Raw genomic sequence first — 47,529 nt, 5'->3', positions numbered from 1 at the left:
GCACTGCTGCTGCAAAGCGTGAACTTGTACCGGGCGCTAGGGGGCGGCTGGCAGTAAGCAGAACGTCATGCCGAGCGGGTGCCAGCGTAGTAGTACAGTTCTGCCCGCGACTTCTCGTAGCTGGCGCGCAGGCTTTCCTGCTTGATGCGCAAGTCGATTAGCTTGGTTTCGCGGGCGTTGATGAGGAAGATGGTGCTTTCGCCCAACTCGAACTTCTGCAGCTCGGCCTGGAGTAGGAGGCGCTGGTTGGCGATGGTCTGGGCTTGCAGGGCAAGCTGACGCTCGTAGGCGCGCAGGGTGTTGTACACGGAGTTCACCCGCGTGATGATGTTGCGCTGGCTCTGCTGGCGCTCCAACTGGGTTTCCTTCACCTGAATGCGGGTGTATTGCAGCTTGCCCCGCTCGGCCCGCAGGAACAGCGGGAAAGAAAAATCAAGGCCCACCTTGTAGTTATCCATCCCGAAATTGTAGTAGGAGGGCACTTCGGCGCGGTAAAAGTCGCCTTGGCTAAGGAGCACACCGCTCACGTTAAGCTTGGGCTTGAGCATCTCGCGGCGGTACCGCTCCTCAATGCCGAGCTGGCTGATTTTGGCTTCCAGCTTGCGCAGCGTGGGGTGCTGGGCGGCGGCAAAATCGGTGAGGCGCTGCAGCTCGGCGCGGCTGACGGTGTCGAGCGCCGGCGATTGGGGCACGGCGTAGGCGGGCAGCTCGGCGGGCTGGCCATCCTTGGTCCAGAGATGATTGGAGAGGAGAAGGCGGGCGTTGAGCAGGTCCACGTCCAATTGCGCGGCCTGCACCTGGCGGTCCTGCACCGTGATTTGGGCCTCTACCGAGTCGATGGGGGCCTGGTCGCCAATCTGGGCGCGGCGGGCCGTGCCCTGAAAGCGGCGGTCGGCCAGCGCCACGCCTTCCTGAATGAGGGCCGCCTGCTGCACCGAGTAGTACCAGGTCCAGTAGTCCTTCACGGCTTGCAGCCACACTTCGTTTATCTGCTTCACGCGGTCGGCTTCGGCGGCGCTTTGCAGCACGCGGGCCTGGCGCAGGGTGCTGCGGCGGGCATCAATCAGCAGCCCGGCCCCGATGGGCACCGACAGGCCCACCCCCGCCAGCCCGCCAACCGGCGTGCGGCTTTCCGGATTCACGTAGGTGCCCACGTTGCGGTCATAAACGGCTTTCAAATCGATGCCGCCCAGCCAGATGGGGACTTTCAGCTCGTTGCCCCAGTTGTTGTAATAGTCGGTGCCGCCGAACTGCTTGCGGTAAAAATCGGAGCCGATTTTGGGGTCGAAGCCGCCGCGGGCCTGCAGCACCTGGCTGCGGGCCTCGTCGCTGAGCAGGTCGGCCTGCTTCACAATTGGGTGATTGGCAAATAGTATATCGGCCAGGTTTTGCAGCGAGAATATTCTGGCCGTATCGCCAGGCTTGATGATGGCCAATTGCGTGGTTTGAAGCGGCGCTTTTTCGAGGCCCGAGCGGCGGGCGGGCAGGGCAGGCCCCTGGGCGAGGGCGGTCGGCGCGAGGGCCACCAATAGCAGCATCAGCAGCCAGTGGAGGCTGGATTGGGAAGGAAATAACGTTTTAACTATGACGGATAACATCTTGATTTACAAAGTTCATGTTAACAGAACGGTGTAGAAGCGGGGCTTTCTCCCGCGCCTACATCGTTCTTACTTTCCCTTCACCGGCGCTTCTTCAGGCTCGGCTTGTAGGGTAGGCGGGAAGCCGTTGAGCTGGCGCCAGATTTCGTACCACACCGGCACCGAATCCAGAATGACCCAGCCCTGCACGCCCGAGCCCAAGCGGAGCTGCCGGGGCCAGGGCTGGTCGCCGGCCTGCGGCTGAGCGGGGCGCACCAGCAGGCGGTACTTGCCACCGCCGCTGCTCACCACGTCAATCACCGACACGAAGCCGCCAAACGTGCCCACGGCCGCAGAGGGCCAGCCCGAAAACTGAATGGCCGGCCAGCCATCAAACTGCAGCCGCACCTGCCGCCCGCGCTGAATGAGCGGCACGTCCATGGCCCGCACGTAGATTTCGGCCGCCAACAGCGGCGATTCGGGCTGTAGCGTGGCAATGGATTCGCCTTCTTTGATGGTTTCGCCGATGCCGGCCTTGAGGGCCCGCACCACGTAGCCCGTCTGGGGCGCGCGCACTACGTAGAGGCCGCGTCGCACCGCCACGTTGCTGATTTTATTACGCGTAGCGGCCACTTCGCCCTGCGAACTGGCGCGACTCGATACCGCCGTGCTACGGTCCGATTGAGCTTTGGCCAGGTCCTGGGCGTACTTGGCGCGCAGGTTGCTCAGCTCGATGCGGGCGTTGGCCAGGGCTTGCTCGCTGCTGGCTACTTTGTTGCGGGCCGAGGTCACCTTGGCCAAGTCTTCCTGCAGCTTGAGGCGGCGGGTTTCAATGTCAGTGAGCGAGAACAGGCCGTTTTTGTAGCCCTCCTCATAGCGCGCCAGCCGGGCGCGGCTGGTTTCGTAGAAGTTGGTAACGGCCACCTGGTCGGCGCGGTCAATGTTAAGGTAGTTCGCAGCCTGCTCCACCTTGTTGCGGGCGGCTTCGAGCTGCACTTGCAGCGTAGTACCCAAGGCGGCTATCTGGTGGTCAGTGGCCTCGATTTTGGCCCCGTAGGCATCCACGTTGGCGCGCTTGGCGGCCAGCTGCTCGCGCAGGCGCTCGGGCAGGTCGGGGTCGAAGTATTCGTCCTTGATTTCAGAAATGGTCAGCAGCGTGTCACCCTTGCGCACCAGCTGGCCCTCGCGCACGTTCCAGTGCTCGATGCGGCCCGCAATCTGGTTTTGCACGGTCTGGGGCCGGTCCTGCGGGGTGAGGGCGGTGAGGGTACCGTTACCGGCAATCGTCTGCCGCCAGGGCAGAAACAGCGCGATTACAAACAGCACGCCCACCACCAGCAGGATGCGGCTCAGCCGCCGGCTGGCTTGGATGCGCAGAAGCTGGGGCCGCGAGAGGCGGGGCACTTTCTGCCACACCTCCTCGGCCACTTGTTGGTTCGAGAGGTTAAGCATGAGTGGGGGCGGTGTGGTGAGTGACGAGGGGTAAATCAGTGACGGCGGCCATCTTCTCCACGCCCGTCAGCACGTCGAAAATGGTGCTCACGCCAGTCATCAGCTTCTCAATCGACCCGCTGATTTGCACGATGAGCACCTCCGCGGCCACAAACTGGCCCAGCGTCATCTGGCGCGACACCACGAACAGCGTGCCGGCAATCAACAAGCTGGCCGTGAGCAAGGTGCGCAAAGCTGTGGCGTAGCTGTAGTAGTTTTTCAGCACCCGGAAGTGGCCGTTGCGGGCGTGCAGGTAGGCGGCGGCTAGCTCGTCGGTGCGGGTCAGGGCCTCGTCTTTCCGGGCCTCGCTACCGCGCACTTCGGGCAGGCGGTCGGCCACCTGCTCCAGCCAGTCCACCAGCTCGTACTTATAGGCCGATTCGTCGATGCTGGTGCGCAGCGCCCGGCGGTAGTTCAGCACGAAGATGAGTATCAGGGCCAGGATGGTGAACAGCCCCAGGGCAATGAAAATGGGGTGATAAAACGCCAGCACCAACGCCCCGAACACGATTTGCATCCCCGCAAACATCAAGTCAATCAGCAACTTGGTGAGGCCTTTCTGCACCGTTAACACGTCGAAGAAGCGGTTCACCAGTTCCTGCGGGTTCTGGCCGGCCAGCGCTTCGGGCTTGATGCGCGGCAGGCGGTAGGCAAACTCGATGGCGGCCTTGGCAAAAATGCGCTGCTCGATGGCTTCCACCAGCGTGAGCTGACCAATCAGCAGGACACTGCCCAGCAACACCCCACCCACCACCACGGCAATGAGCAGGTAGGTGGAGCCAAACACGGCCCCCGTCGAAACCAAATTAAAAACGGCCTGCGTGCCCAGCGGCAGCGACAGGCTCACCACCCCCGCCACGGCGGCGTACCAGATGATGTGGCGAATGGTGTTGCGCTCGGTATCAAGCATGCGCGTGAGGCGTTGCCAGGGCGCAGGTGGCGGCAAAGCAGCAGCGTGTGAAGCCATTTAAACAGGGTAAAAAAGGGTTAATGCATCCGGCCGGCCCAGTTTCTGGGCGACCGATTTCAGCACATAAATGGCCTTTTTGTGCCCTTTGTTGCAGGCTTTTTTCGAATTAATCCCCTTTTAACTACCTGTTAATCCGCTTTTAATTTTTAGGATGGTCGACTTTTTACTACGTACTGAACCGCTATACCGAACCAGTCGAAGCAGGCCACATAGCTTCCGTTCAGCGGCTACCGCGGGCCTGCTTACCGGCAACAAAAAACCCCAGCCGTAGCAGGTTGGGGCTTTTTGCTGGTCGAGGCGCTAGCCGTCTAGTTCAAGGACGTGGTGCCTAGCTCTTTCACCTGGTCGCTGACGATGGTAACGCCCGTCAGCACCTTGTTCTGGTAAGTCTGACCAGCCGGGGCCGTAGCCGTTGGAAAAAACTCCACCCGATAAGAACCCGCCGCCAAACCTCCTATCCGAAACTCGCCCGACGCATCGGCTGCCGTGCTCACCGTATCGGGCGCGAGCAGGCCCGAAGTCCGGATGGCCAGAATCTGGGGCCGGGCCGCCGCCGGGTTCACCGTGCCGTGCAGGCCGGCGCGCAGGTCCTGCGCCACCACCCGAATGACGGGCTTAAGCAAGTACCGCTCCTTTTTGTCGTTCCCCGGCTTCCAGTTGCCGCGCTCCACGATGGACTTGGCCACGTCGAAATCGAGCAGCAGCTGGTAGGTTTCGCGCAGTTTCAGAGTAGCTTTTTCCAGCTTCAGCTTCACGCCGGAAGTCTGGCCGCTGGGCGTTTTCAGGTCGTACTGCTGGCCATCGCGGCCGATGACGTAGCTGTTCGGTCCCAGGATGAGGCGGATTTCCTTGAGGTCGCCGGGGGCGAAGTCGTCGTTCACCAGCAGCGCCGAATTGCCGTTCACATACTCCAGCACATTAATGGCACGCGGGGTGAAGTTTAGCTTTTTCCAGCCGTCCGGGTCGTTCTCGTCCTTCAGATGCACTTCCACCTCCAGCACGTCGAGCACCACGCTGCGGAAGTCACCGGGCGCGTCCATCAACCGCACTTCGAGCTTGGACGTGTTGGCGTTTTCATCGGAGCTCTTGGAGCAGCCCGCCAGGCCCAGCAGGGCAATGGCAGTGAAAGGAAGCAGGCGTTTGAATAGCATAGCGTCAGTGTTAGTTGATTATTGAATTAGTACAAAGCCCCGACTATCAATCAGATAGTCGGGGCTTCTACTCCAACAATTCAGCCAAAGTTGCTTCCGGCCAAGTCTAGGGCTTGGTAGTATCGGCGGGCTCTACGGCTTTGGGCTTGGGTTTCGGCTTATTAAAGAGGCTGTTAAAACCCTTCGCCAGTTGCTCTTTGGCCTTGTTGGCAGCGTCGATGCGCTGTTGCTTTTTGTCGAGTTCGGCCTGGGCAGCGGCTTCTTCGGGGGTCTGGCCGGCGCGGCGCACGCTGTCCTCCTTGCTCACGGCGCGGGGCTTCACGCCCAGCAGGTCGAGGGCTTTCTGCTTGGCCACATTCTGCACCAGCGCTTTGCCCTGGTCTTTCATGCTGCCGCTGGTGAGCTTCACCACCGGCGCCTTCACCGTGCCGCCAATGTTCAGGCCCAGCGTCACGCGGTCGGTGCCCTGGATGTTGCTCACGCCCGTGAGGCGCGTGAGCTGGCTGCTCATGGCCGTGCCGAGCTTGCCGGTGGGCACGTTCAGGGCCGTGACGTAGGACAGTACACCAGCCAGGCTGTTCGAGCCGCCGATGTTCATCTTCACGTCACCAATGGTCAGGTCGAAGGGCTGCACCACCAGGTTGCCGTTCACGATGTTGGCCTGGATTTTCTTATCCACCACCACCAGCGTTTTCAGCTCGGGCAGCGTAGTCAGGCTGGCAATTTTGGTCATCACCTCCGACTGGTTGATGGCGGCCTTCACCACGTCGAAAATGCCTTTGCCGCTCAGCGTGGCCAGGTTCGGGAACATATCCGGCCCCATTTCGCCGCTCACGTTGAAGTTGGTACCAAACACGCCCTCTACTTGGCTGGCCAGCGGCACCAGCGTCTTGATGGTATTGAAAGCCGAGAAGGCTTTCTGAAAACTCAGGTTATTGATATTCAGCCCGAAGTTAAATTTCGGATGCGATAAATCCTTGCTGCTGTAGTTACCCGTGGTGCCAAAGCTGCCACCCAGCGTGTTAAACGTCAGCCCTTTGAGTGTAGCCGTTTGGTCGTTCACCGTCACCACGCCCTTGGCATCGGTCAGCTTCAGGTTGTCATACGTCACGTTATCGACGTGGCTGTTCAGCACAAGGTCAAAGAACTTCGGAATCTGCAGCACGCCTTCCGCTTTAGCCGGGGCCTTGCCGCCGGTAGCCGCCACCGTGGGCTTAGCTGATACCTCGTCCACCATCCACTCGTTCACGTTGAAATTGCGCGAGTTAACCGTCAGGTTACCTTTCAGCGACTGCCCCGGCGTGAACAGATAGCCCAGGTAGTTGCTGATGGTGCCCGACGCCGCAAAATCGGAGCTGCCGGCCACACCGTTCACGTTCTGCAGCGCAATCTGGTTGTTGTTGAAAGTAGCCGTGCCCGAGTTGATTTTCACGCCCTGCGGCAGGTCTTTGCTCTTATACGTCACGTTGGTAGCCTTCACGGTCCCGCTGGCCACCACGTTCTGGTAGCGTCCGGCTTCCACGTCGGCCATGTTGCCTTTGGCCGCGATGTCGCCGGCCACGCGGCCCGTTACGGTCATGCCCTGCAACGGGAAAATCTTCGTGATTTTGGTCAAGTCCACCGTGCCGCGCACGTTGGTGTCAAACACCGGCTTGTCGATGTTGTGGGCCGTGAGGCGACCTTCCAGCGGCTCGCCCTCCAATACCATCCGGAACTGCGGCAGGTTTATCTGAGTATCATTCACCTGGCCCGTAGTATTCACCACCGTACCGCTCAGGTTAATGTTCTCAATCGGAGCCGGGAATTTGGCCGATTTCACGAAGCCATTGCTCAACCGGATGGCCGCGTTCACCACCGGCATCTGCGTTTTCGAATAAACTCCCTTCGCCGTGCCATCCACGAAAAACTGCCCGCGCATGGCCAAATCCTTCACCGGGTACACTTTCAGGGCTTCTTCTAGGTTCACGTTGGCCTTCACGCGGCCGTCCACCTTCATCGGGTTCAGGCCGTCGATGGCAATGTTGCCGTCCACCGGGTCCGGCCCGAGGTCGAGGTGAAACTGCGGAATGTTGACTTTCACGTCGTTGGTCACGCCCGTGGGGTTGCTCACCTGCATTTTCAGGTTGATGTTTTTGGCCGCGCGGGGCAGTTCGGGGTATTTGAACTGGCCGTTGGTCACGGTCAGGTTCACGCCGTAGCCGGGCAGCTGCGTGGCGGTCTGCGTGCCCTTGGCAAAGCCGTCAAACGCCACCTTGCCGCTGGTTTCAATATTCTTGAACTTGTCGGTGTAAGCACCCGGCACCAGGCTGAGCAGGGTCTTGAAGTCCGTTTCCAGCGCCTTAAACGTGATGTCGTAAGTAATGTCCGTGGCATTGGGCAGGCCAATGGCCCCCGCGAAGCTGAACGGAAAGTCGTTGAGCTTAAATTTATTATCCTTGAACGTGTACAGGTTTTTATTCAAATCCATGTTCAGCGTCACGTCGGCGTCGAGCTTTTTATCCGTCACATAGGCCACGTTGTTATAGGTCATGTCCAGGTCGGCGGCCGTGGTCTGCGACTTCATGTCGAACACGTTGCTGGCAAAGTCGCCGCTGCCGGTGTGGTTCACGCCGCGCGCTTCCATGCGGAAGGGCAGGGTCAAATCCTCGTAGCGCAGGTGGCCGTCGGTCAGCTTCCAGCCCTTGATGGCCAGGCTCACCTGGCTGGTATCCTGCCCCTTTGCCGCGGCGGCCGAGTCCGAAATCATCACGTCCCAGTTGGCGCGGCCGCTTTTCAGGCGGCGCAGGCTCAGGTCGGGTCGCTCCAGCTCCACGTTGTTAATCTTGATTTCCTGGCCCTTAATCACCGTCATCACGTCTAGGCCCACGCGCAGGCTGGGCATATAGGCCAGCGTGTCGCGGCTAAATGAGTCGAGCCCAATCACCCGCAGGTTCTTGATATCCAGCGTCAAATCTGGGAAGGAGTGGAACACGCTCACATCGATATCGGCCGGATTGTAGAGCACCTTGGCCCGCACGCGCTGGGCAATCTGCTTGTCGGCCAGGGCGCGCAGCTTGTCTTTAAACAGAAAGGGCGCCGCCACCGCCGCCAGCACCAGCACGATAACCAAAGCCAGCAGCCCCAACAAAATCTTTCGCATAGCAAGTCCTTTTAAATGGATTAATCTCAACAAAGGTAAAACGCTGCCTGTGCCACATTTGAGCCCAAATCGACGAGCAAGCCATTTTAATAGAGCGGTAATAACGCGTGGCGGTGCCGCAATTGGCATTGAAGCCGCTTTGGCCATTAGCCACCCCAATCAATCATTCCACTCCCGAGGTAAGCGCATTATCAAAAAACAAAAACATCAAATTAGATTACTTATAACTTATTGTCTAATTATTCTAAATGCACTTTTGTACTATCTTTGGCCGGGAATGGACGCTGTGGTTTTTCTATTTGTGGTTGCTATCTTATTCATATCCTGAAAAGGTTGTTTAACCCCATCCGCTAATCTGCAAAATCATTTGTTATCCAACTGCATATTAAAAACACGTCTTTCCGCCTAAGACCTTGCCCCGTTATTACTGCGTTCACATGAAGCATTTTTTACCTGCTATTTCGTTGGTTGCGTTGGGTTGGCTACCGGCAACGATGCAGCCCGCGCGGGCTCAAACTGCGGCCATGAGCCTCATGGGCAGCGTGCAATCCGACTCGCAGGCTCCGCTGCCGGGCGCGGCCATCACGGTTATCCACCTGCCATCCGGCGCGCGCCACGCCGCCGCCACCGACGCATCGGGCCACTTCACGGTTGCCAATCTCATGGTGGGCGGCCCGTACCTGATTCGGGTAGGGGAGGGCGGTTACCGTCCGCAAACCGTTGAGAATGTTTTCCTTGAAACTGGCAAAACCGCCAACTTCACTGTCACGCTCAACAAGCTCGGCGATGTGCCGGCCAAAACCAGCAGCAGTCGCAACAGCCCGGCCAGCACCCCCACACTAGCCTTGGCCAGCGAGGCCGTGGTAGGCGGCCCCGTACTGGTGACCGACCTCAGCAGTGCCCCGCGCACCGCCCGCACCGCCGCCAATGCCAAGCCAACGGCCACGCACACGGTCAGTACGCCCTCTCCGGCTGCGCCAAGCCTACTGCCGGCTGCTCCGGTGGCTTCCGCTGAGCCAGCTCCCACGGCAGGCCCAGCCGCACCAAATTCCTCAGAAGCTGCAGCGCCAGCCACTTCGCGGCGGTCGCGTTACTCAGTCCGCCGGCCTACTGCCCGCGTGGCCGACCCCATCGTGCCCGGCCATTTCGATGTTAAAACCGGCAACTACCTGTACGAAACCGGCCAGCCCACCAGCCTCAAACTGCCCGGCGGCGGGTCCATCGCCAACGTCGGGACCAACTCCACCGAAAGCTACCTGTTCCGCTTCCTGAGCGACCCGCAGGTGCAGGTCGACACCGTGGACCTGACCCGGGGCTGGTATAATTTCGACCGGGTGTATTTCGAAGCCGGCAAGGCCACACTCACGCCCGAATCCGTGAGCCAGCTGCGCAACATTGCCACGCTGCTACGCGCCTACCCCAAAGCCCGGCTCAAGCTCGGCGGCTACACCGACGACACCGGTACCTATAAGGTAAACAAGGCATTGAGCGAAGCCCGCGCCCGCACCGCCTGGGCCAGCCTGGTTGAAATGGGCGTGAGCCCCAGCCGCCTCGACGCCCGGGGTTATGGTCCCAATTATTCCATCGCCTCCAACGCCACCGAGGAAGGTCGTGCCCAGAACCGCCGCTTGAGCGTGAAAGTGGTGCAAAAATGAGTTCTGGCCGCTCCCAGCTTCAGTAGGTCGGGCCGTATCTTCGCCAGCCCGGCGCACTAATTCGCGCCGGCTTGGCGTTATGCCGGTCCGTATGCCCGTGCCTTCTTCCTCGTTGTTTAGCAAGCTGATACGCCCTGCCTCGCTGGCCGGGCTGCTGGCGGCGGGCACCACCGTTGGCGCACGGGCCCAGGACGTCTTTTTTTCCCAGCCCTTTGCCACCCGGCTGCACACCAACCCGGCTTTCACGGGCCTGGTCGATGACTACAGCGTCACGCTGAGCTACCGCAACCAGTTTCCCAGCCTGGCGGGCTCGTTCGTGAGCACCCAGCTCGGGGCCGACCTGCGCACCAACACGCCGGGCCAGCACCACGCTCTGGGTCTGCTCATCAACCAGGACCGCACCGGCTCGGTGGGCTATACCCGCCTCGAAATCGGCGGTCTCTACGCCTACCACACCCGCCTCACCGAAAAAATAGCCTTGAGCGGAGGCCTACGTGCCAGCTACGGCCGGCAGCGCGTGGGATATGACAATTTTGTGTTCGGCGACCAGATTCGGGAAGACGGCAGCGTGAGCGGCCCCACGTCCGAAGCCCTCGATTTTGCGCCCGTCAACTATTTCAGCGTGGGCACCGGCACGGTGGTGTATTCTGAGCAAGGCTGGATTAGTCTGGCCGGGCAGCACCTCAACCAGCCCAGCCTGGGCTTTCGCCAGCAAAGCCAGCTCCCACTTTTGCTAAGTCTCTCCGGCGGCTATAAATTCTTCGTTATCAAACCCGGACCAGGTATTGCTACCCGCGAAGTCAGCTACACGCCAGTGGCGGCCTACACCCGCCAGGGCGGTTCGCAGCGCGTCGAAACGGGCGTGTACTTCACGGCTTCGCCGGTTACGCTCGGCGCAGTGTATCGCAATATTTCAGTACCCGGCAGCGTTAGCCCCCAACACGTGATGGCTGTGGTGGCAGGCATTCAGGCCGGTGGCCTGCGCCTGGGCTACAGCTACGACGTGGGTCTGAGCCGCCTAAGTGCCGATTTGGGCGGTGCCCACGAGGTAACATTGGCGCTGCGGGCGTTTGACCGATTGGAAAATGCCCATCGTCGCCTAAAAAGGCGAGTTTATCCGGCAGCCCCTTGCCCGATATTTTAATATTTTGTATTATTGCGTCCTAATTGCGCTAGCTAACCCCTCCTCACCCATACTGGTTTTAACTTTGTTATGAAATTAAATAATTATCTACGCTTAGTCTTGGTGGGCGCGATAGCCCTCACCGGCTGTGGCAAAAAGGGTCCGGCGACGGCTTCGAACCCTGGTAAATATTCCTCTACGACGGGTATCGAATACAACACCGAGAAGGGCATGGCAGTCGCCAACTTCAAGAAAATTCCCGAAGGCCCTGGCCTCGTGTTTATTGAAGGCGGCCGCACGGTACTGGGTTCGCAGGAGGAAGACGTGACCATGACGCACGACAACATCGAGCGCACGGTAACCATTGCCTCGTTCTACATGGACGAAGCCGAGGTGGCCAACATTCACTGGCTGGAATACCTGCACTTCATCCGCACCGACTCGGCCGAAGAGTTTTACCGCTCGGCCCTGCCCGACACCACCGTATGGGCACGCGACCTGTCGTTCAACGACCCCTACGTGACCTACTACCTGCGTTATCCCGGCTTCCGCTTCTTCCCCGTAGTGGGCGTGAGCTGGCTGCAGGCCGATGACTATTGCACCTGGCGTACCGCCAAGGTAAACGAGCGCCTCGCCGCTGGTGGCGACAGCAAATCGGGCAAAGGCGGCCTGTTTGGCAAGAAGAAAGACAAAGGCGCTGCTGCCGGTGCCGAAGGCACGGCCGGTGCTGCTGGCGCTCTGGCTACGGGCAAAAACAGCACTTCCATCGAAAACGGCAACACGCTGCCCAACTACCGTCTCCCCACAGAAGCCGAGTGGGAATACGCTGCTCAGGCTCTTGTGGGCACCCAGGAAGTGGGCAACGAAAACCAGGAGGAGAAGCGTATTTATCCCTGGGATGGCAAATCGACCCGCAACGCCTACGGCCGCAAGCAGGGCCAGTTCCTGGCCAACTTCAAGCGCGGCCGGGGTGACTACGCCGGCATCGCCGGTAGCCTGAACGACGGCGCCATGATTACGGAGCAGGTGTACGCCTACCCGCCCAATGATTACGGCCTCTACAACATGGCCGGCAACGTGAACGAGTGGGTGCAAGACGTGTACCGTCCCCTGTCGTTCCAGGACGTGGAAGACCTGAACCCCTTCCGTCGCAACGGCGTGGGTGACCCGGCCGAGAAGTACGACAAGAAAGGCTATCAGTCGCTGATTGACGACCACGTGCGCGTGTACAAAGGCGGTTCGTGGCGCGATGTGGCCTACTGGCTCTCGCCCGGCACGCGCCGCTTCATGGCCGAGGATTCGGCCACGGCAACTATCGGTTTCCGTTGCGCAATGATTAACGCCGGCTCGAACAAGTAATCGACCCGATAAAGTAGAAAAGGCCGCTCCTGAATCAGGAGCGGCCTTTTTTTATGACTTACGCTTTCGGATGATTGGTGACTTACCTGTCCGCACATGCAATGGCGGCGATGCTGACCTCGGCCGCGCCAGCCGCCAGCAGCACCGCGCCGCAGGCTTCGAGGGTAGCGCCGGTGGTGAGCACGTCGTCGACTATGAGGATGCGGCGCCCGATAACCGAAGCGGGGTCTTCGATTTCAAAGACCGTAGCCACGTTTTCCCAGCGCTGGGCGCGGTTCTTTTTGGTTTGGGTTTTGGTATTAGTGGTGCGGCGCAGGGCGGTGTTGGCAGCCGGGATTTTTAGGCCCTCGGCCAGGCCGGTGGCAAAGGCGGCGGCCTGGTTGTAGCCGCGCTTGGCCAGCTTGCGCGGGTGCAGCGGCACGGGAATGATGAGGTCGAAATCGGTGGCCAGGCCGGCGGCGTGCAGCTCGGCCCCGTAGAGCTGGCCGAGGGCGGTGCCTACGTCGCGCTGGCCCTGGTACTTGAGCTCGTGCAGCAGGTGCTGCACCCGGCCGTGGCGCACAAAGCGCAGGTAGCTCAGGGCATGGCGGATGGGCAGCTTGCCCCAGAAGCGGCGGCCGAGCGGGTTCTGGTCGGGCGGCAGCAGGTGGAAGTCGGTGTAGGGCAGCTCGGCCCGGCAGCCGGTGCAGAGATGCGTCTCGCCGGTCACAAGTGGCTCGCGGCAGGCCAGGCACAGGCGAGGGTAGATGAGGCCGATGAAATCGGCCCACAGGGTACGGAGCATGGCGGTAGAGTGGGGAAGGGTTTGGGAGTAATTTTGGAGAAGCAATGTAGCTGGAATTAGCCCGCCATGCAGAGCGTTGCGAAGCATCTTTACCGCTTCGTTGTTATGACCTGAGTTAGTACCTCTATAAAGATGCTACGCTCTGCATGCCGGGCTACCATCCTATCAACCTCCCTTTAATATGTCCCAAGTAACCGAATTTAACGAGTACCGCCAGCGGATGAACGCCACCATTATGGCAGCCGACAACAAGGTCATTAAGCGGTTTTTCAACCTCGATACTAATACTTACGCGGCCGGCGCGCTCGACGTGAAAACCAAGGAAATGCTGGGCCTGGCCTGTTCTATGGTGCTGCGCTGCGACGACTGCATCAAGTACCACGTGGGCAAATGCTTCGAGGAAAAGCTCACCGATGAGGAGATTTACGAGGTGTTTGCTATTGCCAACATCATCGGCGGCAGCATTGTGATTCCGCATTTCCGCCGCGCGGTGGAGTACTGGGAAATTCTAAAATCGGAAGCTGGCGCGGGTGCCCACGATGGCGCTGCCCTGGCCGCCCACAAGGCCGAGCACGACGGCCAACCCCACGCATGAGCGACGACCTGAACCACGGCCCCATCGGCCACCCCGACGAGGATGAAGCCGACTTCGACGCCCGCTGGGAAACCCTGATGGTGGAGATGGAAGCCCGTTTTGGCAAGCGCCCCGATTTGAATGCACTGTTGCTACTCATCGGTATTCAGGAGCTGAATCAAGGCCTCAGCACCTTCACCAAGGAGGAAAAACAGGACCTGATGCACATTGCCACCTGCCGCCTTTTCAGCCTCAGCGGGCACTACGAGAAGACGCATGTAGACGCCGACGGCTGGCCGCACTACAAGCTGCTGCGCCCCGTGCCATTTGCCAACCTGAAAGAGCAAGAGCGCATGCTGAAATGGCACGTGCTGGAGTATTTCGCGCTGGACCCCGGCGACGAGTTGTAGGAATGCGCCATGGTGCGTTCCTGCCGCTTGAACATCGTTTCGTAAACATTGACGGCCTGCGCTCGGCCAAGCATAGAACGCGCCATTGCGCGTTCCTACCTTATGAAAATCTTTTCTTATAACGTGAACGGCCTGCGCTCGGCCCTGAGCAAGGGCCTGCTTGATTGGGTGGCCGAGGCCGCGCCTGACGTGCTCTGCCTCCAGGAAATTAAAGCCAGCCGCGAGCCGATGGATGTGTCGGGTTTCGAAAAGCTGGGCTACCGCGTGTATATGCACCCGGCTCAGAAGCCGGGCTACAGCGGCGTGGCCATCTTCTCGAAAATTGAGCCGAAAGCGGTGGTTCACGGCTGCGGCCAAAACTGCTACGACGACGAAGGCCGCGTGCTACGACTCGATTTTGAGGATGTAGCGGTACTGAACACCTACATGCCCTCGGGCACGAGTGGGCCAGAACGGCAGGCCTTTAAGATTGAGTGGCTGCACTTTTTTCGCCAATACATTGCCAAACTGCGGGCCGATGGTAAAACCCCGCCGCTGCTCATCGGCGGCGACTTTAACTGCTGCCAGACGGCCATCGACCTGCACAACCCCAAGGCCAATCAGAACAGCCCCGGCTACACGCCCGAGGAGCGGCAGTGGTTTGCGGATTTTCTGGGCGATGGGCTGGTAGATACCTTCCGGCATCATCATGGCGAAGCCACGGGGCATTACTCGTGGTGGAGCTATCGGGCCGGTTCGCGCGGCCGCAACGTGGGCTGGCGCCTCGACCACTGGTTGGCCGATGCCGCCCTGCAACCGCGGCTGGACGGCGCGGGTCTGTTGCCGGATGTGGTGCATTCGGACCACTGCCCGGCCTGGGTTTCTCTGGGGTAGGAGAGTATGGGGGTGGGAGGGCAGGAGTTGCCTGAACCAACCAACTCCTGCCCCCATACCCTCACACCCTCCTACCCTAAAATCGAACCAAGCGGCCTGCTCCTGATGTATCTTTCCCGACTAAGACCTGATTTATGGCGGTGTTGATAAAGCAAGGTGAGGCGGCGGCCGAGTATCCCGCGCTGGCGCGGGTGCGAATGGAGCTGGAGGCTTTCAAGCGCAAGTTTTACCTGAACCTGTTGGTGCGTGGATTGCTGGTGGCCGGTGGGCTGCTGCTCACGTTTTTCGTGGCTTTCAACGGGCTCGAATACTTCCTATACCTACCTACTGTGGTGCGGGCTGGGCTGTTGTTTGGCTTTATTGGCCTCACCATTTACAGCTTTGTGCGCTGGATTTGGACGCCGCTGGCGGCCCTTACCAACCTGCGCCGGCTGCTGAGCGACGAGCAGGCTGCCCGCCGCGTAGGCGAGATTTTTCCAGAAGTGCAGGACCGCCTGCTGAATGCGCTGCAGCTGCAGGGCCAGGCCCGCGACAATGCCCTGATTGCGGCCAGCCTGGAGCAGCGGGCCGCGCAGTTTGGCCAATACTCGTTTGCCGAGGGCATCAACATTCAGCAGCAAAGCAAGCCGCTGTGGAAGTACGCAGCGATTCCGGCGGCAGTGCTGCTGGCGCTGCTGGCCTTTTACCCCAGCTTTCTGGTGCAGGGCACCGAGCGCATCTGGCACTACAAGCGGGCGTATTCGCCGCCCGCGCCGTTTCGGTTTTTGATTAAAAACGCTAGGTTAACGGCCTTTAAGGGCGAGGATTTCACGCTGGACGTGGGCGTAGCGGGCGCAGCGCTGCCGGCCGATGTCAGCATTGCGATGGATGGGGGCGAACGGCGGCTGAGCAAGGTGGCCGGGCACGGCGACCAGTTCCGCTACACCTTCGAACAGCCGCAGGGCGACGTGATATTTCAGTTGAAAGGAGCGGGATTTGCTTCGCCCGAATACCAGCTTACGGTATTGGAACGGCCCAACCTGCGCGATTTTAAAGTCAATATCACCTACCCGCCCTATACCGGTAAGCCGGCCGAAACCATCGAAAATGGCGGCAACCTGACGGTTCCCGAAGGCAGCACGGTGCGCTGGGAATTTGCCACCGCCGCCACCGATGAGATGGCGCTGGTGTTTCAGAATCCCGACGAAACGTTGGCCGCTACCAGCGACGATGGCACCTTCGTGGCGGAGCGGCGCATCATGCGCTCGCAGCCTTATTTGCTACGTCTGAAAAACCCGGCCAGCCTCAACCGCGACCCCATTTCCTACCAACTCACGGCCGTGCCCGACTTGCCCCCCACGTTGACGTTGGAGGCTTTTTCGGATACCGTAACACGCCGTTTCCTGGCGTTGGGCGGCACCGTGCGCGACGATTACGGCCTGACCCGTCTGGCGCTGCACTACGCCCTGCGCCGCGCTGGCCAGGGACCGAACTCGACCCCGAGCCGTGTGGGCGCTACGCCGCTGGGCCTGCCCCGCGAAAGCGCCGGCACCTACGCCTATACCTGGAACCTGGGCGCGCTGAACATGCAGCCCGGCGACCGCCTCGAATACTTCGTAGAGGCCTGGGACAACGACGGTGTGCACGGCCCCAAGGCCACCCGCACGCGGCCGGCCGAGTTCCGCCTGCCCAGCCGCCGCGAGCTGCGACAGGAAATGAATGCCCAGGCGCAGTCGGTGGCCAGCCAGATGAGCCAGGCTGCCAAGCAGAGCGAGAAGCTGGAGCGTGAGCTGGCGAAGTCGCAGGACAAGCTGAAAACCAAGCGCGACCTGAGCTTTCAGGACCGCAAGCAGCTGGAAAATATGCTGGACGAGAAAAACCAGCTGAACCAGCAGATGGAGCAGATGCAGAAGATGTTTGAGCAACTGCAGCAGAAACAGGACCAGCTCAGCCCCAAAAGCGAGGAGCTGGCTAAGAAGGCCGAGGAGCTGAAAAAGCTGATGAACGACCTGCTTGACCCCGAGACCAAGAAGCTCTACGAGAAGCTGCGCAAGCTACTGGAAGAGCAGAAGCAGCCCGACGCCGAAATGCAGAAGCTGCTGCAGCAGCTCGAAAACAAGGAAGACACCCTGCAAAAGGAGCTTGACCGTGCCCTCGAAATGTTCAAGCAGATGCAGCTGGAGCAGAAGGCCGAGGAAACCGCCAACAAGCTGGATGAGCTGGCCAAGCAGGAAGATAAACTGGCCGAAAAAACTGCCCAGAACGACAAGGAAAACCCCGATAACAAGCTGTCAAACCAGGAGCAGAAAGCCAAGCAGGAGCAGCTGAAGCAGGAGCAGGCCCAGAACCAAAAGGAGTTCGAAGACCTGAAAAAAGAGCTGCAGGAATTGAAGCAGATGGACAAGGAGCTCGACAACCAGAACGGTATGGACGAGCAGAAGCCCGACCAGGAGCAGACCGACCAGGACATGCAGGAAAGCCAGCAGAGTCTGAGCAAAAACCAGAATAAAAAAGCCGCCGGCCAGCAGAAAAGCGCCGCCAGCCGCATGAAGAAAATGGCGCAGAAAATGCGCGACCAGATGAGCGAGGAGGAGAGCGACCAGGCCCAGCAGAACATCGACGACCTGCGCGACATCCTGGACAACCTCTTGACCTTGAGTTTCGACCAGGAGCAGCTGATGAAGGATTTCCGCAAAGTGGACCAGTCTGACCCTCGTTTCGTGCAGCTGGGCCAGACGCAGCGCAAGCTGCGCGACGACGCCAAAATCATTCAGGATTCCCTGTATGCCCTGGCCAAGAAGGAGCCCAAGATTCAGAGCTTCGTGACCCGCGAGGTGGGCGAGATGAACGGCCGCATGGACGAGTCGCTTACCCACATTCAGCAGCGCGACTTGGGCCGGGCCACCGCCACCGAGCAGCAGGCCATGACCAGCATGAACAATCTGGCCCTGATGCTGCAGAGCTCCCTGGACCAGATGCAGCAGGAAGCGCAGTCGGGCAAAGGCCAGCCCAAGGACGGCCAGGGCAAGCCCGGCAAGAAAAAAGGCAAGGGCAAAGGGCAGGGCCAGGGCAGCAAGCCCGGCCCCGGCAACATGGGCAAGATGCAGCAGCAGCTCAACGAGCAGATTCAGCAGCTGTCGAAGTCGGGCAAGTCGGGCCGTGAAATGTCGCAGGAGTTGGCCAAACTGGCCGGCCAGCAGCAGATGCTGCGCCAAGCCATGCAGCAGCTCGACAAGCTGCAGCAGGGCGGCAAGCCCGGCAATTCGCAGGGCCAAGGCGGCGGGCAGCCCGGCCAGGGGCAGAGCAAGGACGGAAAAGACGGCAAAGAGGGCGGCCAGAACGGCAAGGACGGCAAAGGTGACCAGGGCGCGGGCGGCACCGGCGACATCAAAAAAATGATGGAGCAAACCGAAACCGACCTCGTGAACAAGCGCCTGACCGAAGAAACGATGATGCGCCAGCAGCAAATCCTCACCCGTTTGCTGGAAGTGGAAAAATCGGCCCGCGAGCGCGACCAAGACACCAAGCGCGAGGCCCAATCGGCTCAGTATAAACCCCCGGTCTTTCCTCCGGCCTTCGACAAATACAAGGCCACCAAGGAACGCCAGACCGAACTATTACGTAGTACTCCCCCGAACCTGACCCCGTACTACCAGCGCGAGGTGGGCGAGTACTTTCAGAAAATCAAATAATCCGAACGGCTTCCCATCCAAGTGGGCCGCCGTTTCGTTAACCAATTAGTGTACTGTTAGAACCAAGCATTTGAGGATAGCAGAAATAGTTGCGGCGCTTTGCCGTTAAAAGACTATTTTTGCCGCCCCAAACTCGCTGCCGTCCTTCCCATCAAACCGCCTTATGAAGCAGGTAAAAATTCAGATTCCGTCGCTCGTTGAGAATATCCGCGTCGTTGAGAGCTTCATCGACAATTCGAAGGATACCTTTCAGATTGAGGACGATATCTACGGCAACATCATGGTGGCCGTGACCGAAGCGGTGAACAACGCCATTCGCCACGGCAACAAGTTCGACAAAGACAAAAATGTCTACCTGTCGCTGTATGTGGAGCCCCAGCAGCTCAAGTTTGAGATTGAGGACGAGGGCACCGGCTTCAACTACGACAACCTGGACGACCCCACGGCTCCCGAAAACCTGGAGAATCCGGGTGGTCGCGGCATTTTCCTCATCCGCCACCTGGCCGATGAGGTCGAGTTCAGCAAAGACGGCCGCTGCTTGCTCCTGACCTTCCAGCTGGCCCCTACGCCCGCTGGTGAAGCCACTACCGCCGACCACCTCGCCGCTTAAAGCTGCCGGATTCCGCATGAACAGTACCCCGCCGCTGGGCCCGCCCCACCACGAAAATTTTCCGCCCGGCGAGCTGCACCACGAAGCCCCCGGCATCGAGTTCATGGTGGAAGATGCGCCCGACTTTGAGCTTTCCGACGCCGAAGGGCTGCTGGGCTGGATTGAGCGTGTGGCCAAAGTCCACGAGCACCGCATTGTGCAGCTCACCTACATTTTTTGCTCCGATGACTACCTGCACCGGCTCAACGTCGAGTACCTCGACCACGACACGCTGACGGACGTCATCACCTTCGATAACTCCGACGACGCCGACATTCTCGAAGGCGACATTTTCATCAGCGTAGAGCGCGTGCGTGACAATGCCCAAGACCTTGGCATCCCGTTCCGCGACGAGTTGCACCGCGTCATGATTCACGGCGTGCTGCACCTGCTGGGCTACCACGACAAGGACCTGCTGAGCCAGACGGCCATGCGCGCCAAGGAGGATTACTGCCTGGCGCTGCGCGAATTCTAAGCCGGCATTTTTCTTTCGTAAAAATTATCCAGCGCCCGCTTCATGCGGGCGTTGGCATTTCAGAATCGGGCCGGCCTCAGCAGCCGTGCCACCGTTGCCAGCCCCGCAATATGGCCGCCTCTTCTTCTGCCGAGTTCCCCATCATTAGGGGCGATGCCCTGGATTTTTACCTCGCCCAGGGCTACTACCGGATGCAGCAGGACCTGTTCACCTGCCAATTCGTGCCCTTCGATGGCCGCCTCTACACCGCTCACTGGCTGCGCATCGCCCTGCCTGGCGTGGATTGGGGGCCCGAGCAGCACCGTTTGCTGCGCCGCAACGCCCGTTTTAAGGCCACCATTCGGTCTTTCCGCCTCACTGACGAGTATGAGGAGCTGTATGCTCGCTACCGCGCCGCCATCACCTTCGATGCCGCTCCAACCATTGCGGCCGTGCTGCTGGGCGAGGCCACTCACAACGTCTTCAACACCCAGATAATCGAGCTGCGCGACGAAGGCCGCCTCATTGCCGCGGGCATCCTCGATTATGGCGAGCGCACCTTGGCCGGCATCCTCAATTTTTACGACCCCACCTACCACCGCCACAGCCTCGGCAAGTATCTGCTGCTGCTGAAAACCGACTACGCCCGCCGGCTGCGCCTCGACTATTATTACCCCGGCTACTTAGTCAACGACTACCCCAAATTCGACTATAAGCTATTTGCCTGCGCCACCGCCACGGAGGTGTTCGACAGCATCAGCGGGCAGTGGCTGCCGTTTTCGTGGGAGGCGGTGAAGGCTAATTCGGCCGAACTTTTTGCCGAGTGGCTGCCGGAGGATTTGCAGGGCAACAATTAGCCCCAAATTCTGAAAGCGCCAAGCGGTTTCACGTGAAACTGGCGGCCGGGGCCGAATTGCGTAATTTTGCAGGAACGCACTGCGGCGCGTTCGTCGTTAATCGATTTATTATTATCCGTTTTGCCAGCGCGGCCCCTCCCGCGCACCCTGGCGTGTTCCTACGATTATGTTTCAAACCTCCGAATACGACGTCATTGTAGTGGGCGCGGGTCATGCGGGCTGCGAAGCCGCTGCCGCCGCCGCCAACCTCGGCTCGAAAGTGCTGCTGGTGACGATGAATATGAACACCATCGCCCAGATGTCGTGCAACCCGGCCATGGGCGGCGTGGCCAAGGGCCAGATTGTGCGCGAAATCGACGCTCTGGGGGGCCAGTCGGGTATCATCACCGACCAGACCATGATTCAGTTTCGGATGCTTAACCGCTCGAAAGGGCCCGCCATGTGGAGCCCGCGCGCCCAAAGCGACCGGATGCGCTTCGCCGAAGCTTGGCGCCTGACGTTGGAAGGCATCGCCAACGTGGACTTCTGGCAGGAAGCCGTAACCGGCATCGTGGTGGAAAACGGCACGGCGGTGGGCGTGAAAACGGCCCTCGGTATCGAATTCCGGGGCAAGTCGGTGGTGCTTACCAATGGCACCTTTCTAAACGGCCTCATCCACATTGGTGAGAAGAACTTTGGCGGTGGCCGGGCGGCCGAGAAAGGCAGCCGCGGCATCACCGAGCAGTTGGTGGAGCTGGGCTTTGAAGCCGGTCGCATGAAAACCGGGACCCCGCCCCGCGTGGACGGCCGCAGCCTCGACTACTCCAAAATGGAAGCGCAGGGCGGCGACGAAGTGCCCAGCAAATTCTCATACCTCGACACGCCGCGCCTCACGCAGCAGCGCCCCTGTTACATCACCTACACCAACGAGCGGGTACACGACATTCTGCGCGAGGGCTTCGAGAAGTCGCCCATGTTCCAGGGCCGCATCAAGGGCCTGGGGCCGCGCTATTGCCCCAGCGTGGAGGACAAAATCAACCGCTTCGCCGACAAGGACCGCCACCAGATTTTCGTGGAGCCCGAGGGCTGGAGCACGGTGGAGTGCTACATCAACGGCTTCAGCAGTTCGCTGCCCGAGGACGTGCAGTACCGCGCCCTACGCGAAATCGCGGGCTTTGAGAATGCCAAGATGTTCCGCCCTGGCTACGCCATCGAGTACGACTTTTTCCCGCCGACCCAGCTGGCGCTCACGCTCGAAACCAAGTTGATTTCGGGCCTGTATTTCGCGGGCCAGATTAATGGCACCACGGGCTACGAGGAGGCGGCCTGCCAGGGCCTGATGGCCGGCATCAACGCGCACAACAAAGTGCATGGCAAGGCGCCATTCGTGCTCAAAAGGAGCGAGGCCTACATCGGCGTGCTCATTGATGACCTGGTGAACAAAGGCACCGACGAGCCTTACCGCATGTTCACGAGCCGCGCCGAGCACCGCATCCTGCTGCGCCAGGACAACGCCGACCTGCGCCTCACGCCACTGGGCCATGAGTTGGGCTTGGCTTCGGATGAGCGGCTGGAGCGCGTGCGGATGAAAGAAGCCCAAACCGCCGAAATTGGTACGCTGTTCCAGAAATTCGCCATTGAGCCAGCCGAAATCAACCCGCTGCTGGTGGAGCTGGGCTCGGCCGAAATCCACGAAAAAACCCGCGCCGTGAACCTGCTGCGCCGCCCCAACGTGGACCTGGCCGACCTGCGCCGCGCCCTGCCCGCGCTGAATGAAACCCTGGCCGCTTTCGACGCTGAGGCGCTGGAACAGGCCATCATCAACATCAAGTACGAAACCTACCTGCAGAAGGAGCAGCAGCAGGCTGAGCGCATGCAGGAGCTGGAAAACTTCGTGATTCAGGGCCGGCTCGACTACCGAGCCATGCCTGCCCTCTCGCACGAGGCGCGCGAAAAGCTCCTCAAGATTCAGCCCGAAACCATTGGGCAGGCTTCGCGCATCAGCGGCATCTCGCCCGCCGATGTGTCGGTGCTGATGGTGTACCTTGGCCGATAATGTTGAATTTTGAGGGTTGAATGTTGAGTTGACTGTTGGAGCTTCCAAGTGAATCACTCAACATTCAACCCTTAAAACTTATAATTCCTGCGTGTCCTACGAACGTTTAGAAAGCTGCCCGGTTTGTGGCAAAACTGATTTCAAGAACAAGCTGGTGGTGGAAGACCGCACGGTCAGCCACGAAAGCTTCGCTATCGTGCAGTGCGCGGCGTGCAGCTTCCAGTTTACCAACCCACGGCCGAACGAGGCCGAAATTGGCAAGTATTACGAGTCCGACGCTTACGTATCGCACAATAGCGCCGCGCAGGGTTTTGTGAATCAAGCCTACAAAGTGGCGCGGTTTTTCACCATGCGCCGCAAGGTGGGCCTGTTGAATAAGCTGGCCCCACGCCGCGGCAAATTATTGGACTACGGCTGCGGCACAGGCCATTTTTTGAAAGCGGCGAAGTCGGCCGGCTGGCAGGTGGCGGGCCTGGAGCCCAATCCTCGCGCCCGCGAGGAGGCCAGCCAGCGCCTCGGCCAGCCGATAGGGCAGGAGAGCCTGGCTCAGTTTCAGCCCGGCACGTTCGATGCCATTACGCTCTGGCACGTTTTGGAGCACGTGCACACGCTAAATGAGACGCTGGCCCAGCTGGTGGCGCTGCTGAAGCCCGACGGCGTGCTCCTCATCGCCGTGCCCAATGTGGAAAGCCTCGACGCCCAGCACTACCGCGAGCTGTGGGCCGCTTACGATGTGCCGCGCCACCTCTACCATTTCGCGCCCAAAACCATGGCCCAGCTGCTCAAAAAGCACAAGCTGACCATTCGCCAGACGCTGCCCATGCCGCTCGATGCCTACTACGTGAGCATGCTCAGCGAGAAGCATCGCAACGAACGCGCCGGCGGCCTGCTGACGGTGCTCAAGGCCGGCTACAAGTCGAACGCCTACGCCGAGCAGCACGAGGGCCAGTATTCCAGCCTGCTCTACGTGGCCGGGCGGCGCACTCCGACCGGCGCCTGATGCGGCGGGCGGCACGGTGGCGGCTACTTGTGGCGGCGGTCCTGCTGACCACCGCCGCCCGTGCCCAAACCGTGCCCGCGCCCCTGCCCGACTCCGTCAAGAAGCCACCGCCGACCTTTGTGGCCGATACCGCCCGGCACGTCGTGGTCGTTAGCACCACCGAGCCGACCTCCGAGGTGACGCGCCGCACGGGGCTGCGCATTGGGGCGGCCATTGTTGTTCTTACGCTCACCACGCTGCTGTTGTATAATGTCCGTTCGCGTTGAATTGCTGGCTTTGCTGGCGCTGGTTGCCTTGCTTGAAAGCTGCGCCGCCGTGGCCCCGCCTTTGGGCGGCCCGCGCGACCGCACCCCCCCGCGCCGCATCAGCAGCTCGCCCGACAGCGCGGCCCGCAACGTGAAGCAGCAGTTTGTACGGCTTAACTTCTCAGAGGCAGTCGTGACCAAGGAGCTGAGCAAAAACCTGCTCATCACGCCCCAGCTGCCCGAAGACAACCCCTACAAGCTGCGCGAGGACCGCAATTCCATTACGCTGCTTTTCGATAAGCCGCTTGACCCGAACACTACCTACAGCTTCAATTTTCGCGAAGCCGTAGTGGATATCACCGAAGCCCTGCCGGCCAAAAACGCCTACCTCACCTTCAGCACCGGCGCCGCGCTCGACTCGGGCAAGGTGCGCGGCACGCTGACCGATGTGCTCACGGGCAAGACCGTGGAGGGCTCCAGCATTGGCCTCTACCGCGAAGGCGACACGCTGGGCGTGCGCAAGGGCCGCCCGTACTACACCGTCCTCACCGACAAAGCCGGAAAATTCAGCCTGAATTTTCTGAAAGCCGGCACCTACAAACTCTACGCCGTGGCCGACAAGAACAACAACGGCCACTACGACGAAGGCGAGAAAATCGCCTACCTGCCCACGCCCATCACCATTGAGGGCAGCACCGGCAAGGACATTCCCCTGCTGCTCACCCAGCCCGATAAACGCCCCCCGCTGGTTACTTCGCGCACGCCCAGCCCCACGCAGCTGCGCCTCAGCCTGAGCGAAGGCGTGCGCACGGCTACGATGGTTTCTCTGGACAGCAAGGCTGCGCCGGCTGCCGTGGCCGAAGCCGTGCAGCTGGCCGACCGGGGCCGCTCGGTGGTGCTGTTTAAGACCCCGGAAGTGGGCGATGGCCGCTACGTCCTCACCGCCACCGACAGCACCGGCAACGTGGGCCACGACACCCTGCAAGTCAAATTTCCGGTGCCGGCAGCGGCCAAAAAAGCCCCTGCCCCGTCGCTCTACACCGTGGAGGGCGGCGCCCGCAACGTGTACCCCGAGGGCCAGGTGAAATTCCAGTTTTCGGTGCCGGTTCGCATTGCCAAAGACCGGCCGTTTGGCACCTTGGTGGAGGATTCGGTGAAGCGCCGCCCGCTGCGCCTGCCCGCCGATGGCACTCTCAGTGCCGACCGCACCGAGCTGGCCGTGCGCTTCAATTCCAAAGCTAAAAAGCGCCTCGAAATTCTGCTTGACAGCACGGCCATTACGGCCATTACTGCTCAAAACCTGCGCCTGAAGCCCCTGCGCCTCGGCATCAGCGAGCAGGACGTGTCCACCAGCCTTTCGGGCACTATCACCACCAAAGAGAAGAGCTTTGAGCTACAGTTGCTCGACGAGAAGTTTCAGGTGGTGGCCAGCCTGCTGTCGCCCAAGGGCAGCTACCTGTTCTCGGACCTAGCCCCCGGTACCTACCGCCTGCGCGTGCTCATCGACACCGACGGCGACGGCCGCTGGCGCGGCGGCGACCCCAACTTATTCCTAGTGCCTGAGCCGGTGTACCTCGACCCCAAGCCCCAGCAGGTGCGCGCCGGCTTCGACATCGTGGAGCCGCTGAAATTCTAGCCGCAGTGCCCCTTTCTCCTAGTGTGTCAATCTGTCTGTATTCGCAGCGGGCAGACAGCTACAGCATTTCTGCGTTGCTATTCAAGTTGGCATTTTACCCGCGCGCATGGGTGCGGCATTGCTTTTTTCATTCCTTTCTTAGCCAGGCCAACTTCTTCCGGGCGGTTTGACTTCAGCAGAAAAATCTGCTAAAACCTAGCAAACTATCCACATTGGTGGATAACTTTCCTTGTTTTCCAGTCACTGAGCCGGTTTTTCGGGCACAATCCACTGCTTTTCCACGGGGTTTTCCACACCTGCTATCGGCTGAGGATAAATCCGGGGATAACCTGGGGGAAACACTCTGGCCTCTCGGGGATAAGTGGGGCAGAAGTTTTTTTGGCCAACAGCCTGCTCATACAGGGCAAACCGAGCGGGGACAACCGTGGATAACTTTCCCCGGGGAAAACGCCTTCCCACACTGGCAATTCTGCGGGGATAATAAAAATGTGGAAACACGGTGGACATGTTGAAAATAGATTCAACATCCTGAAAAACACTGTTTTGTTTTCCACAATGCCGGTGTATATCCCGTGGATAAAACTGGTATTACCCCCAGGTTATCCCCAGCGTGGATAACCTCCCGGGCTTTTCCACTTATCAACCGGCCTAATGAGTGGAAATAAAAAAAGTTTTTTAGAAAAAAAATTTAATCAAAATTTAAAAGTGGGGAAAAGTCAGGGGGAAAGAAAAATCCAGCTCACGCTCTCAAGAGCCGTCTGCTAAAAAAATTAAGCTCGGGGGTTTCGGGTTTTTGAAAAGCGGGCTTTTCGGTTTTTGCGCGAATCCGTATGGGTTATGCACATTGCTCAACGACCTATCAAATTCGATTCAGGTTTCCCCATGCCGTTCGATTACACCCTCGATTTCCATTCCGTCGATTTCCGCCAGCACCCCGAGCTCTACCGAGTGGGCCGGGGCGAGCAGGGCGTGCTGCTGGTGGAGCCCTACAAGGCCGAAATTCTGCCCCACTGGCGCTTCAAAGACGCGGCCGCAGCCCGGGAGTCATCCGAAACGATTTACGGCCTGTTTGAGGCGTATTTGAAGGCCCACGATTTTGTGGGGGCCGACATGGCTCGCAAATTCATCCAAATGGGGTTCACCCGGGCCCGGCGCTACGCCAACCATAAGGGCGGCAAGAAATACGCCGGCCCCGTGCCCGACGACAAAAAAGGCCAGAGCGGCGCCCACGGCCGGGCCGAGTTGCCCCGCACCACCCACCCCGATGTGGATAAGGTGGAAGCCGCCGCCATTTTCAAGCGCAAGTGGGACGAAGCCAAAGCCCACCCGGAATACATCCGGCAAAAGGAGACGTTTATTGAGAAATACGGGAAATAGGGGATAAGTTGGTGGATAAAGCGGCCCGTGTGTCATCCTGAACGCAGCGAAGGATGACAGGCGTGACCTACCGAACACCCAACCTCCCTGCCTACCTTTGCTACCTACCCTTCACCCCAACCCGCATGAGCACTCCCCAATCCTCCAGCATCGAGGAAAACGAAATTATTCTGGGCACCGGCATGGGCCCGCTGCGCTTCGGCGCCACCATGGACGAAGTGCGTACTCTCGTGGGCGAGCCCGAGGAAATTGAAGAGTCGGACGAAGACGACGACTTCGAGCACCAGGCCTGGAACTACCACGAGGAAGACTACCTGCTCTCGCTCTATTTCGACCGCGAAGACGATTTCCGCCTGAGCTGCATCGAAACCGACAACCCCAACATGCGCCTCTACGGCGAGGCCATCTACGGCCTGAGCGTAGACCAGGTGAAGGCTCTCATGGAGCGCCACGGCCAGACCACGCCCGAACTCGAAACCATGGAAGAAGGCGCTATCCGCCTGTCCTACGAGAAGTCGATGATTGACTTATACTTCGAAGAAGGCGAGCTGCAGTTCGTCAACTTTGGCGTATTCATCAACGACGACATGGAGGTGCAGTGGCCCAAGTAAGTTGAGTTTATCCACATTTCAGTCGATTTCGACTGTGGATAAGTGGATAAAGGCATGAAAACGGGGGGCTTATCCCCGTTCTGGGATGCTTGGTTTCAAAATGGGCCAATGCCTGAATTCCTGACCAATAAAAAAGCCTGCCTCGGATAGAGACAGGCTTTTTTGTGTTTTGACCGGTTGAGCTTGGCGCTACAGCACCGCGCGGAACAACAGGAACAGCAGGCCCGAGAGCACCATGGTCACGGGCAGGGTGAGCACCCAGGCTAGGGCAATGTTGCGCACCATGCCGGGGTTGATGTTCTTCACGCCGCGGCTGGCCACCATGCTGCCCGCGATGGACGAAGTGAGCACGTGCGTGGTCGACGAAGGCAGGTTGAGCCAGGTGCTGGCCCCAATCATGGCGGCGGCCACCAGCTCAGAGCTGGCGCCCTGGGCGTAGCTCAGGTGCTCTTTGCCGATGCGCTCGCCGATGGTTTTCACGATGCGTTGCCAGCCAATCATGGTGCCGCAGGCCAGCGAAAGGCTCACCATGAGCAGCACCCACCAGGGGGCATAGTCGGTGAATTTTTTCATCTCCGTAGAAGCCTCGTCGTAGCTTTTGCGGTCGGCCGTGCTCAGGCTCACTTTTTCGGAGCCGAGGAGTTTTTTGGCGCGGTTGGTGAGCAGCAGCACGTCGCGACGGATTTCGAAGCGCGTTTGCTGGGGTAGTTGCTTGATGTCGGTTTTGCCGGCAAAAATGCGGTCGAGGTCGGCCGTTTTTTCCTGGATTTCAACCAGGTTTTTCTGGTCGTTGGGGCTGAGGTCGGCGCGGTTTACGCGGCCGATGACGTACTCCACTTTGCTCAGTGAATCGCGCAGGTCGAGCGGGTTTTTGCTTTCGTCCAGCGCGAAGCGGAAGGGCACGATGCCAATCAGAATCAGCATGACCAGGCCCACGCCCTTCTGGCCGTCGTTGGAGCCGTGGAAAAAGCTCACCAGCGTGCAGGTGGTGATAAGCAGCAGGCGAATCCAGAGGGGTGGGGGCTTGCGCTTGTGCGGCTCCTTAAAGATGGCCTTGCTGGGCGAAAAGCGCTTAAACAGAAACATCATGCCGATGGTGAGGGCAAAGCCCAGCAACGGGCCCACCAGCAGGGCTACGCCCGTTTCGCTGGCTTTGGTCCAGTTTACGGCCGTGCCGCGCGACTCGGGCAGCAACGAATAGGCAATGCCCACGCCCAGAATCGACCCAATGAGGGCGTGTGAGCTGGAGGCTGGAATGCCGTAATACCAGGTGCCGATGTTCCAGATGATGGCGGCCAGAATGAGCGCGCCCACCATGGCAATGCCGTGGTACACGTTGGCATCAACCAGGCTTTCGACGGGCAGCAGGTACACGATGCCCATGGCCACGCCAATGCCGCCGGCAAACACGCCGATGAAATTCCAGAAAGCTGACCACACCACGGCCACCCAGGGCCGCAGCGCGTTGGTGTAAATAACGGTGGCCACGGCGTTAGCCGTGTCGTGGAAGCCATTCACGAACTCGAACGCGCAGGCGGCCAGCAGGCACACGCCGAGGAGCAGAAGTACGTGAGGTTCTAAACCAAACATAAAAGGCGGGTTTGTGGGAAATTGATTGCAATCATGCGTCAAAGGTAGGAATAGGGCTGACTGTGGATATGTTACCGAATTGTGACGTAGTTGTCATCCTGAGCGGAGCAAAGGATGACAAACGGGCGCGCCTTCTACGCAGAAGTTTCAGCTTGCGCCGCATCGGCCTACTTTTGTGGGTATGAACCCAGCATCTGAACCCGCACAACTCAAAGACATCGTGGCCCACGCCAAGGAATACGGCTTCGTGTTCCAGTCCTCGGAAATCTACGACGGCCTGGCCGCCGTGTACGACTACGGCCCCAACGGCGTGGAGCTTAAAAACAACCTCAAGCGCTTGTGGTGGGACGCCATGACCCAGCTGCACGGCAACGTGGTGGGCCTCGACGCGGCCATTTTCATGGACCCGCGCACCTGGGAGGCCAGCGGCCACGTGGCGGGCTTCAACGACCCCATGATTGATAACCTCGACAGTAAGAAGCGCTACCGCGCCGACGTGCTGCTCGAAGAAAAAGCCGCCGAGTACGAAAAAGCTGGCGACCCCGCCCGCGGCGCCGCCCTCACCGCCGAGATGGGCCGCCTGCTCACCGACAACGACCTGGCTGGCGTGCGCCAGCTCATCATAGACGAAGATATTAAGTGCCCGGTATCCGGCACCGGCAAGTGGACCGAGGTGCGCCAGTTCAACCTGATGTTTTCCACGCAAGGCTCGGCCGTGGACGGCGACGCGCCACCCGTGTACCTGCGCCCCGAAACGGCCCAGGGCATTTTCGTGAACTTCCTGAACGTGCAGAAGTCGGCCCGCATGAAAGTGCCATTCGGTATTGCCCAAATCGGCAAGGCCTTCCGGAATGAGATTGTGGCCCGGCAGTTCATCTTCCGCATGCGGGAGTTTGAGCAGATGGAGATGCAATTCTTCGTGCGTCCTGGCACCGAAGGGGAGTGGTACGACACCTGGAAGGCCGCCCGCCGCCGCTTCCACGAGGCCATTGGCCTGCCGGCCGCGAAGCTGCGCTTCCACGACCACGACAAGCTGGCCCACTACGCCAAGGCCGCCGTGGACATCGAGTTTGAATTTCCCTTCGGCTTCAAGGAAATCGAGGGCATTCACTCGCGCTCTGACTTCGACCTGACCCAGCACCAGAACCTGAGCCGCAAGAAGCAGCAGTACTTCGACGCCGACATCGACCCCGCCACCGGCAAAGCCTACGGCAACTACGTGCCCTTCGTAGTGGAGACTTCGGTGGGTGCCGACCGCCTGTTCCTGGCCACGCTCTGCAACGCCTATCAGGAAGAAACCATCACCGAAGGCGAGGGCGACGCCCAGCAAACCAAAACCCGCACGTTCCTGAAGCTGCACCCGGCCCTGGCCCCGGTGAAGGCTGCCATCTTCCCGCTGGTGCGCAAAGACGGCATGCCCGAGAAGGCCCAGGAAATTTTCGACTCGCTGAAGTACGACTTCCGCTTGGTGCTGGAAGAGCGCGACGCCATCGGCAAGCGCTACACCCGCCAGGACCTCATCGGCACGCCTTTCTGCATCGTGGTCGATGGCCAGACGTTGGAAGACAACACCGTGACCGTGCGCCACCGCGACTCGCGCGAGCAAACCCGCATGGCCATTTCGGAGCTGCGCGCCTACATCGGCGAGGCCGTGAGCCCCCGCCGGATTTTCGAGCAGCTGTAGAAACGTGTAGCGTGGACTCTGCGAGTCCGCGCCGGAGCGAACGTTCTGTAACGCGCGGACTCGCAGAGTCCATGCTACCATAAGCCCCGGCCTCGTTTAGAGCCGGGGCTTTTTATATATCGAGGCTGGTCGCGTTGAGAGGCCGGATTGCTGCGCTGCACTCGCAATGACCAACGCGCGCCCGGCCTTCGCGTAACTTTGCCTCTTTAGCAGGATATTATGTGGGAACAGCTCGCCGTCTTTATCATCCGGTTTCGCCTGTCGCTGATTGCAGTGCTGGCGGCCATCACCGTGTTCATGGCCTACAAGGCCAAGGACGTCGAAATGACCTACGACTTTGCCCAGGTGGTGAGCGAGCAGGACCCGGACATGGTGTATTTCCGGCAGTTCAAGCGTACGTTTGGTGAGGATGGTAACGTGCTGGTTATCGGCATGCAGGACAGCTCGGTGTATAAGCTGGGCAACTTCAACGAGTTTCGCATTCTGACCGACACGCTGGCCAAAGTGCAGGGCGTAAACGGCGTGCTGAGTGTAAGCAAGCTGCTCAACATCAGCAAGGACACGGCCGAAAACCGCTTCGTGGCCACGCCCATTTTTAAAGCCCCGCCGCGCAGCCAGAAGGAGCTCGACAGCCTGATGCGCGTCGTGAACAGCGTGGAGTTCTATAAGGGCCAGCTCATCAGCCCCAGCACCGGGGCCACGCTGCTGGCCCTCACGATGGACCCCAAGTACCTGAACTCCTCGAAGCGGCAGGCGGTGATGAACAACATCCTGGGCTTCGCGCAGCAGTTTGAGAAGAAAACCAACATTAAGCTGCACTACGCCGGCCTGCCCTACGTGCGCTCCACCATGACCAGCAAGGTGGCCGGGGAAATGAAGTTCTTCACCATTCTGGCCATGATTGTGACCGGGATTACGCTGCTGGTGTTCTTCCGGACGTGGTCGGCGGTGGTGTTTCCGCTCATTGTGGTGGGCGTCACGGTTATCTGGTGCATTGGCTCGATTGTGCTGCTGGGCTTCAAAATCAACCTACTCACCGGTCTGATTCCCAGTATCATTATCGTCATCGGCATCCCGAACTGCACCTACCTGCTTTCGCGCTACCACTACGACTACCGCAAATCGGGCAACCAGATGCTGGCCATGACGCGGGTCATCCGCAAAATCGGCCTCGTCACGCTGATGAACAACACGACCACGGCCGTGGGCTTCATCGTGTTTGCCTTCACGGATATTGCCATTCTATATCAGTTTGGGCTGGTGGCCACCATCAACATTTTCGCGGCCTTCGTCATCAGCTTCATCCTGATTCCGGCCGTGTTTACCTACCTGCCGCCGCCCACGGCCAAGCAGCTGGAGCACCTCGACGCCGCGCCGCTCACCAAGCTGCTGGAGTTCTTCGACCACCTGGTGCTGGAGCGCCGCGCCACCGTGTACCTCGCCGCGCTGGTGATGGTGGCGGGCGCTGCCATCGGTATCTCGCGCATTGAAGCCGTGTCGTACATGGTCGACGACCTGCCCAAGAAAAGCTCGGTGAACTCCGATTTGGCCTTTTTCGAAAGCCACTTCAATGGCGTGATGCCGCTGGAATTTGAAGTAGATACTCATAAGAAAAAGGGCTTGTACAAGCTGAAAAACCTGGAGAAAATCGACCAGTTCGAGAAGTTCCTGCGGACGCAGCCGGAGTTGTCGCCGCCCGTCAGCCTGGTTACCTTCCTGAAGGCCAGCACGCAGGCCTTCTACAACGGCAACCAGCAATTCTACCGCTTGCCCGATAACTCGGAAAAGAACTTCATCCTCAGTGCCCTGGCTAATTCGGGCGGCTCGGCTGGTGGCGCGGGCATGAACAGCAAGCTGCTGCGCTCCTTCATGGATAGCACCAGCCAGAAGGCCCGCATCAGCCTGAAAATCGCCGACATCGGCTCCCAGAACCTGGACACGCTGATGAACACGAAAATCATCCCGGAGATGAACCGCATCTTCAAAGGGACGGGCATGGACATTCGCCCCACGGGCACGACCATCATCTTCACCAAGGGCAACGAGTACGTCATTCACACCCTGCGGGACAGCTTGTTCATGGCCTTCGGGCTGGTGGGTTTGGTGGTGCTCATCCTGTTCCGCTCGTTCAAAACGGTGTTGTTTGCGCTCATCCCCAATGCCGTGACGCTGATTCTCACGGCCGGCATTATGGGCTATTTTAACATTGCGCTCAAGCCTAGTACAGCCCTGATTTTCGTGATTGCGCTGGGCATTGATGGGGACAATTCCATTCATCTCTTGGCTAAATTTCGGCAGGAAATGGCCGCTAATGGTGGCCGAGTGCGCGATGCCGTGTCGGTGACGCTGAGCGAGGCTGGTACCAGCATGATATACACGAGCATCGTGTTGTTTGTGGGCTTCAGCATATTCGCTTTCAGCGAGTTTGGCGGCACGAAGGCGCTGGGAATGCTCATGGCCGCGTCGTTGTTGATTACGAACTTCTCCAACCTGATTCTGTTGCCTTCGCTACTCGTGACGTTTGAGCACGGCAAGGGCGACACGGATACCAACGCCCTCATCCGGCACTACGATGAGAGCTACCACGAGGAAGACGATGACATTGACCTGAACCTGAAAGAAATGCACAAAGCCTCCGATTACGAAGGCGATTATTCAATCTAGAACGACTTGTAGAGACGCGACACTTCGCGTCTCCCCGTTGAACGACCTACCCGAACGACCAAACCCGCGCAGACTTAACAACATCAGCAACGACGAGACGCGAAGTATCGCGTCTCTATATCGTGCAAACTGCTCTACATAAATGAAATACCCCGAATACAAGCAGCCGCTCAATTACGGCCAGGTGGGCGAGGAAATCCTCGCCTGGTGGAAGGAGCACGGCATCTTTGAAAAGAGCGTGAGCAGCCGCGAAGGTCAGCCCACGTTCGTGTTTTACGAGGGCCCGCCCTCGGCTAACGGTGCCCCCGGCATCCACCACGTGATGGCGCGCACGGTGAAGGACATCTTCTGCCGCTACCAGACGCTTTTGGGCAAGCAAGTGCCCCGCAAGGGCGGCTGGGACACCCACGGCCTGCCCATCGAGCTGCAGGTGGAGAAGGAATTGGGCATCACGAAGGAAGATATCGGCAAGAAAATCAGCGTTGAGGAGTACAACCAGCGCTGCCGCGAAACCGTGATGCGCTTCAAGGCGCAGTGGGACGACCTGACCGAGAAAATGGGCTACTGGGTCGACCTCGACGACCCCTACGTGACCTTCGAGCCGGAGTACATCGAAAGCTGCTGGGCACTGCTCAAGAAGCTTTACGACAAGGGTTTGTTGTACAAGGGCTACACCATTCAGCCCTACTCGCCGGCGGCCGGCACCGGCCTTAGCTCGCACGAGCTGAACCAGCCCGGCACCTACCGCGACGTGAAGGACACGACCATCGTGGCCGAATTCGAGGTGAAGCGTGATGCAGCTTCGGAGAAGCTGTTTGCCCTGGCCGACGGCCTGCCCGTGTTCATCGCAGCCTGGACTACCACGCCCTGGACCCTGCCGGCCAACACCGGCCTGGCCGTGGGTAAGAACATCCGCTATGCGGTGGTGCGCACCTTCAACCCCTATACTTACGAGCCCCAGGTGGTGGTGCTGGCCAAGGATTTGGTGGGCCGCTACTTCACCGAAAAAGGTGCGCAGGCTGCGCTGGAAGATTACCAGGCCGGCGACAAAGTGCTGCCCTGGCGCCAGCTGGCTGAGTTTACTGGCGCCGAGCTGGTGGGCATCAGCTACGAGCGGCTGTTCAACCAGGAAGCTGGCTTTCCGGCTTTTGAAGGGGAGGAGCGGGCTTTCCGTGTCATCCCAGGCGACTTCGTGACCACGGAGGACGGCACCGGCATCGTGCACATCTCGCCCACGTTTGGCGCCGATGACTTCCGCGTAGCCCAGCAGAACGACATTCCTGCTCTGATGGTAATGGACGACCAGGGCAAAATGAGCCCTATCGTGGACCGCACAGGCCGCTACGTGGCCCAGATGGGCGAGTTTGGCGGCCGCTGGGTGAAAAACTATGACGGCCACGACGACACCGCCGCCGACTACCGCACGCTTGATGTGGACATCAGCGTGCGCCTGAAAGAGCGCGGCCGGGCCTTCAAAGTGGAGAAGTACGAGCACACCTACCCGCACTGCTGGCGCACCGACAAGCCCGTGCTCTACTACCCGCTCGACTCCTGGTTCATCAAGACCACGGCGGTGAAGGACCGGCTCATCGAGCTGAACAAAACCATCAACTGGAAGCCCGAAAGCACCGGCACCGGCCGCTTCGGCAACTGGCTCGAAAACCTGGTGGACTGGAACCTGAGCCGCTCGCGCTACTGGGGCACTCCGCTGCCCATCTGGCGCACCCAGGACGGTACCGAGGAATTGTGCATCGGCAGCATCGCGCAGCTGAAAACGGAGATTGACAAGGCCGTAGCGGCCGAAATCATGACCCACAACCCCTACGCCAACGGCGAAAAAGTGGACCTGCACCGGCCCTACGTGGACGATATTTTCCTCGTGTCGCCCAGCGGCCAGCCCATGTACCGCGAGCCCGACCTCATCGACGTGTGGTTCGACTCCGGCGCCATGCCCTACGCGCAGTGGCATTACCCCATCGAAAACGAGGCGAAATTTCAGAAGAATTTCCCAGCCGATTTCATTGCCGAAGGCGTGGACCAAACCCGCGGCTGGTTTTTCACGCTGCACGCCCTGGCCGTGATGCTGGAAGACTCCGTAGCCTTCAAGAACGTGATGGCCAACGGCTTGGTGCTCGACAAAAATGGCAACAAGATGAGCAAGCGCCTCGGCAACGCCGTCGACCCGTTTGCCACCATCAAGCAGTTCGGCCCCGATGCCACCCGCTGGTACATGATTGCCAACGCGCCACCGTGGGACAACCTCAAGTTCGACCCCGCTGGCGTGACGGAGGTGCAGCGCCGCTTCTTCGGCACGCTGTTCAACACCTACTCGTTCTATGCGCTGTACGCGAACCTGGACGAGTTTCAGACCAGCGAATTCGACCGCGTGCCGCTGGCCGAGCTGAGCGAGCTGGACCGTTGGGTGCTGAGCAAGCTGCAGTCGCTGATTGTGGAAGTGCGTGGTTATCTGGATGCTTACGACCCCACCAAGGCCGCCCGCGCCATCCAGGATTTCGTGACGGACCAGCTCTCGAACTGGTACGTGCGTCTTTCGCGCCGCCGTTTCTGGAAGGGCGAACTGACCCAGGACAAGCGCGCCGCCTTCGAAACCCTGCAGGAATGCCTGGTGGTGGTGGCGCAACTGATGTCGCCCATCGCGCCGTTTTTCGGCGAATGGCTGTACAAGAACATGACCGACGGCATGCGCGCCGAAGCCGTGGCCAAAAACACGCCCCTGGCCCCGGAATCGGTGCACCTGACGCTGCTGGTGGAGGCCGATTTGGCCCGCATCGACCAGAAGCTGGAGGAGCGCATGGAGCTGGCGCAGCGCATTAGCTCGCTGGCCCACTCGCTGCGTAAAAAGTCGGTGCTGAAGGTACGGCAGCCCCTGCAGCGCATCCTAGTGCCCGTGCTAAACGACACGACCAAGGAGCAAGTCGGCCTCGTGGAGGACCTGATTTGCGCCGAAATCAACGTGAAGCACATCGAATTCCTCGACGACGAAAGCGGTGTGCTGGTGAAGTCGGTGAAGCCCAATTTCAAGCGCCTCGGCCAGCAATACGGCCCGCGCCTGAAGGCCGTGGGCGCCCGCATTCAGCAGATGACGGCCGCCGAAATCTCGAAGCTGGAGAAGGAGGGAAGCCTCGCCGTGGAAGTGGATGGCCAGCCCATCACCCTGGCCCCGGACGATGTGGAAATCCGCACCGACGACCTGCCCGGCTGGCTCGTGGCCACCGACGGCCCCCTCACCGTGGCCCTCGACGTGACCCTGACCGACGAGCTGCGCCAGGAAGGCCTCGCCCGCGAACTGGTGAACCGCCTGCAGAACCTACGCAAAGACTCGGGCCTGGAAGTGCAGGACAAAATCCGCGTCACGTTGGCCGACCAGCAGCCCGAGCTCACGGCCGCCGTGGCCGCGTTCGGCGACTACATCCGTACCGAAACCCAAGCCCTCGCGCTCGACTTTGCGGCCGACGTGAACGGCGGCTCGGTGCTCGAATTTGATGACTACTCCGTGCCGGTTCGGCTGGAGGTCGCAACTGCCTGATGCTGAACGACTCGCCGGGGTCCTGAAACCCCGGCGAGTCCTCGGCCGCACAAACACTCAATAAGCTCGTCTTTGGTCGCACAAAACCTCAGACAATCAGTTGTAAAAGGTACAAAAGGACGGTAATAAATCAGGCCGTCGTTTTCGCCGCTTTTGGCACCGTCTGAATGCACCCAACCCTCACTACTCGCCAGCAATCCGCGGCTAAATTCTTCCTGCTGGCGCTGTTCGTCATTGCCATCGACCAGCTCTCGAAGTGGGCCGTGCACACCTACATGCAGCCCGGCATGGCGGGCGAAATCCCGCTCATCGGCCACTGGGCCAAACTGCATTACACGCTGAACCCCGGCATGGCCTTCGGCGCCGAGCTGCCCGCGCCGTATGGGAAGCTGGTTCTCAGTGGGTTCCGCCTCTTGGCTGTCTTTGGCCTGAGCTACTACATTATCCGCCTCTGCAAGCAGCGCGCTGCTGGCGGCTACATCGCCTGCATGGCCCTCATCCTCGGCGGCGCCGTCGGTAACCTGATTGACTCGGTTTTCTACGGCATCATCTACGATAATGCGCCGTTTGGCTCGCCCACGCGCTGGTTCTACGGCCAGGTCATCGATATGCTCTACGTGGACATTTACGAAGGCTTTTTGCCCCAAAACTGGCCGCTGATAGGAGGGAAGTACGTGTCGCTCTGGCCCATTTTCAACATAGCCGACTCCTCCATTTTCATCGGCGTAGCCTTGATTCTGCTCAATCAGAGCCGTTTTTTCAAGCAGGAAGAGCCTGTAGCGGTAGCAGAGAAACAGAGCGAGCCCTTAGTGGCTCCTGACTCGGAGAATCTGGGGTAGCAGCCTCTTTGAGCAACCACAGAACGTCATGTGGAACGCAGCCGAAGCAATAGAAACGCTTCACTACGTTCAGCATGACGTTCTTTTGCGTTTTAATAGCCCGTTTTTCGCTGCCTACGGGCACCGCCTGCAATGCACCCAACCCTGACCACCCGCCAGCATTCCGCCGCCAAATTCTTCCTGCTGGCCTTGTTCATCATCGCCGTCGACCAGTTCTCGAAGTGGGCCGTGCACACTTACATGCAGCCCGGTTCGGCTGGTGAAATCCCCGTGCTCGGCCAGTTTGCCAAGCTGAATTACACCCTGAACCCCGGCATGGCCTTCGGTGCGCAACTGCCCGCGCCCTACGGCAAGCTGGTGCTCACGGCCTTCCGAAGCCTCGCCGTGGTGGGTTTGGTGTACTACATCATCCGCCTGTGCCGCCAGCGCGTGGCTGCCGGCTATATCGCCTGCATGGCCCTGATTCTGGGCGGTGCGCTCGGCAACCTCATCGACTCGATTTTCTACGGCGTACTCTACAATAATGCCCCGGTAGGCTCGCCCACGCGCTGGTTCTACGGCCAGGTCATCGACATGATTTACGTGCCGCTGTACGTGGGTTATTTCCCCAAATCCTGGCCCCTCATCGGCGGCTCCTACAGCAGCGGTTTCCCCATCTTCAACATCGCCGATTCCTCCATCTTCATCGGCGTGGTGATGATTCTGCTCAACCAGAGCCGCTTTTTCAACGAATCGCAGCCATCTGCCGCCTCGCACCCCGAAAGTGCGCCCTTAGTCGCTCCAGACGCTGAGAAGCTGGCGTAGCAGGGGAGGGGCAGTGCGTAATGATGAGCGGAACCGAAATATTCTTACCGCTTCGTTTAAAGCCAATGAGTTATGGATGAGAACCTGTTTGAATCTTTGCAATCCTTTCTGCTGCAAGTGCCTGCCATTAGCGGACCGATAGCGACAGGAGTTGATGAAGGCCTATGGTGGGTCAAGTTCAAGATTGATATTCAGCACCCTTTGGCGTGGCAAGTGGTACAGGAATTAGGGCACGTAGTCAACTACGTATCGGTTTATGAGAGGCTGCCAACAGCTTTTTATCCGGTTTCACCTCCTCCGTATGCGAACGGTGGACCGGATGAATTCTTGTCTTGGCTGATTGAGACCAAATACCCTGATTTCACACCTGACCTCATGAAAACATGGCTTGAGGGACGGTTGCTGCAGCCTGTCAACGATGAGACGCAGTGGTTATCTGATGATGAGGAAGCCGATTAGTGTCGTCGAAATGTGTCTAATGCTGCATCAAGGCTCTTTTTTCCTGCAGCTAACAAACTCCTCGCCTAATGCGCCACGAAGATTTACCTGAACGTTGGAAGCAAAAGGTGCGCGATTACCTGATTGCTAAAGGCGAAACCAAGCACGAGAAGCTAGGTGCGTCTGATTTTCCCGTAAATACAACCGTCTATATCAAGTTTGAAGACGATTCAAAAGTCGAATTCAAGTACGCCTTTGTTATTGAAGCGCCCGAATTCAACGAAACAGCAGTATTCACGGAGCATTGCGGCTACCATATTTTTTACTCTTGGGGTAAGTTAGACTGGGAGGTTCGAGAAGAAGAGTGAGCATGCTTCTAATCCACCCGCGCTGCCGTCCTCATAGATTGACGTTCTTGCATACCCAAAACCACTCCTAAAGCTGCTCCAATTTCCCTCCGTGCCCAACCCGCTGCTCTCCGTTCGCGACCTCACCATTGATTTCTCCAGCCACCGCGGCGACGTGCGGGCCGTCGATGGCGTGTCGTTTGACCTGAATCGGGGCGAGACGCTGGCCATTGTGGGCGAGTCGGGCTCGGGCAAGTCCGTCACGTCGCTGGCGCTACTGGGGCTCATTCCGATGCCGCCCGGCCGCATTGCCAGCGGCGAGGCCCTCTTCCAATCCGAAAAGCTGGGCCAGACCGACCTGCTGAAACTCGCCGAAGCCGACCTACGCCAGGTGCGCGGCAACGACATCGGCATGATTTTCCAGGAGCCGATGACCTCGCTGAACCCCGTGTACACCTGCGGCAGCCAGGTGGTGGAAGCCCTGCGCCTCCACACCGACCTCAGCGAGGCCGCCGCCAAGGCCCGCACCATCGAGTTGTTCACCGAGGCCCAACTGCCGCGCCCCGAAAGCATCTTCGGCAGCTACCCGCACGAAATATCGGGCGGTCAGAAGCAGCGCGTCATGATTGCCATGGCCATGGCCTGCCGCCCGGCCCTGCTCATCGCCGACGAGCCCACCACGGCCCTCGACGTGACCGTGCAGGCCCGCATGCTGCGCCTCATCGACGACCTGCGCCGGCAGCACAACACGGCCGTCCTCTTCATCACCCACGACCTCGGCGTGGTGGCCGAAATCGCCGACCGCATTCTGGTGATGTACCGCGGCCGGGTCGTGGAACAGGGGAGGGTGCTGGATATTTTTTCAAATCCGCAACATCCGTACACAAAAGGGCTGTTGGCGTGCCGTCCGCGCCTCTCAGTGGGCAAAAAACGCCTGCCCGTGGTGGCCGATTTCATGCGGGAAGACGCCAGCGGGCAATTATTGGCCCAGCCCGAGCCCGTGCTTCCGCTCGAAAATGAGGCGCTTACGGATTCCTCGCCCGAAATCGAGGCCCAGCAGTTACGGGATAATTCTGAAACCACCAAAACGTTCCCCGTGGAACATGGCGTTTTGGGGGATGTTCCACGCCCTGCCGAGCTTACTGCGGCGCCTGTTTCCGAGCCCGTAGCGGCCCCCATGCCCAACGCTTCGGAGCCGCTGCTGCAGGTGCAGAACCTCCAGGTCTACTTCCCCCTCCGCAAGGGCTTCTTCCGCCGCGCCACCGATTACGTGCGGGCCGTCGACAACGTCAGCTTCACGCTCTACCCCGGCGAAACCATCGGCCTCGTGGGCGAGTCGGGCTGCGGCAAGACTACGCTGGGCCGGGCCCTGCTCCGCCTCACGGAACCAACGGCGGGCAGCATCCTGTTTGAAGGGACCGATTTGGCCAAGCTGTCGAGCGGGGAGTTGCGCCGCCGTCGGCGCGATTTGCAGCTGGTGTTTCAGGACCCCTACGCGGCCCTCAACCCGATGCTGACCGTGGGCGAGGCCATCTGGGAGCCGATGCGCGTGCACAACGTGGGCGGCACCCGCCAGCAGCAAAAGGCGAGGGTGCTGGAGCTGCTGCGCACCGTGGGGCTGCGCGACGAGCATTTCCAGCGCTACCCGCACGAGTTCAGCGGCGGGCAGCGGCAGCGCATCTGCATTGCCCGGGCGCTGGCCTTGCAGCCCAAATTGATTGTCTGCGACGAGTCGGTTTCGGCCCTCGACGTCTCGGTGCAGGCGCAGGTCCTCAACCTGCTCAACGACCTCAAACGTGAGTTCGGCATCACCTATCTATTCATCACGCACGACCTGTCCGTGGCCCGGTTTATGAGCGACCGGCTGCTGGTCATGCACCAGGGCCGCATCGTGGAAAGCGGCCCGGCGGCGGCCATCTACGCCGCTCCCCAACACGAGTACACCCAAGGCCTGCTAGCCGCCATCCCGAAGGATAGCCTGGCCGACATCGAAGCCGCCGTAGCCAGCCGGGCGTAGAGCCTGCTAGCACGAGCAGTAGCGCGGACTTTGTAGTCCGCGTCCCAGAACGATACCCAAACGATTATCAAACCGCGCAGGGACGCGGACTACAAAGTCCGCGCTACATCCCAGCCGGCCTCCTACCTTGCGCCGCCAGAAGCCGCCGCAGCTCCCGATTCTGGCTGCTGCCACGCTTGGCGCTACCCCGCGCGGGCTCCTAAAGCCTGCACCATAACCTCCCGGCCCGGCCCGCGTTTCATAAAGCGGCGCGGCCCAGCCAGCCAATCCATTTCCGCTCTCGCCGCCTGCGACCAATCAACTTTTCGGCGGCCACTTTTACCCCAAATGAATACCCCCGAAAACTCCCGGGCTCCCCGCGCCAAGCGCGAAAAGCCCGAACCCGCGGCCATCACCCAGGACCAGGTCCTGCGCGTCTTCGCCGACAACCCCACCAAGGTGATGGCCTACCGCCAGCTCTCGCGCCGCCTCGGCGTCACCACCAAGGGCCAGCGCGAGGAGATATTTGCCCACATCAAGGTGCTGCGCAAAAACGGCCTCATTACGCTGCTCCAAAACGACGAATACCGCCTCGCCGATGCCGATGCCGTGGCGGCGGCCCTGATGCCGTCCAGCGCCAAAAAAGGCGGTAAGAAAGGTGAGTCGGCCGTGACGCCGCCCCGCAATCTTTCGGTGCAGGCCCAGTTCGGGCAAGACCCCATTGTGCACCGTCGCCGCTCGGCCGGCTTCGACCACGTAGACGGCGACGACCGCCCCGAGCGCGCCCCCTCCAACACCATCATCGGCACCGTCGATTTGGCTACGCCCAGCTTCGCCTTCGTGGTGCCCGAGGGCGTTGATGGCGGCGACGACATCCGGGTGTTCACCGACCAACTCAAGTTTGCCCTGCAGGGCGACGTGGTGCGGGTGCGCCTGCGTAGCGGCTCCCGCGACGGCCGCCCGATGGGCGACGTGGTGGAAGTCCTCAAGCGGGTGCGCCCCGAAATCGTGGGGCAGCTCCAAGTGCAGGGCACGCTCGGCTTCGTGAAGGCCGACAACCGCAAGGTGTACTTCGACGTGTTCGTGCCGCCGCATTTGCTGCACGATGCCCGCACCGGCGACAAGGTGCTGGTCCGCATCAACGAGTTCCCGACTGACAACCACCGCCAGCCGGTGGGCGAGGTGGTGCGCAACTTCGGGCAGGCCGGCGGCAACGAAGCCGAGATAAACGCCATCATGGCCGAGTTCGGCTTGCCCTTCGAATTCCCCGCCGAAGTGGAGGAAGAATCAGAAGGCATCAGCGAGGTCATCGAGCAGGATGAAATTGCCCGGCGCCGCGACTTCCGCAACATCACCACCTTCACCATCGACCCCGCCGACGCCAAGGATTTTGACGATGCCCTCAGCATCCGGCAACTCGAAAACGGGCACTGGGAAGTGGGCGTGCACATCGCCGACGTCACCCATTACGTGCGCCCCGGCACCGAGCTGGAGCGCGAGGGCAAGCACCGCGCCACCTCGGTTTACCTCGTCGACCGCGTGATTCCGATGCTGCCCGAGCGCCTCTCCAACGGCCTCTGCTCGCTGCGCCCCAACGAGGACAAACTGACTTTCTCGGCCGTGTTTGAGCTCGATGAGAACGGCAAGCTCTACGAGTCGTGGTTCGGCAAAACCATCATTCACTCCGACCGCCGCTTCAGCTACGAGGAGGCCCAGGAGCGCATCGAAAGCAAGGAGGGCGACTACGCCGTGGAGATAAATGTGCTCAACGACATGGCGCATAAAATCTGCGCCCAACGCTTCAAGCAGGGTGCCATCACCTTCGAAACCCAGGAGGTGAAATTCCGCCTGGATGAAAATGGCAAGCCGCTCGGCGTGTACGTGAAGGAGCGCAAGGATGCCCACAAGATGATTGAGGAGTTCATGCTGCTGGCCAACCGCAAGGTGGCCGAGTTCGTGTTCAACCTCAAAAAGACCAAGCCGCGCTTCACCATGGTGTACCGCGTGCACGAAGCGCCCGAGCCCGAACGCCTGCAAACCTTCGCCCTCTTCGCCCAGAAATTCGGCTACAAGCTGAAGCTCGACAACCCGAAAAAAATCAGCACCGAGCTCAACAACCTCAGCTCCGAGGTGGTGGGCAAGCCCGAGCAAAACGTGCTGCAGGGCCTGGCCATCCGGACCATGGCAAAGGCCATTTACACTACCGAGCCGCTGGGTCACTTCGGTCTCGCGTTCGCCCACTATTCGCACTTCACCTCGCCCATCCGCCGCTACCCGGATATGATGGCGCACCGCCTGCTGGAGCACTACCTGGAGGGCGGCAAGAACGTGCCGGCCGAGCCCGTGGAGGAAGAGTGCAAGCACTCGTCGGCCCGCGAGAAACTGGCCGCGAATGCCGAGCGCGCCAGCATCAAGTTCAAGCAGGTCGAGTTCATGGTAGACGAAATCGGCAACACGTTCAAGGGCGTGGTGTCGGGCCTCACCGAGCGCGGCATGTACATCGAAATTGAGGAGAACAAGTGCGAAGGCATGGTGCGCCTGAGCGACATTCCCGGCGATGAGTTCGAGCTCGACAAGGACAACTACCGCATCGTGGGCCGCCGCACCAAGCGCATCATCCAGTTCGGCGACGTGATGGAAGTGGTAGTAAAATCCGCCAACCTCCTCGACCGCACCATCGACTTCGAGCTAGTCGATAACCGCCCCGACTTCGTGAAAAACCGCGAGGCCGCCGAGCGTAAACAGCGCAGCAGCGAGCCCCGCGGCTACCGCGACTACAGCAGCGGCAAGGGCCACAGCAAGGGCGGCCATAAGGGCAAGCGGCGGTAGGACCCGCCTGTCATTGCGAGGCCGTAGGCCGTGGCAATCCGTCCTCTCGGAGCGACCAACCTTGGGGCGTGACAAGCCCTCTTTCCAACCAGTCACAAGCTCCGGCTCAATTTAGAGCCGGGGCTTTTTGCATAGCTTTATCACGAACCCATTCCCCTTTCAATCATGCCGTCCCAAGAAGAAAAGCAACGTCGCAAGGCCATTCAAAACGAGCTAACCCGAAAGGCCAATGCTGAGAAACTGGAGGCGCTTCCGATGCCTAAGGAGAAGCTTTAAGCCTTTTTCGATTATCTCGACCAGCAGTTGACGGAGCATGGTTGCGACGACACATTGCGTTTTACCCAGCAATTTGCGGCAGACAATAACCTCGTATTTGAACCTATTAAGCAATGGCTAGGTGACTTCGGCAGCTATTGCGACTGTGAAGCTTTGGCGAACGTGGAGGAGAAATACGAGGGCTCATAGAACAGTCGTAAGCTGGGCGTTTACTGCATCAGCGCCGCCTCGGCTCCCCTCTCCTGGGGAGAGGGGCCGGGGGTGAGGTTCCGCCCGTCCGCGCCGTTGGAACCGGCAGCGCCCAGCCCCGTTCTTTGCACCACCTATGACCCCAGCCGACTTCCCCGCCAGCATCACTGCCGCCCTCGCCCATCTCGACTACGGCCAGGCCCCCGATACCCTCTACGCCCCCATCCGCTACATCATGGGCCTGGGCGGCAAACGCATCCGGCCGCTGCTCACGTTGCTCGGCGCTCACCTCTTCACCGATGACCTCAACGGCATCATCAAGCCCGCCCTGGCCACCGAAGTCTTTCACAACTTCACCCTGCTCCACGACGACCTGATGGACCAAGCTCCCCTGCGCCGCGGCCAGGCTACCGTGCACGAAAAGTGGAATCCCAACGTGGCCATCCTTTCCGGCGACGTGATGCTGGTGCGCGCCTACGAGCTGTTCCTGGACGTGCCGCCTGCGCTACTCCCGCGTATCCTCGCCCGCTTCAGCCAGACGGCCGCCGAGGTCTGCGAAGGCCAGCAGTGGGACATGAATTTTGAGACTGAACCGCAGGTCAGCATCGCTCAGTACCTGGACATGATTCGCCTAAAAACGGCCGTGCTCCTCGGCTTCTGCCTGGAATTGGGGGCCCGCCTCGCCGGCACCTCGGAGGAAGATGCCGAGCATCTCCGCCAGTTCGGCATTGACATCGGCCTGGCCTTCCAGCTGCGCGACGACCTGCTCGATGTGTACGGCGACGCCGCCACCTTCGGCAAGCGCGTAGGGGGTGATATCATCTCCGATAAAAAGACCTTCCTCCTGCTCTCCGCCCAGGTACAGGCCAGTCCCGCCCAACAGGCTATCCTGGCCCAACACATCGGTCAGCCCGTGCTTGATGCCGACGCCAAAGTGCAGGCGGTTCGCGCCATCTACGACGAGCTCGAAATTCGCTCTCAGACGGAAGCTCTTATCAACTCTTACTTCCAAGATGCTCTGCAGCATTTGGAGCGTGTAGCGGCGCCAAACGAGCGCAAACAGCCCCTGCATCACCTCGCGCTCCAACTTATGGACCGCGAAAATTAATCCTCCGTGTTCAATCCTATCTTGATTCTCGTCGGCCTCACGGTCCTCGTTTCCGCCTACGCCTGGTCCAACCACGACCTCATGGAGTCTTGGATACTCCGGCCTTACCGTGTGGCCCGCGACAATAGCCAGTGGTACCGCTTCCTCACCTCAGGCTTTCTACACGCCGACTGGGGCCACCTGCTCTTCAACATGATTGCCTTCTACTCCTTCGGGCAGCTGGTGCTGGCCGTGCTGGTCAACGGCACCGGCGCGCCTGGCCTCGATGGCTTTGGGGCTATGGGCGGCATCTGGCGCTTTCTGCTGCTCTACCTGGGCGGCATCGTGGTATCCGATATTCCTACCTATTTCCGCCACCGCGACGACCGCAACTACGGCAGCCTCGGGGCCTCGGGCGGCGTGGCCTCCGTGCTGTTCGCCGGCGTCATCTACTCGCCCCTGAATAAAATCTATATGATGTTCATCCCGGTGGGCATCCCCGGTTTCATCTTCGGCTTTCTCTACTTACTCTATTCCTACTACCAGGGCCGCCGCCGGGGCGATAACATCAACCACGATGCCCACTTCTACGGCGCCATCTATGGGGTCGTGCTCACCTTAATTTTCATGCCGGCCGCTGGCATTGAATTTGTGCGTCAAATCAGCCGGTTTATCGGTTTAAATATTTGATTTTCAGATGATTATTATTAATAAAGCCGGATTTTTATATCTTATTTGAAATTCATTGCGTAAGGGAAGCTCAGACACATTCTTTCACCTTGTTTCCCCTGTCATGCGTACCCTTCGTCATTACACTTCCCGCCTGCCGCTCGCGGCCCTTCTCCTGCCGCTGATGCTGCTGGCCACCTCGTGCAGCCGCTTCAACAACGATGGCAGCCTGGCCACATGGGGCTACGTTCTGCTTGCCCTCGACATCATTGCCTTGCTCGACGTTTTCCGTCAGCCTTGGACCATTGGTAAGAAGCTGTTGTGGGCTGTTATCATTTTCATTTTCCCCTTGGGTGGCCTTATCATTTATTACCTCTTCGCCGGCCGTGGCAAGTCAAACACCGGCATCGTTTAAGCATTACCAACGCTTTAAAAACGAAAACGCCCCGACCATCCGGCCGGGGCGTTTTCGTTTTTAAAGCGTTGTGAAAGCGCTGGCTAAACTAATTCAGCAGCCGCTTTTTCTCCAGCCGGGCAACTCCGCGTAGCAGTTCCCCGCTGTTCGTAATCTGGGTCAACTGCCAATGGTCGCCTTGGCGGCGCATCTTCACTTCCACCACCATCGTGGTGTCGTACTTGGGCTGGGTCACCTCCAGGCCTACGAACGCATTGTCGCCCTCCTCCCGGGTGTACTTGATGCCTTTAAACTCACTTTCCGGGCTCACAATCTTGTTGGCCAATCCCGTGAGCGAAATGTTTACCATACGCTTTGGAGCCGCTGCTGCTGCGGCTTCCAGCGAACCCGTTTCTACATAGCGCTGCACTTCCTGGTGTGCAGCCTTGGCCAGGGCGGGCTTCAGCAGCCGCATGGCTCCGCCCATCATCAGGCTGCCGCCAGGCAGCAGCGAAGTCAGGGCCGAGCTCTGCTG

36 protein-coding genes and 1 pseudogene (1 of these 37 cut by a window edge) are annotated in these 47,529 nt (G+C 59.9%); 29 read left to right on the top strand and 8 right to left on the bottom strand.

The genetic code is table 11. The annotated features are described in order from the left end of the window. Positions 1-65: 65 nt before the first annotated feature. From I7X13_RS19970 to I7X13_RS19950, 5 genes are all read right to left on the bottom strand, one after another. Entirely contained in the window at positions 66-1,538 is a 1,473-nt protein-coding gene (locus I7X13_RS19970; protein ID WP_198076820.1) for a TolC family protein, read from the bottom strand. Between the two features lie 129 nt (positions 1,539-1,667). Further along, the gene (locus tag I7X13_RS19965; RefSeq protein ID WP_198076819.1) at positions 1,668-3,029 is read right to left on the bottom strand and encodes an HlyD family secretion protein; all 1,362 of its coding nucleotides are present in this window, start codon (positions 3,027-3,029) and stop codon (positions 1,668-1,670) included. Continuing rightward, the gene (locus I7X13_RS19960; RefSeq protein ID WP_233454866.1) at positions 3,022-4,035 is read right to left on the bottom strand and encodes an ATP-binding cassette domain-containing protein; all 1,014 of its coding nucleotides are present in this window, start codon (positions 4,033-4,035) and stop codon (positions 3,022-3,024) included. The genes I7X13_RS19965 and I7X13_RS19960 overlap by 8 nt, the downstream gene beginning before the upstream one ends. A gap of 311 nt (positions 4,036-4,346) precedes the next feature. Continuing rightward, positions 4,347-5,189, bottom strand: coding sequence for a DUF4382 domain-containing protein (locus I7X13_RS19955; RefSeq protein WP_198076818.1), 843 nt, complete (start codon positions 5,187-5,189; stop codon positions 4,347-4,349). Between the two features lie 106 nt (positions 5,190-5,295). Further along, positions 5,296-8,328, bottom strand: coding sequence for an AsmA family protein (locus I7X13_RS19950; RefSeq protein ID WP_198076817.1), 3,033 nt, complete (start codon positions 8,326-8,328; stop codon positions 5,296-5,298). A 437-nt stretch (positions 8,329-8,765) separates the two neighbouring features. On the opposite strand from I7X13_RS19950, the gene I7X13_RS19945 reads away from it, so the two are divergent. From I7X13_RS19945 to I7X13_RS19935, 3 genes are all read left to right on the top strand, one after another. Beyond that, entirely contained in the window at positions 8,766-9,983 is a 1,218-nt protein-coding gene (locus I7X13_RS19945) for an OmpA family protein (protein ID WP_198076816.1), read from the top strand. Positions 9,984-10,074: 91 nt separating this feature from the next. After that, complete coding sequence (locus I7X13_RS19940) at positions 10,075-11,127, top strand: PorP/SprF family type IX secretion system membrane protein (protein WP_198076815.1); 1,053 nt, start codon at positions 10,075-10,077, stop codon at positions 11,125-11,127. A gap of 69 nt (positions 11,128-11,196) precedes the next feature. Next, a complete protein-coding gene (locus I7X13_RS19935) occupies positions 11,197-12,465 on the top strand; it encodes an SUMF1/EgtB/PvdO family nonheme iron enzyme (protein ID WP_198069552.1) in 1,269 nt (422 codons plus the stop codon). An 82-nt stretch (positions 12,466-12,547) separates the two neighbouring features. Here I7X13_RS19935 and I7X13_RS19930 read toward each other — a convergent pair whose 3' ends face one another. Then, positions 12,548-13,249, bottom strand: a complete 702-nt coding sequence (locus I7X13_RS19930) for a ComF family protein (protein ID WP_198076814.1) — start codon at positions 13,247-13,249, stop codon at positions 12,548-12,550. A gap of 181 nt (positions 13,250-13,430) precedes the next feature. Between I7X13_RS19930 and I7X13_RS19925 the strand changes: the two genes are divergently transcribed. From I7X13_RS19925 to I7X13_RS19865, 13 genes are all read left to right on the top strand, one after another. Further along, positions 13,431-13,844 (top strand): carboxymuconolactone decarboxylase family protein, encoded by a 414-nt coding sequence (locus I7X13_RS19925; RefSeq protein WP_198069554.1) that lies wholly within the window; start codon positions 13,431-13,433, stop codon positions 13,842-13,844. Then, on the top strand, positions 13,841-14,233 hold the full coding sequence (locus tag I7X13_RS19920; protein WP_198069555.1) for a hypothetical protein: 393 nt from the start codon (positions 13,841-13,843) through the stop codon (positions 14,231-14,233). Before I7X13_RS19925 ends, I7X13_RS19920 begins: the two co-directional genes overlap by 4 nt. A 102-nt stretch (positions 14,234-14,335) precedes the next feature. Continuing rightward, positions 14,336-15,106, top strand: a complete 771-nt coding sequence (locus tag I7X13_RS19915) for an exodeoxyribonuclease III (protein ID WP_198076813.1) — start codon at positions 14,336-14,338, stop codon at positions 15,104-15,106. 134 nt (positions 15,107-15,240) lie between these two features. Next, positions 15,241-18,777: a DUF4175 family protein gene (locus I7X13_RS19910; protein WP_198076812.1), complete on the top strand. Its 3,537-nt coding sequence runs from the start codon at positions 15,241-15,243 to the stop codon at positions 18,775-18,777. 163 nt (positions 18,778-18,940) lie between these two features. Next, on the top strand, positions 18,941-19,387 hold the full coding sequence (locus tag I7X13_RS19905; RefSeq protein WP_198069558.1) for an ATP-binding protein: 447 nt from the start codon (positions 18,941-18,943) through the stop codon (positions 19,385-19,387). 16 nt (positions 19,388-19,403) lie between these two features. Continuing rightward, a complete protein-coding gene (gene ybeY, locus I7X13_RS19900) occupies positions 19,404-19,901 on the top strand; it encodes an rRNA maturation RNase YbeY (protein WP_198069559.1) in 498 nt (165 codons plus the stop codon). Positions 19,902-20,011: 110 nt separating this feature from the next. Further along, a complete protein-coding gene (locus I7X13_RS19895; protein WP_213019115.1) occupies positions 20,012-20,737 on the top strand; it encodes a GNAT family N-acetyltransferase in 726 nt (241 codons plus the stop codon). A gap of 166 nt (positions 20,738-20,903) precedes the next feature. After that, positions 20,904-22,772 (top strand): tRNA uridine-5-carboxymethylaminomethyl(34) synthesis enzyme MnmG, encoded by a 1,869-nt coding sequence (mnmG, locus tag I7X13_RS19890; RefSeq protein ID WP_198076811.1) that lies wholly within the window; start codon positions 20,904-20,906, stop codon positions 22,770-22,772. A gap of 91 nt (positions 22,773-22,863) precedes the next feature. Next, positions 22,864-23,772, top strand: a complete 909-nt coding sequence (locus I7X13_RS19885) for a class I SAM-dependent methyltransferase (RefSeq protein ID WP_198076810.1) — start codon at positions 22,864-22,866, stop codon at positions 23,770-23,772. 29 nt (positions 23,773-23,801) lie between these two features. Continuing rightward, complete coding sequence (locus tag I7X13_RS19880; RefSeq protein WP_198076809.1) at positions 23,802-24,038, top strand: hypothetical protein; 237 nt, start codon at positions 23,802-23,804, stop codon at positions 24,036-24,038. Next, complete coding sequence (locus I7X13_RS19875; RefSeq protein WP_198076808.1) at positions 24,022-25,653, top strand: Ig-like domain-containing protein; 1,632 nt, start codon at positions 24,022-24,024, stop codon at positions 25,651-25,653. Before I7X13_RS19880 ends, I7X13_RS19875 begins: the two co-directional genes overlap by 17 nt. An 882-nt stretch (positions 25,654-26,535) precedes the next feature. Further along, positions 26,536-27,030, top strand: a complete 495-nt coding sequence (locus tag I7X13_RS19870) for a DUF4385 domain-containing protein (RefSeq protein ID WP_198076807.1) — start codon at positions 26,536-26,538, stop codon at positions 27,028-27,030. Positions 27,031-27,155: 125 nt separating this feature from the next. After that, on the top strand, positions 27,156-27,641 hold the full coding sequence (locus I7X13_RS19865; RefSeq protein ID WP_211532064.1) for a hypothetical protein: 486 nt from the start codon (positions 27,156-27,158) through the stop codon (positions 27,639-27,641). A 189-nt stretch (positions 27,642-27,830) separates the two neighbouring features. On the opposite strand, the gene I7X13_RS19860 is transcribed toward I7X13_RS19865, so the two are convergent. Next, positions 27,831-29,231, bottom strand: coding sequence for an inorganic phosphate transporter (locus tag I7X13_RS19860; RefSeq protein WP_198069565.1), 1,401 nt, complete (start codon positions 29,229-29,231; stop codon positions 27,831-27,833). Between the two features lie 181 nt (positions 29,232-29,412). On the opposite strand from I7X13_RS19860, the gene I7X13_RS19855 reads away from it, so the two are divergent. The 13 genes and pseudogenes from I7X13_RS19855 to I7X13_RS19795 all read left to right on the top strand — a co-directional run bounded on the left by I7X13_RS19855 (position 29,413) and on the right by I7X13_RS19795 (position 47,015). Further along, the gene (locus I7X13_RS19855) at positions 29,413-30,915 is read left to right on the top strand and encodes a glycine--tRNA ligase (protein ID WP_198076806.1); all 1,503 of its coding nucleotides are present in this window, start codon (positions 29,413-29,415) and stop codon (positions 30,913-30,915) included. A gap of 219 nt (positions 30,916-31,134) precedes the next feature. Next, positions 31,135-33,579, top strand: coding sequence for an efflux RND transporter permease subunit (locus I7X13_RS19850; RefSeq protein WP_198076805.1), 2,445 nt, complete (start codon positions 31,135-31,137; stop codon positions 33,577-33,579). A gap of 142 nt (positions 33,580-33,721) precedes the next feature. Then, on the top strand, positions 33,722-37,126 hold the full coding sequence (gene ileS / locus I7X13_RS19845) for an isoleucine--tRNA ligase (protein ID WP_198076804.1): 3,405 nt from the start codon (positions 33,722-33,724) through the stop codon (positions 37,124-37,126). A 167-nt stretch (positions 37,127-37,293) separates the two neighbouring features. Further along, on the top strand, positions 37,294-37,965 hold the full coding sequence (locus tag I7X13_RS19840; protein WP_198076803.1) for a lipoprotein signal peptidase: 672 nt from the start codon (positions 37,294-37,296) through the stop codon (positions 37,963-37,965). Positions 37,966-38,097: 132 nt separating this feature from the next. After that, on the top strand, positions 38,098-38,769 hold the full coding sequence (locus tag I7X13_RS19835) for a lipoprotein signal peptidase (RefSeq protein ID WP_198076802.1): 672 nt from the start codon (positions 38,098-38,100) through the stop codon (positions 38,767-38,769). A gap of 72 nt (positions 38,770-38,841) precedes the next feature. Next, a complete protein-coding gene (locus I7X13_RS19830) occupies positions 38,842-39,228 on the top strand; it encodes a hypothetical protein (RefSeq protein ID WP_198076801.1) in 387 nt (128 codons plus the stop codon). A gap of 68 nt (positions 39,229-39,296) precedes the next feature. Continuing rightward, a complete protein-coding gene (locus I7X13_RS19825; RefSeq protein WP_198076800.1) occupies positions 39,297-39,575 on the top strand; it encodes a hypothetical protein in 279 nt (92 codons plus the stop codon). Between the two features lie 91 nt (positions 39,576-39,666). After that, complete coding sequence (locus tag I7X13_RS19820; protein WP_198076799.1) at positions 39,667-41,571, top strand: ABC transporter ATP-binding protein; 1,905 nt, start codon at positions 39,667-39,669, stop codon at positions 41,569-41,571. A gap of 327 nt (positions 41,572-41,898) precedes the next feature. Continuing rightward, complete coding sequence (rnr, locus tag I7X13_RS19815) at positions 41,899-44,379, top strand: ribonuclease R (RefSeq protein ID WP_233454865.1); 2,481 nt, start codon at positions 41,899-41,901, stop codon at positions 44,377-44,379. Between the two features lie 291 nt (positions 44,380-44,670). Further along, a pseudogene (locus I7X13_RS22060) lies at positions 44,671-44,844 on the top strand (DUF2695 domain-containing protein); the annotation flags it as partial. Between the two features lie 136 nt (positions 44,845-44,980). Then, positions 44,981-45,952, top strand: a complete 972-nt coding sequence (locus tag I7X13_RS19805; protein ID WP_198076797.1) for a polyprenyl synthetase family protein — start codon at positions 44,981-44,983, stop codon at positions 45,950-45,952. A 6-nt stretch (positions 45,953-45,958) separates the two neighbouring features. Then, entirely contained in the window at positions 45,959-46,621 is a 663-nt protein-coding gene (locus I7X13_RS19800) for a rhomboid family intramembrane serine protease (protein WP_317191595.1), read from the top strand. A 103-nt stretch (positions 46,622-46,724) separates the two neighbouring features. Then, positions 46,725-47,015: a PLDc N-terminal domain-containing protein gene (locus tag I7X13_RS19795; protein WP_198069574.1), complete on the top strand. Its 291-nt coding sequence runs from the start codon at positions 46,725-46,727 to the stop codon at positions 47,013-47,015. Positions 47,016-47,103: 88 nt separating this feature from the next. On the opposite strand, the gene I7X13_RS19790 is transcribed toward I7X13_RS19795, so the two are convergent. Beyond that, positions 47,104-47,529: the 3' portion of a hypothetical protein gene (locus tag I7X13_RS19790; protein ID WP_198076796.1), read on the bottom strand. It continues 195 nt past the right edge of the window; the window shows 426 of its 621 coding nt (coding positions 196-621); the start codon falls outside the window, past its right edge; its stop codon occupies positions 47,104-47,106.

Source organism: Hymenobacter negativus (genome assembly GCF_016056375.1).
Lineage (GTDB): Bacteria > Bacteroidota > Bacteroidia > Cytophagales > Hymenobacteraceae > Hymenobacter > Hymenobacter negativus_A.
The sequence above is the reverse complement of the archived record's forward strand: the minus strand, read 5'-3'. Positions and strand labels throughout refer to the sequence as shown.

What these genes read in the sequence shown, in the direction of transcription:
- I7X13_RS19970 (WP_198076820.1), bottom strand. Translation starts at nt 1,538, where the DNA reads ATGCTGCTATTGGTGGCCCTCGCGCCGACCGCCCTCGCCCAGGGGCCT.
- I7X13_RS19965 (WP_198076819.1), bottom strand. Translation starts at nt 3,029, where the DNA reads ATGCTTAACCTCTCGAACCAACAAGTGGCCGAGGAGGTGTGGCAGAAA.
- I7X13_RS19960 (WP_233454866.1), bottom strand. Translation starts at nt 4,035, where the DNA reads ATGGCTTCACACGCTGCTGCTTTGCCGCCACCTGCGCCCTGGCAACGC.
- I7X13_RS19955 (WP_198076818.1), bottom strand. Translation starts at nt 5,189, where the DNA reads ATGCTATTCAAACGCCTGCTTCCTTTCACTGCCATTGCCCTGCTGGGC.
- I7X13_RS19950 (WP_198076817.1), bottom strand. Translation starts at nt 8,328, where the DNA reads ATGCGAAAGATTTTGTTGGGGCTGCTGGCTTTGGTTATCGTGCTGGTG.
- I7X13_RS19945 (WP_198076816.1), top strand. Translation starts at nt 8,766, where the DNA reads ATGAAGCATTTTTTACCTGCTATTTCGTTGGTTGCGTTGGGTTGGCTA.
- I7X13_RS19940 (WP_198076815.1), top strand. Translation starts at nt 10,075, where the DNA reads ATGCCCGTGCCTTCTTCCTCGTTGTTTAGCAAGCTGATACGCCCTGCC.
- I7X13_RS19935 (WP_198069552.1), top strand. Translation starts at nt 11,197, where the DNA reads ATGAAATTAAATAATTATCTACGCTTAGTCTTGGTGGGCGCGATAGCC.
- I7X13_RS19930 (WP_198076814.1), bottom strand. Translation starts at nt 13,249, where the DNA reads ATGCTCCGTACCCTGTGGGCCGATTTCATCGGCCTCATCTACCCTCGC.
- I7X13_RS19925 (WP_198069554.1), top strand. Translation starts at nt 13,431, where the DNA reads ATGTCCCAAGTAACCGAATTTAACGAGTACCGCCAGCGGATGAACGCC.
- I7X13_RS19920 (WP_198069555.1), top strand. Translation starts at nt 13,841, where the DNA reads ATGAGCGACGACCTGAACCACGGCCCCATCGGCCACCCCGACGAGGAT.
- I7X13_RS19915 (WP_198076813.1), top strand. Translation starts at nt 14,336, where the DNA reads ATGAAAATCTTTTCTTATAACGTGAACGGCCTGCGCTCGGCCCTGAGC.
- I7X13_RS19910 (WP_198076812.1), top strand. Translation starts at nt 15,241, where the DNA reads ATGGCGGTGTTGATAAAGCAAGGTGAGGCGGCGGCCGAGTATCCCGCG.
- I7X13_RS19905 (WP_198069558.1), top strand. Translation starts at nt 18,941, where the DNA reads ATGAAGCAGGTAAAAATTCAGATTCCGTCGCTCGTTGAGAATATCCGC.
- ybeY (WP_198069559.1), top strand. Translation starts at nt 19,404, where the DNA reads ATGAACAGTACCCCGCCGCTGGGCCCGCCCCACCACGAAAATTTTCCG.
- I7X13_RS19895 (WP_213019115.1), top strand. Translation starts at nt 20,012, where the DNA reads ATGGCCGCCTCTTCTTCTGCCGAGTTCCCCATCATTAGGGGCGATGCC.
- mnmG (WP_198076811.1), top strand. Translation starts at nt 20,904, where the DNA reads ATGTTTCAAACCTCCGAATACGACGTCATTGTAGTGGGCGCGGGTCAT.
- I7X13_RS19875 (WP_198076808.1), top strand. Translation starts at nt 24,022, where the DNA reads ATGTCCGTTCGCGTTGAATTGCTGGCTTTGCTGGCGCTGGTTGCCTTG.
- I7X13_RS19870 (WP_198076807.1), top strand. Translation starts at nt 26,536, where the DNA reads ATGCCGTTCGATTACACCCTCGATTTCCATTCCGTCGATTTCCGCCAG.
- I7X13_RS19865 (WP_211532064.1), top strand. Translation starts at nt 27,156, where the DNA reads ATGAGCACTCCCCAATCCTCCAGCATCGAGGAAAACGAAATTATTCTG.
- I7X13_RS19860 (WP_198069565.1), bottom strand. Translation starts at nt 29,231, where the DNA reads ATGTTTGGTTTAGAACCTCACGTACTTCTGCTCCTCGGCGTGTGCCTG.
- I7X13_RS19855 (WP_198076806.1), top strand. Translation starts at nt 29,413, where the DNA reads ATGAACCCAGCATCTGAACCCGCACAACTCAAAGACATCGTGGCCCAC.
- I7X13_RS19850 (WP_198076805.1), top strand. Translation starts at nt 31,135, where the DNA reads ATGTGGGAACAGCTCGCCGTCTTTATCATCCGGTTTCGCCTGTCGCTG.
- ileS (WP_198076804.1), top strand. Translation starts at nt 33,722, where the DNA reads ATGAAATACCCCGAATACAAGCAGCCGCTCAATTACGGCCAGGTGGGC.
- I7X13_RS19840 (WP_198076803.1), top strand. Translation starts at nt 37,294, where the DNA reads ATGCACCCAACCCTCACTACTCGCCAGCAATCCGCGGCTAAATTCTTC.
- I7X13_RS19835 (WP_198076802.1), top strand. Translation starts at nt 38,098, where the DNA reads ATGCACCCAACCCTGACCACCCGCCAGCATTCCGCCGCCAAATTCTTC.
- I7X13_RS19830 (WP_198076801.1), top strand. Translation starts at nt 38,842, where the DNA reads ATGGATGAGAACCTGTTTGAATCTTTGCAATCCTTTCTGCTGCAAGTG.
- I7X13_RS19825 (WP_198076800.1), top strand. Translation starts at nt 39,297, where the DNA reads ATGCGCCACGAAGATTTACCTGAACGTTGGAAGCAAAAGGTGCGCGAT.
- rnr (WP_233454865.1), top strand. Translation starts at nt 41,899, where the DNA reads ATGAATACCCCCGAAAACTCCCGGGCTCCCCGCGCCAAGCGCGAAAAG.
- I7X13_RS19805 (WP_198076797.1), top strand. Translation starts at nt 44,981, where the DNA reads ATGACCCCAGCCGACTTCCCCGCCAGCATCACTGCCGCCCTCGCCCAT.
- I7X13_RS19795 (WP_198069574.1), top strand. Translation starts at nt 46,725, where the DNA reads ATGCGTACCCTTCGTCATTACACTTCCCGCCTGCCGCTCGCGGCCCTT.